The sequence below is a fragment of the Brevibacterium samyangense genome (assembly GCF_039529845.1).
In the GTDB taxonomy this organism is placed as follows: domain Bacteria; phylum Actinomycetota; class Actinomycetes; order Actinomycetales; family Brevibacteriaceae; genus Brevibacterium; species Brevibacterium samyangense.
Window position 1 is genome coordinate 1,383 of the sequence record NZ_BAAANO010000031.1, and the last position, 41,525, is coordinate 42,907.

At 66.6% G+C, this 41,525-nt stretch carries 32 protein-coding genes; 11 read left to right on the plus strand and 21 right to left on the minus strand.

The features are described from left to right. Window positions 1–152: 152 nt before the first annotated feature. Window positions 153–1,352 carry a cobalamin-independent methionine synthase II family protein gene (locus ABD172_RS13485; protein ID WP_344310446.1) on the minus strand — a complete coding sequence of 400 codons (1,200 nt, stop codon included), beginning with the start codon at window positions 1,350–1,352 and terminating at the stop codon, window positions 153–155. 497 nt (window positions 1,353–1,849) lie between these two features. Here ABD172_RS13485 and ABD172_RS13490 point away from each other — a divergent pair, with 497 nt between their 5' ends. Further along, on the plus strand, window positions 1,850–2,956 hold the full coding sequence (locus ABD172_RS13490; protein ID WP_344310448.1) for a metallophosphoesterase family protein: 1,107 nt from the start codon (window positions 1,850–1,852) through the stop codon (window positions 2,954–2,956). Window positions 2,957–3,077: 121 nt separating this feature from the next. On the opposite strand, the gene ABD172_RS13495 is transcribed toward ABD172_RS13490, so the two are convergent. Further along, on the minus strand, window positions 3,078–3,872 hold the full coding sequence (locus ABD172_RS13495) for a hypothetical protein (RefSeq protein WP_344310450.1): 795 nt from the start codon (window positions 3,870–3,872) through the stop codon (window positions 3,078–3,080). A gap of 424 nt (window positions 3,873–4,296) precedes the next feature. Here ABD172_RS13495 and ABD172_RS13500 point away from each other — a divergent pair, with 424 nt between their 5' ends. Then, window positions 4,297–6,099, plus strand: coding sequence for a BCCT family transporter (locus ABD172_RS13500; protein ID WP_344310452.1), 1,803 nt, complete (start codon window positions 4,297–4,299; stop codon window positions 6,097–6,099). Window positions 6,100–6,309: 210 nt separating this feature from the next. Here ABD172_RS13500 and ABD172_RS13505 read toward each other — a convergent pair whose 3' ends face one another. Next, on the minus strand, window positions 6,310–7,221 hold the full coding sequence (locus tag ABD172_RS13505; RefSeq protein ID WP_425546693.1) for an epimerase: 912 nt from the start codon (window positions 7,219–7,221) through the stop codon (window positions 6,310–6,312). 73 nt (window positions 7,222–7,294) lie between these two features. Further along, a complete protein-coding gene (locus tag ABD172_RS13510) occupies window positions 7,295–9,688 on the minus strand; it encodes a S9 family peptidase (RefSeq protein WP_344310455.1) in 2,394 nt (797 codons plus the stop codon). Between the two features lie 191 nt (window positions 9,689–9,879). On the opposite strand from ABD172_RS13510, the gene ABD172_RS13515 reads away from it, so the two are divergent. From ABD172_RS13515 to ABD172_RS13530, 4 genes are all read left to right on the plus strand, one after another. Further along, window positions 9,880–11,385 carry an O-acetylhomoserine aminocarboxypropyltransferase/cysteine synthase family protein gene (locus ABD172_RS13515; protein ID WP_344310456.1) on the plus strand — a complete coding sequence of 502 codons (1,506 nt, stop codon included), beginning with the start codon at window positions 9,880–9,882 and terminating at the stop codon, window positions 11,383–11,385. A gap of 86 nt (window positions 11,386–11,471) precedes the next feature. After that, window positions 11,472–12,560: an LLM class flavin-dependent oxidoreductase gene (locus ABD172_RS13520; protein ID WP_344310458.1), complete on the plus strand. Its 1,089-nt coding sequence runs from the start codon at window positions 11,472–11,474 to the stop codon at window positions 12,558–12,560. 117 nt (window positions 12,561–12,677) lie between these two features. After that, window positions 12,678–13,511 carry an alpha/beta hydrolase gene (locus ABD172_RS13525; protein ID WP_344310460.1) on the plus strand — a complete coding sequence of 278 codons (834 nt, stop codon included), beginning with the start codon at window positions 12,678–12,680 and terminating at the stop codon, window positions 13,509–13,511. A gap of 116 nt (window positions 13,512–13,627) precedes the next feature. Continuing rightward, on the plus strand, window positions 13,628–14,083 hold the full coding sequence (locus ABD172_RS13530; protein WP_344310462.1) for an RrF2 family transcriptional regulator: 456 nt from the start codon (window positions 13,628–13,630) through the stop codon (window positions 14,081–14,083). 25 nt (window positions 14,084–14,108) lie between these two features. On the opposite strand, the gene ABD172_RS13535 is transcribed toward ABD172_RS13530, so the two are convergent. Then, window positions 14,109–14,573, minus strand: a complete 465-nt coding sequence (locus ABD172_RS13535; RefSeq protein WP_344310464.1) for a hypothetical protein — start codon at window positions 14,571–14,573, stop codon at window positions 14,109–14,111. Between the two features lie 523 nt (window positions 14,574–15,096). Here ABD172_RS13535 and ABD172_RS13540 point away from each other — a divergent pair. Both ABD172_RS13540 and ABD172_RS13545 read left to right on the plus strand, forming a co-directional pair. After that, on the plus strand, window positions 15,097–16,044 hold the full coding sequence (locus tag ABD172_RS13540) for a sulfite exporter TauE/SafE family protein (protein ID WP_344310466.1): 948 nt from the start codon (window positions 15,097–15,099) through the stop codon (window positions 16,042–16,044). A gap of 198 nt (window positions 16,045–16,242) precedes the next feature. Continuing rightward, window positions 16,243–17,355, plus strand: a complete 1,113-nt coding sequence (locus tag ABD172_RS13545) for a hypothetical protein (RefSeq protein WP_344310468.1) — start codon at window positions 16,243–16,245, stop codon at window positions 17,353–17,355. Window positions 17,356–17,539: 184 nt separating this feature from the next. Here ABD172_RS13545 and ABD172_RS13550 read toward each other — a convergent pair whose 3' ends face one another. The 14 genes from ABD172_RS13550 to ABD172_RS13615 form a co-directional block, all read right to left on the minus strand. After that, window positions 17,540–18,628, minus strand: coding sequence for a hypothetical protein (locus ABD172_RS13550; protein WP_344310470.1), 1,089 nt, complete (start codon window positions 18,626–18,628; stop codon window positions 17,540–17,542). Window positions 18,629–18,738: 110 nt separating this feature from the next. Then, window positions 18,739–19,803: a hypothetical protein gene (locus tag ABD172_RS13555; RefSeq protein WP_344310472.1), complete on the minus strand. Its 1,065-nt coding sequence runs from the start codon at window positions 19,801–19,803 to the stop codon at window positions 18,739–18,741. Between the two features lie 52 nt (window positions 19,804–19,855). Then, window positions 19,856–21,142 (minus strand): adenylosuccinate synthase, encoded by a 1,287-nt coding sequence (locus tag ABD172_RS13560; protein ID WP_344310474.1) that lies wholly within the window; start codon window positions 21,140–21,142, stop codon window positions 19,856–19,858. Window positions 21,143–21,322: 180 nt separating this feature from the next. Beyond that, window positions 21,323–21,790 (minus strand): DUF3151 domain-containing protein, encoded by a 468-nt coding sequence (locus ABD172_RS13565; protein WP_344310475.1) that lies wholly within the window; start codon window positions 21,788–21,790, stop codon window positions 21,323–21,325. Window positions 21,791–21,830: 40 nt separating this feature from the next. Next, a complete protein-coding gene (locus ABD172_RS13570) occupies window positions 21,831–22,766 on the minus strand; it encodes a hypothetical protein (protein ID WP_344310477.1) in 936 nt (311 codons plus the stop codon). Continuing rightward, window positions 22,763–23,779, minus strand: a complete 1,017-nt coding sequence (gene galE / locus ABD172_RS13575) for a UDP-glucose 4-epimerase GalE (RefSeq protein ID WP_344310479.1) — start codon at window positions 23,777–23,779, stop codon at window positions 22,763–22,765. Before galE ends, ABD172_RS13570 begins: the two co-directional genes overlap by 4 nt. Before the next feature lie 12 nt (window positions 23,780–23,791). Then, window positions 23,792–24,922 (minus strand): glycosyltransferase family 2 protein, encoded by a 1,131-nt coding sequence (locus tag ABD172_RS13580; protein ID WP_344310481.1) that lies wholly within the window; start codon window positions 24,920–24,922, stop codon window positions 23,792–23,794. A 74-nt stretch (window positions 24,923–24,996) separates the two neighbouring features. Beyond that, complete coding sequence (gene wecB / locus ABD172_RS13585) at window positions 24,997–26,115, minus strand: non-hydrolyzing UDP-N-acetylglucosamine 2-epimerase (RefSeq protein WP_344310505.1); 1,119 nt, start codon at window positions 26,113–26,115, stop codon at window positions 24,997–24,999. Window positions 26,116–26,209: 94 nt separating this feature from the next. After that, window positions 26,210–27,775, minus strand: a complete 1,566-nt coding sequence (locus tag ABD172_RS13590; protein ID WP_344310483.1) for a hypothetical protein — start codon at window positions 27,773–27,775, stop codon at window positions 26,210–26,212. After that, window positions 27,772–29,328: a BNR repeat-containing protein gene (locus ABD172_RS13595; protein ID WP_344310484.1), complete on the minus strand. Its 1,557-nt coding sequence runs from the start codon at window positions 29,326–29,328 to the stop codon at window positions 27,772–27,774. Before ABD172_RS13595 ends, ABD172_RS13590 begins: the two co-directional genes overlap by 4 nt. A 52-nt stretch (window positions 29,329–29,380) precedes the next feature. After that, window positions 29,381–30,547: a nucleotide sugar dehydrogenase gene (locus tag ABD172_RS13600; RefSeq protein ID WP_344310486.1), complete on the minus strand. Its 1,167-nt coding sequence runs from the start codon at window positions 30,545–30,547 to the stop codon at window positions 29,381–29,383. Between the two features lie 70 nt (window positions 30,548–30,617). Beyond that, entirely contained in the window at window positions 30,618–31,550 is a 933-nt protein-coding gene (locus ABD172_RS13605) for a glycosyltransferase family 61 protein (RefSeq protein WP_344310488.1), read from the minus strand. A 64-nt stretch (window positions 31,551–31,614) separates the two neighbouring features. Continuing rightward, window positions 31,615–34,941, minus strand: coding sequence for a glycosyltransferase (locus ABD172_RS13610; protein ID WP_344310490.1), 3,327 nt, complete (start codon window positions 34,939–34,941; stop codon window positions 31,615–31,617). Further along, complete coding sequence (locus ABD172_RS13615; protein WP_344310492.1) at window positions 34,938–35,840, minus strand: rhamnan synthesis F family protein; 903 nt, start codon at window positions 35,838–35,840, stop codon at window positions 34,938–34,940. The genes ABD172_RS13610 and ABD172_RS13615 overlap by 4 nt, the downstream gene beginning before the upstream one ends. Window positions 35,841–36,055: 215 nt before the next feature. Here ABD172_RS13615 and rfbA point away from each other — a divergent pair, with 215 nt between their 5' ends. Beyond that, entirely contained in the window at window positions 36,056–36,925 is an 870-nt protein-coding gene (rfbA, locus tag ABD172_RS13620; RefSeq protein WP_344310494.1) for a glucose-1-phosphate thymidylyltransferase RfbA, read from the plus strand. Window positions 36,926–37,031: 106 nt separating this feature from the next. Here rfbA and ABD172_RS13625 read toward each other — a convergent pair whose 3' ends face one another. Both ABD172_RS13625 and cysC read right to left on the minus strand, forming a co-directional pair. Continuing rightward, window positions 37,032–38,249, minus strand: a complete 1,218-nt coding sequence (locus ABD172_RS13625; RefSeq protein ID WP_344310498.1) for a hypothetical protein — start codon at window positions 38,247–38,249, stop codon at window positions 37,032–37,034. 211 nt (window positions 38,250–38,460) lie between these two features. Next, on the minus strand, window positions 38,461–39,654 hold the full coding sequence (gene cysC / locus ABD172_RS13630; protein WP_344310500.1) for an adenylyl-sulfate kinase: 1,194 nt from the start codon (window positions 39,652–39,654) through the stop codon (window positions 38,461–38,463). A 207-nt stretch (window positions 39,655–39,861) separates the two neighbouring features. Here cysC and ABD172_RS13635 point away from each other — a divergent pair, with 207 nt between their 5' ends. Together ABD172_RS13635 and cysD are read left to right on the plus strand one after the other, a co-directional pair. Then, the gene (locus tag ABD172_RS13635) at window positions 39,862–40,701 is read left to right on the plus strand and encodes a 3'(2'),5'-bisphosphate nucleotidase CysQ (RefSeq protein ID WP_344310502.1); all 840 of its coding nucleotides are present in this window, start codon (window positions 39,862–39,864) and stop codon (window positions 40,699–40,701) included. Further along, a partial coding sequence (cysD, locus tag ABD172_RS13640) for a sulfate adenylyltransferase subunit CysD (RefSeq protein ID WP_344310503.1) occupies window positions 40,698–41,525 on the plus strand: 828 nt, incomplete at its 3' end. The genes ABD172_RS13635 and cysD, both read left to right, overlap by 4 nt.

Here is a 41,525-nt window from a genome sequence, read left to right on the forward strand (position 1 = left end):
GAAAGCCGCGTGGCGCCTCGGGCGGGGGACGAACCCTGCCCGAGGCGCCACGTGAGTCCCGGCGGTACCGGAGTTCCGGCAGCACCGGGGTTCAGGAGCGAGCTCCTTCCGGCGCGTGCCTCAGAACCCTCGTGCCTCAGAAGCTTCGTGCCTCAAAAGCGCTGCGAGGCGAGGTCGGCGCCGGCGACGAGCGCCTCGAGCTTCGCCTGCGCGATCTCCGGGTGCACCCGGCCGCCGAGTCCGCAGTCGGTGGAGGCGACGACGTTCTCGGGGCCGACGAGCTTCGCGAAGTTCGTGATGCGGTCGGCGACGAGTTCGGGGTGTTCGACGACGTTCGTCGAGTGGGAGACGACGCCGGGGATGATGTACTTCCCCTCGGGCAGCTTCGTGTCCTCCCAGATCTTCCACTCGTGCGCATGCCGGACGTTCGCGGCCTCGAAGGTGAAGCCGGCGGCGTTGTGCTGGAGGACGACGTCGACGATCTCCTTGAAGGGCAGGTCGGTCACGTGCGGGCCGTGCCACGAGCCCCAGCACGTGTGGATGCGGACCTGCTGCGGGTCGATGCCGCGGAGGGCGTAGTTCGTGGCCTCGACGCTCAACTGCGTGAACTTCCGGTAGTCCTCGTAGGACGGTTCCGGGTTGATCTGGTCGAAGTTCTCCGCGAGCGAGGGGTCGTCGATCTGCACGATGAGGCCGGCGTTCGTGATCGCGAGGTACTCCTCGCGCAGGACGTCGGCCCACGCCCACACGAACTCCTCGTAGGAGTCGTAGTACTTGTTCTCGATCCGCGCGCCCGAGGCGGGGGCCAGCGAGTTGAGATACCCGCGGGAGGAGTCGTAGCCGGCGGCCTCGAGTCCCTTCTTCACGTTCGCGATGTCCCGCTCGATCTGCTCGTGACCGGCATAGGAGATCGGGCCGACGGCCTGCGGGAAGCCGGGCTGCTCACCGGTGTCCGTGCCGGCGTGCGGGTCCGAGTACGCGCCCGGGAACAGCGCACGGTCGCGGCGGCCCTGGAACGAGGTGAGACGGATGTTGCCCGGTTCGCTCAGCACCTCGGGCAGCTCCCACAGGCCCTGGCCCGAGATCTCGAGGCCGTTCGTGCGGGCGAACGAGTAGTGCCACCAGGCGCCGTAGTCGAAGTCGGCGGCCATCGCGTGACCGTACTCGCCGTCGTTCGGTTCGCTGATGCCGAGCGCCTTCTGCCGCTCGACGATGCCGACGACGCTGTCGGTGAGAAGTGCTTCGTACTCCTCGGCGCTCACCGAGGCGTCCTGCTTCGCCTTGTTCGCGGCGATGAGCTCGGCCGTCCGCGGGAGCGAACCGGCGTGCGAGGTGCGGATCTGTGCAGTCATGAGTATCTCCTCCAGTTGTGCCCGTGTAACCCGGCTAGGTGTGGGTGACCCGCGTGGCGCCTCGTGAGGGTGGCCCTGCCCGTGAGGAGGGCGGTCCTGCCGGTGTGGAAGGCGGCCCTTCCTGGGAGCAGGAGAGCGGTCCCTCCCGGCGGGACGTGGTTCCGGCGGGTGGGGCCTCGCGAGGGTGCCCGTGGACGTGGTGTCCGGTGGACGTGGTGTCCGCGGGCGGTGCGGGTGCCGTCATCGTGGTTCGGACGTGGGGAGGCTTCCGCTGCGGTCCGTGATCCGGCACGTTCATCGGACCACATACCGACGATTCGGAGCGTGAGCGCTGTCATATTCGTCATGGATCATGCATCGGAACGGTTTCCGGTGGGGTGGCGGTGGGTGCGGCAGGGCCGTTCAACGAGTTCGCCGAGTGCGGCCCTTTGTGCCTCGTTCGCCCCCGATTCCCGCACAATGCGTCGCACAGGTGAATCCTGTTGCCGGGTGCGGGCGTGACCCCGCTGCCGGAGCCGACCGCCACGGCGGGACCGGCCGACCCTGCCGCCACCGCCGAGGCGCCGACCACCGACGCCGCACCGGCACCGGAGGCCCCGCTCACCACCCTCTCCCCCGCTGCGACCAATGCACTCTTCGAGGTGACGCACACCGGCACGAAGACGCCGTTCACCGATCTCTCGACCGCACCCACACGCCCGCAGGAGTTCACGTTCTCGCTCCTGACCGACCGCACCGGGTTCGCGCGCACGGGTGTGTTCCAGCGCGGCATCGAGGTGACGAACATGTTCCGTCCCGACTTCGCCGTGCAGATCGGCGACTCGATCGAGGGATACACCGAGGACCTCGAGAAGATCGTCGGCCAGTGGGAGGAGTTCGACGCCATCACCGACGAACTCGACGTGCCGCTGTTCCGCGTCCCGGGCAACCACGACATCTCGAATCCGACGATGCGCGAGGAATGGCTGCGCCGCCACGGGGCCCTGTACTACGCGTTCCGTTACCGCAACGTCCTCTTCGTCGTGCTCGACACCCAGGACCCGCCGCAGTCCTTCGAGGACATGGGCATGACGGCCGAGCAGTTCGCCGATCTCGAGACGACGATGCTCACGACCCTCGAGGAGGACCCGGACTCGTTCTTCGCCGGACACGACGACGCGGCCGACGGCCCCATGCCGGCAAACTTCTCCGAGGAGCAGATCCGCTTCTTCGAGGAGACCGTCGAGGCGAACCAGGACGTCGACTGGACCTTCGGCCTCATGCACATGCCGGTCTGGCAGGACCGGGAGAACGCCGCCTACCAGCGCTTCCGGGCGGCCCTCGGCGAGCGGGACTTCACGATGTTCGCCGGTCACTGCCACAACTACAGGCGTGAGGTCATCGACGGCCGCGACCACATCCTTCTGTCGTCGACCGGCGGCGTGTGGACGACCTCGAACCCCGAGGGTTCCTGGGACCACGTCGCGCTCGTGCAGATGACGCCGAACGGCCCGCGGATCGCGAACGTCGTGCTCGACGAGGTCCTCGGCGTCGACGGCGGCACCTACATCCCGAAGAAGCACCTCGAGGAGCCGATGGTGTTCGAGGTCGCCGACAAGCACTGAGGCCGGCCCGCCCGGGGCTGACAACGCGATCGACCAGCGCAACGCATTGTGCTGCATTCCTGCAGGTATGCAACACAATGTGTCGCCCTGGTCGATCTCGTTGCATTCATCCGGCTCGCCTTCACCCGAACAGCACCCGCCGGAATGCGTCGATGTCGCACACGGTCCTCCAATCGACATGCACCGGGATCCACCCGAGCGCACGGAGGTCCATGTCCGGTCGTTTCTCCCTCCTGATCGACTCCGCTCCGTCCCCACCGTCGACGGTGTACTTGCCGTAACCGTCCATCTCGAGTGCCGTACGCGTCGCCCGATGCCCGAAATCGATCGCGTAGGTACTCCATCCGTGGGGCGCCGTCACGCGGACCTGCTGCTCCCACTCCTGCCACCGTCCGAGGTGGAACAGGTTGAGTTTCACGAGCGACTCGCCGACGCTCTCCGAAAGGTCGGACGCAAGCTCCAGAAGTGTCCGGACGACCTTCTTCTCACCCTGCGGGTGCCGACCGACCGCAGCGAGAAGGTCCTCCCGGCTGCACTTCTCGGAATGCAGCGCCGCCTCGGCCATCGGTAGTCCGATCCGTAGCCCGTGCGCGAGTGTCATGTCGACACAGGTGCGCGCGATCGCGGTGACGCTCCGCCCATCGACGACGACGCAGTCCTCGGGATCGGGCAGCGCGGTGCCGTAGTAGTCGAGGTTCCGACCCCGGTAGCGCCGCCCCGGTCGGGTGAGCGACACCGTCGGCTCCAGAGGGAACGCGAGTGCGAGATCGAGCAGCCGTGCGGCACTCGCATGGGAGTACACGAATCCGCCCGAGCGCATGAGGTCGGCCGGGCGATGTGAGCCCTCGAACGCCTCGAGAAGAATCGCGGCGAACTCCCTCTCTCCTTCGTGCCGCGGGATTCCGGCCTCCACCACCCTGCGTACGCGTTCTCTGTCCTCCTCGGAGAGGAGCGCCGCGCGGACGCGTTGTCAACAGAGAGCCGACTCACCGCTTCATCGGTCTGTGACCGCACATGGTCCGTCGAGATCGGACACCCTGCGCAACCCGATCGGAGACAGCAACAGAAAGTGACTCATCTCGGATCCTGTGCGTCACTTTCGGTCGTCCACAGCCGAAAACTCTGCACAGACCCCACACGAACTCCACACGCCCCTTTTCGGCCCGGGGCTCTTGTTCTTCTCCGCGCTCTCTGCAAGCGTGAGGCGCAGACGCATGCCCTGCACAGATACACCCGCAGGGCCAACCGCCTCACGCAGGGCACACACGCACACGACACACATGCACAGGCACGATCCGTTCGAACCGGACCCCACCGGTCCCGACCCGAGGAGTTCGCCCATGCTCACCCGATTGCACGATCTACTGCGACTGCGGACCTCACCGCCGGTCTTCTTCGGCGCGGCCGGAGTCATCCTCCTGTTCGTCGCCGCGACGCTCGTCTTCACGGAGCCGGTCGGCAACGCGACGGGAGCGGCGTCGGCATGGCTCATGGACTCGTTCGGGTGGTTCTACGTCCTCGGGGTCTCGGTCTTCCTCGTGTTCCTCCTCTACATCGCGATGAGCAGGTACGGGCGGGTGAAGCTCGGCCCGGACGACGAACCGCCGGAACACTCGGGAGGCGCATGGTTCGCGATGCTCTTCGCCGCGGGCATCGGCACGATCCTCATGTTCTGGTCGGTCGCGGAACCGATCTCGCACTTCGCCAAGCCCCCGCGCGGGGAATTCCTCGGCATCGAACCGGAGTCCACCGCGGCTGCCGTGGACGCCATGGACTTCACGCTGTACCACTTCACGTTCCACACGTGGGCGATCTTCACGCTGCCGGCGCTGTGCTTCGCGTACTTCATCCACAAGAGGAATCTGCCGCCGCGCGTGTCCTCGATCTTCCAGCCGCTCCTCGGCGAGCGCATCCACGGTCCGATCGGGAAGTTCATCGACATCGTCGCGATCATCGGCACGATCTTCGGTGTCGCGGTCTCGATCGGCCTCGGCACGCTGCAGATCAACGGTGGTCTCGGTCAGCTGTTCGGGATCCCGCAGAACGCCGGCTGGCAGCTCATCATCATCGGGGTCGTCACGCTCATCGCCATGGTCTCCGTCGGCCTCGGACTGGAGCGCGGCATCAAGACCCTGTCGAACATCAACATCGTCGTCGCGGTGCTGCTGCTCGTGTTCGTCCTCGTCGTCGGCCCGACGCTGTTCGCCCTCAAGGGCACGATCGAATCGTTCGGCAGCTACGTCCAGGCGCTCCCGCAGCTCGCGTTCTGGAACGACACCTTCGCGAACACCGGATGGCAGGCGGGGTGGACGGTCTTCTACTGGGCGTGGACGATCACGTGGTCGCCCTTCGTCGGGATCTTCATCGCACGGATCTCCCGCGGTCGCACCGTCCGTCAGTTCGTCCTCGGCGTCCTCGCGGTGCCCTCGCTGTTCTCCGTCGTGTGGTTCGGCATCTTCGGATACTCGGCGCTCGACATCGAGATCAACGGTGAAGGCGGGCTCGTGGAGCGAGTCGTCGAACAGGAGGACATCCCCGGCGCACTCTTCGAGTTCCTCTCGAACTATCCGGCGGCGTGGTTGGTCTCCGTCATCGCGATTCTCGTGGTCGTCGTTTTCTTCATCACGTCGATGGACTCCGCGGCACTCGTGACGGACACGATGGCGAACGGGCACGAGGACTTCAATCCGCTCGGTCAACGCTTGTTCTGGGCGCTCGCGATCGGGCTCATCGCGGCGACACTGCTCGTCTTCACCGGTGACGGAGGGCTCGAGGCGCTGCAGTCGGTGAGTATCCTCATCGGCCTGCCGTTCTTCGTCATGGCGTACTTCCAGATGTTCGCGCTCCACCGCGCGCTGCGTGAGGACTCCGCGGATCTGCCGGACATGCGCACTCGCGAGTGGAAGAAGGTGCTGCCGCCGGAGGAGTTCGAGCGTCGCGCGGACCCGGACGACGACTACGAGTACGACGACGTCGAAGCGGTCGTCGAACCGGAGGCGGAGACCGAGGTCCCGGTCATGCGGGACCCCTACGTCGACCCGGATCCGGAACCGGAGCCCACCGCCGAGGCGCCCCGCACCAAACGCAAGGTCCGCACCCTGGCAACCCGCACGGGGAGCAAGCCCCTCCCACCCCGCACCTGACGAGGGCCGCGCACCCTCCGGGGTCGGCCTCACACCCATCGCGGGGCTCATCGGTCCGGACGCTCCCTCCGGCCCGCCCGCCAATGGATTCGCCCAGGAAAATCGAAACGCTTGCCGCCCCGCGATATGCAAACCGATTCGATTTCCCTGGGCGAACGCGTTGACCCGAATCCCTCAGCGCGAGCCCCGCCCGCGCGGCCCGAGCGCCGGCTACGAGAGCGCTTCGCGGAGGGCGGGTTCGAGTTCGGGGTACCGGAAGGTGAACCCGGAGGCGAGGAGTCGTTCGGGGAGCACCCACCTGCTCTTGAGAATGAGTTCGGTCTCGACCCCGTTGATCATGCCGCCGACCTCGAGCGCCCACCGGGGCAACGGCGGGCCGAACCGCACGCCCATCACCTTCCGGAGCGTCGCCATGAGGGTCGCGTTGTCGACGGGATTCGGTGTCGAGAGGTTCACCGGTCCGTCGAGTTCCGGATGCGCCTCGAGGTGGTCGATCGCGCGGACGACGTCATCGATGTGGATCCAGCTGAACTTCTGCTTCCCGCGGCGCGCGCCCGGAAAATGTGCAGTGCCGGCTTCCTTGCGGGCCCGGGTCACCGGCCACCACCCGTCGCACTGGGTGCCGCCCATCCCCCAGCGCGTGAGCGACGCGAGTTCCGGCAGCACTCCCCCGTGCCCGAGGACGATGGCAGTGCGCAGTGCGACGCGGCGGGTACCGGGGAGGTCGTCGGCGAACAGGACGCGTTCCCAGCTCTTCGCGACGTCGACGGAGAAACCGGTGCCGAGCTCTCCGGTGGATTCCGTCATCGGTCGGTCCTCGGCGTGCCGGTAGATCGTCGCGGTCGACGAGTTCACCCAGACCGGCGGCGGCGCCGAGGCCGAGGCGATCGCTCGCGACAGTGCTGCCGTCGTCAGCTCCCGTGAGGAGAAGATCTCCGCCCGGTTCCTCGCGTGGTAGCGGCAGCCGACGCTCTTGCCCGCAAGCCCGACGACGAGCGCCGCACCGTCGACCGCCTCGGCGATCCCTGAGGTGTCGTCCCAGGTGAGGTCCGCACCGGAACGGGAGATCGTGACGACCTCACGCCCGGCCGATCGGTAGACCTCCTGCAGGCGTGTCCCCATGAATCCGGACGAACCGCCGATGACGACGCGACCGTCCACACCGTTCCCCGCCCCGCCTCGCGACGTCACGTGGCTACTCCGCGATGCCGAGGGTGTCGAGGATCCACGCCCATTCGAACGCGGTCTCCTTCCAGGCCTCGTACCGCCCGGACTTGCCGCCGTGACCGGCGACCATCTCGATCTTCATCATCGCGTCGGCCCCGACGTCCCGCAGGCGCGCGACCCACTTCGCCGGTTCCACGTACAACACGCGGGTGTCGTTGAGCGAGGTGATCGCGAGGATCTTCGGGTACCCGCCGGGCCCGAATCCTCCGAGGCCCGCACGCACGTTCTCGTAGGGCGAGTACGACTTGATGTACGCGTAGACCTCGGGGTCGTGCAGCGGGTCGCCCCATTCGTCCCACTCGATGACGGTGAGCGGCAGCTCGGGCATGAGGATCGAGGTGAGAGTGTCCACGAAGGGCACGTGCGCGCTGATCCCAGCGAACCGGTCGGGTGCGATGTTCGCGACGGCGCCCATGAGCAGACCGCCGGCGGATCCGCCCATCGCGACCATCTTCGCGGGTTCGGTCTGCCCACTGTCGATGAGGTGGTCGGCGACCGCAACGAAGTCGGTGAACGTGTTCTTCTTCGTGAGTGTCTTGCCGTTGTCGTACCAGTGGCGGCCCATCTCGCCACCGCCGCGCACATGCGCAACGGCCCAGACGACGCCTCGGTCGAGCAGCGACAACCGGGCCACCGAGAAGTACGGGTCCATGCTCGCCTCGTACGAGCCGTACCCGTACAGGAGCGTTTCACGTGGACCGTCGGCAGCGACGGCGTCCGGCCGCCACACGAGCGACACCGGGATCTTCGTCCCGTCGGAGGCCTCCGCCCACTGGAGATCCTGCGTGTACGCTCCGAGGTCCACTCCCCCGAGCACCGGCTGCTGTTTGAGCACCGTCCGCTCGCCGGTCGCGACCTCGTACTCGAACACCGTCGTCGGCGTCGTGTACGAGCCGTACGCCATCCGGATGCGCGGCTGCACCCACTCGGGGTTGCCCATCACGCCCATCGTCCCGATCGGTTCCTCGGCGGTGACCTCGATGAACGCACCGTAGGGGCTCGCCGAGGCGCCCTCGGCTCCCGAGGCGCCCTCGGCTACCGGAGCCCTCTCGGCTCCCGAGGCGCCTTCCCCTCCCGAGGCGCGTGGCGCCTCGGCGGGTCCACCGGGAGTTCCGCCGCCGGTGGCGGCGCCACTGCCGGCGCCGCCGCGCACCGGCACCACGCCGACGCGCGCGAACCCGCCCTCGCGGTAGGAGACGGCGAAGAAGTCGCGGAAGGTGGAGACGTCCTCGATGCGTTTGCCGGCGGTGACGTCCTCGCCGGCCGGGCCGTGGAGCACGGGGCGCCACTGTTTCTCGTCACGCGGGGCGATGACGGGCACGTCGACGACGTCGAAATCCGCGCGGTCGCGGTTGTGGGTGATGACGAACCGGTCCTCCTCGACACCGTCGGACTTCGGGACGACCGCGTGCGTGACGCTGTACTCGACGCCCTCGACGAGGGGCCAGATGTTCACCGGTGTGCCCTCGGGTTCGGAGGTGTCGATGTACCAGTAGCTGCTCGAGATCTTCGAGCCGATGCCGATGAGCAGGTACTTCTGCGATCGGGTGAGGCCCATGCCGACCCAGTAGCGTTCGTCGGGCTCGTGGAAGATCTCCACGTCCTCGTTCGCGGAGGTGCCGACGCGGTGGCGCCACACGCGGTCGGGTCGCCAGGCGTCGTCGACGGTGCAGTAGTAGACGTACTGTCCGCTCACGTCGAAGAACGCGCCGGCGAAGGTGTTCGGGATCTCGTCCGAGAGGTCCTCCCCCGTGGCGAGGTCGCGGATGCGCAGGAGATAGCGCTCGTCACCGGCGACGTCCTCGCCCCAGGCCAGGCGGGTGCCGTCCGGGCTGTAGGAGAACGATCCGAGCGAGAAGAACTCCTTGCCCTCGGCCTCGACGTTGGAGTCGAAGACGACGACCTCACCGGGCAGGGTCTGCCCGTCCTCGACGACGGGTGGGGTCCAGTCGGCAGGGTCCGTCACCGGGACGCGGCAGTGCACCGCGTAGTCCTTGCCCTCGAGCGTGCGGGAGAAGTACCACCAGTCGCCGCGCCGCACGGGCACGGACATGTCGGTCTCCTTCACACGGCTCTTGATCTCACCGAAGATCGTCTCCCGCAGCCCCTCGAGGTGGGCGGTGCGGGCGAGCGTGTAGTCGTTCTCCGCCGTGAGGTGCGCGAGGACCTCCGGATCCTCCTTGTCGCGCAGCCATTCGTACGGGTCGACGAAAGTGTCGCCGTGATGTGTGCGTTCGTGGGGGCGCTGTTCGGGGACGGGAGGCGCCGGCGGGACCGTGGGCGCAGCGGCACCGTCAGTGGGCGCAGCGGCACCGTCGGCGGACGCAGAAGGATCAGGAGGCGTGGGGACCGAATCGCTCATGGCAGCACCCTAGTCGGCGGGACGGACACGAACACTCCCGAACGGTGGCCGCCCCGCTGTCGTCGCACGAGCGACGTATGACACCGCATGACGACTCGGGACTTCACACTCCGTCACGGAAGTTTCCTCGGGCAAGGCATCGGAGCACGATGGCAGGAATCCCCCGTCACGAACCTCACGAAGGACTCCACATGACCGCCAGCCCCGGCTCCGTTCCCGCCTCGGCCCCCGCCACCCCCTCGTTCGCCACCACGGAAACCCACACGGGCTACGTCCCCGGCACTCCGCAGAACCCCGTCGCGGTGCCGATCTACCAGTCCTCGGCGTACGAGTTCGAGAGCTTCGAGGCGGCGCGGAACCTGTTCGCGCTCAAGAGCAGCGGGAACCTCTACTCACGCAACGGCACGCCCACGCAGGCGGTGCTCGAGAAGCGGGTGAATGCGCTCGAGGGCGGCGTCGGTGCGCTGGCGGTCGGGTCCGGGCAGGCGGCGGTGGCCGTCACCCTCCTCACGCTCGTCCACACCGGTCAGCACATCGTCGCGTCGAACAAGATCTACGGCGGGACGACGGATCTTCTCACGGATACGTGCAAGGACTTCGGGATCGACGTCACGCTCGTCGACCCGCTCGATCTCGACGCGTGGGAGGCGGCGATCCGTCCGGAGACCCGGGCCGCGCTCGTCGAGGGCGTCGGCAATCCGATCGCGACGCTCGCCGATGTGCGGGCGATCGCGGACATCGTGCACGCGCACGGGGTGCCGCTCGTCGTCGACAACACGGTGGCGACGCCGATCCTCTTCCGCCCCTTCGAGCACGGTGCGGACTTCGTCGTGCACTCGGCGACGAAGTTCATGGGTGGGCACGGGACCTCGGTCGCGGGCGTCATCGTCGACGGCGGCACGTTCGACTTCACGGCGGAACCGGAGAAGTGGCCGACGTTCACCACCCCGTACGCGCGGTACGCGGACCTCGTGTTCACCGAGGAGTTCGCGCTGCCGGCACCGGGTGTGCCGCGGGAGGACGGGAAGAGCCCGTTCCTCGTGCTCGCCCGGTCGAAGGGTGTGCACGACCTGGGCCCGTCGCTCTCGCCCTTCAACGCGTTCCAGATCCTCCAGGGCATCGAGACCCTGTCGCTGCGGATGGACCGCCACACCCGTTCGGCGCTCGAGGTCGCCCGGTTCCTCGAGGCGCACCCGGCAGTGGCGAAGGTCCACCACCCGGGGCTCGAATCCCATCCGGACCATGCGACGGCGGAGCGTCTGTACCCGCAGGGCATCGGTTCGGTGTTCTCGATCGACCTCGCGTGCGGTGAGGACGAGGACCCGATCGAGGTGTCCGGTCGGTTCATCGACTCGCTCACCCTGTTCGCCCTCGTCGCGAACATCGGGGACGCCCGCAGCCTCGTCGTCCACCCCGCGACGATGACGCATTCGCGGCTCAACGCCGAGCAGCGTGCGGAGGCCCAGATCACGCTCACGACCATCCGCCTGTCGATCGGCCTCGAGGACGTCCGTGACCTCACGGCGGACCTCGGGAAGGCACTCGACCGGGTGCGGCCCGCCGGGCAACACGCGGCGGGGCAGAACACCGCTGGGCAGCACATCGCCGGGCAGGCAACTGCCGGGCAGGCACCTGCCGGGCACCCCGCCGAGGCGGTGCCGGGTGGGCGCGGCGCCTCGGCGGCCGTTCCCGCCTGAGAGGGCGGTTCCCGCCTCCCGCCGCCCCCGCCCAGCCCGCCCGACCGGCCGTACCCCGGCCACCGGAGACCCACGAAGGAGAACCCATGAAGTTCGGTTACTGGACCCCCGTGTACGGCGGGTTCCTGCGCAATGTCCAGGACGAGGGGATGCCCGCGACCTGGGAGTACATCAAGCGGATCAGTCGGCAGGCGGATGCGGCGGGCTTCGATCTCACGCTCGTGCCGGAGTTGTACCTCAACGACCGGAAGGGGATCGAGGCGCCGAGCCTCGAGGCGTGGTCGCTCGCGACGGCGATCGCGGCGGTGACGGAGAACCTCGAGATCCTCACGGCGATCCGGCCGGGCTATCACAATCCGCAGGTGACGGCGAAGAAGCTGTCGACGCTCGCGGACATCTCCGGGGACCGGTTCTCGCTCAACGTCGTCGCCGCGTGGTGGCAGGACGAGGCGACCCAGTTCGGTGGGGTGTTCCCCAGTCACGACGACCGGTACGTGCACTGCACCGAGTTCGTGAATGCGCTGCGCGGGCTGTGGACGCAGACGCCGTACAGCCAGCACGGGGAGTACTTCGATTTCGAGGGCACGATCGTCGAACCGAAGCCGCAGGTGCTGCCGAAGATCTATGCCGGCGGGGAGTCCGAGGGCGGTCGGGAGGCGATCGCCGGGTTCGCGGACTCGTACGTCACGCACGGCGGCACCGTCGAGGAGATCCGGGAGAAGGCCTCGGACGTGAACGCGCGGCGGGTGCGTCTGCAGGGTGCCCCGTTCGAGACGATCGGGATGTCCGCGTACATCATCGTGCGGGACACGGAGGCCGAGGCGCAGGCGGAGCTCGAGCGCATCACGACCGTCGATCCGAACTCGCCGGGTTACGCGTCGTTCGAGCAGTTCGTGCAGCACTCGAAGCTCGATGTCGAGGTGTCGAAGCGGGAGTACTCGGTGGGAACGCGGGCGTTGCGTCCGAACCTCGTCGGGACGCCGGAGCAGGTTGCGGAGCAGATCCGGGACTATGCGGACGCGGGGCTGAACCTCCTGCTCATCCAGGCCTCGCCGCTCGACGAGGAGATCGACCGGATCGCCGAGCAGCTCATGCCGCTGGTGAAGGAGGCGGTGCCGGAGGGCGCTGCGTCCGAGGCGGGCGCAGCGGAGGCCGCCGCGCCGGCTCTCGTGTGAGGGCGCTCCGTTTCCCGTTCCACCCCGTCTTATCCCCGTAGCCGTGTTTCCGGGCCGCACGCCGGCCCACTGGGGCCGCCGAACGGCCGCCCACCGATGTCGAAGAGGACACTCATCATGACCAGTGTTGTTCAGGATTCCAGCGTCGAACCGCGCGCCGTCGAGACCGCCGTCCCGGCGGCAGGCGCGATCGAGACCGCCGCGTTCGAGATCGCCGCGGGGGCGAACCCACGGGGCACCGTCGTCGTGCTCGGTGGGCGGGGCGAGCGGCCGGGGGTGTACGCGCGTTTCGGGAAGCGGATCGCGTTCGACGCGTATCCCGTCCGCGTCGTCACGGGTGCCGCGGAGGATCCCGCGGCTGCGCGCACCACCGCCGAGGCGCTGCTCACCGACGCATCGCTGCCGTCACCGAAGTTCCTCGTGGGTTCGGATGCCGGGGCGGTGCTGGCGCTGCAGATCGCCTCGGGTGCCGGGCGAGTGGAGGGCGCCGAGGCGCCGACAGGCGATGCAGGCGCGTCGAGTGACCTCGCGGGCGTCGTCGTGGCCGGGTTGCCGGTGGGTGATAGTGCCGCGGCCGGGGCCGGCGCCCCAGACGCGGCGGACCTCACCGATGATGCCACCGTGAGGTCGGCGTGCCCCGTGCATCAGGGCGTGCTCGCGGACGAGGAGAATCTGACGCCCGGTGCACTCGCGCAGGCACTCCCGGAAGGGCTGGAGCTGCCGGATGCAGGCGCGGTGGGCGTCCCGGTGCTCGCGTTCCTCGGCGAGGCGGATGCGGTGATCGACGTGGATGCGGCCGAGGCGTGGCTGGGCTCCGTGCCGGATGTGCGGGTGGTGCGGGCTCCCGGCGGGCTGCACGATGTGCTCAACGACAAGATCCACCGGTCGGTCGCGGCGACGACGGTGCTGTTCCTCGAGGACCTCAAGAACGGTGGGCCGGTGCTGGGTTGAGTGCGTCGGCGCGAGCGGGTCGGCCCGGGTTCTCCTTCCGCACCCGTGTGCTCCCTCCGTGCACGTGCGGTGGAAGGACTCCTGCAGGGCGTGACAGGACCTGAGACACTGGTCGCGTGAAGATCTCAGCTCGTGGTGACTATGCCGTGCGTGCCGCTGTGGAACTGGCGGCGCATCATCCGGATCCGGTGAAGGCGAAGGACCTCGCGACGATCCAGGACGTGCCGCACCGGTTCCTCGAGGGCATCCTGTCGGACCTGCGCCGCACGGGGATCGTCGCGAGCCAGCGTGGTGGCCAGGGTGGGTACCGGCTCACTCGGGAGCCGAATGCGATCTCACTCGGGGACGTCGTCCGGGCGGTCGAGGGGCCGCTCGTGTTCGTGCGGGATTCCCGGCCCTCGGACCTCGAGTACCCGGGAAGCGCGAAACCGTTGCTCGAGGTGTGGGTGGCGCTGCGCGCCGCGGTGCGCGATGTCCTCGACACCACGACGCTCGCCGACGTCGCCGGCGGCGAACTCCCCGCTGCCGTGAAGGAGTTGTCCACCCAGTCCGACGCCTGGGAGAACTTCTGACCGATTGACCGAGCCGACACCACGTTCATAAGGCGTCGGGATCGGCGTCGTCAGAGCGCCGCCCTCGGAACGCGGAGACGATTTTCCCGACGCTGATCAGAACTGCCGGAACCGCGGTAAGCAGAGCGCTCACATCGTGCCCATTGGCGATCAGGACGCCAGCGAACGTGAGACCACCCACGGCAATGACCGGAGTCGTCGCAGCGCTCGCGACCACGCCGAACGATTCGGCTTTCGACATTCGTTCGAGATTCGCGGCCCGTCCAATGGTCGAGGCGCGCGCCATTTCGAGCACCGTCGGCAGAAGGTCGGGATGGATTTCCTCATACGCGCGCAGCGTCTCGGGGTCGGGCAGGGGCCCGGAGAATCGACTCAGCGAGACCGTCGCGACCTCGGGTCCCCAGAGAAGCGCGAGGCGGTCGGCGGAGTCGCCAGCATCATCGCCGACGATAGATCCCGTCCGACTTCCTCCCACGCTTCCGCCATCCAATCCGACGACTCCATCTCCTCGCGAAGTTTCCGGAAGTTCGTCAGATCGTCCGTGTGATAGTCCAGACCCCGACGCATGCCCCGCATGATCGCTCGGCTCATCGATGTCTTCTTCATGATTCAACTCTAACCTCGTTCGCTCGGTGGTCGCCGTGAACCGGTAGCCCCGTTCATGCACATCGGCGACTCATCGTGAGCAGGCAAAGCGTTCGAGCACCAGACCGGCCTGCGGCCTGTGGAAATCTGCATTCAGCCTCACCAGCTCAAACGCTGGTGTCCACATCAAACGAACCACACGACGGACCAATACTCACAAGCTTTCGGCGCGCTACTCACTACTCCCGCCCCGTCGCTCCCCCTGGCACTCCGGCGCGCCCCGCTGTACCCTTTTCCTATCTATCCGGTCGGATTCATCCAATCGATCGACTCAGGCGGAAACAGTCACTCCGCCGACCGCACGCGCACCGCCGACAGCACCACCGGCACCGAACCCGCCCGCACCGCCCGACCCTCAGGACTCCACCATGCGCACACTCGTTCTCCTCGCCCTCGTCGGCTTCGGCGCACAGCTCGTCGACGGCAGCCTCGGCATGGCGTACGGCGTCACGTCGACGACCCTGCTGCTCACGGTCGGCCTGAGCCCGGCGATGACCTCGGCGACCGTTCACCTCGCGGAGATCGGCACGACCCTCGCCTCCGGTGCCGCGCACTGGAAGTTCGGCAACGTCGATTGGAAGGTCGTCCGCCGGATCGGCATCCCGGGAGCTATCGGCGCGTTCCTCGGCGCCACGGTCCTCTCGAACCTGTCCACCGAGGTCGCCCAGCCCCTCATGGCGATCATCCTCCTGTGCCTCGGCGCGTACGTCCTCAGCCGGTTCACCCTCCGCGGCCTCCCCCAGCGGAAGGACACCACTCCCCTGCGTCGGCGCTTCCTCATGCCCCTCGGTGTCGTCGCCGGCTTCATGGACGCCACGGGCGGCGGCGGCTGGGGTCCGGTCGGCACTCCCGCGCTGCTGGCGAGCGGGAAGATCGAGCCCCGGAAGGTCATCGGTTCGATCGACACCTCGGAGTTCCTCGTTGCGGTGGCGGCCTCCGTCGGTTTCCTCATCGGCATCGGCACGGAGGGCATCTCGCTCACGTGGGTGCTCGCCCTGCTCGCCGGCGGCCTCGTCGCCGCTCCGATCGCGGCGTTCCTCGTCCGGATCGTCCCGCCGCGACTCCTCGGCTCGATCGTCGGCGGTTTCATCATCCTCACGAACGCCCGCACCCTGCTCACGAGCGACCTCATCGGCCTCGCCGGCACTCCGTTGTACGTGGTCTACGGTGTCATCATCGCCGTGTGGGCTGCCGCAGTGGCCTGGTCCGTCCGGGCAGTTCTCCGGGAGAAGCACACCGACGCCGAGGCGCCCCACACACCCGACACCGCGCCGGGTGACGAGCCGGAGCGCGAGCAGGCAGCGGCCCGCGGCTGAACGACCGATATGAGAAAGCCCGCCCAGAGCGCCAGGGGTCTGATCGGACATTCAGAACACACGGATAGGGTCACCTCGAGCCGGAACACAATTCCGGGAATCACATGTCCCGCTGAAGCAGACGCAAAGGTAAGAACACTGCACACCTCTCCCACCACAGTCGCCGGGAACTCTCACTGCCTCTCACTCGAGAATGCGATGAGAACCGGACAGATCGACGCTCCTGCGGTAGAGGTGACCTGGCACAGCAACAGTGGCGAGGCGGTCTTCGCACCCACATACCTCGAGCACCGTTTCGCACGAACCGACACGAAGGCGGTCTTCGTCGTCCCGGACCCGCGGATCGGAAACCGTTCGGTACACGCCCCGGACCATCCGCTCGCGTTCAAGGGCATCGATCAGAGCGTCATCGATCCGCAGACCGACAGCGCCGTGTACGGCCGTGGCGTGTCTGCCCTGCATGCGATCCGCCGTGCGAATCCGTCATGCCGGTTCATCTTCTGGAGCCTCGCCGGCAGAGAGATGCACAACCGTCGCGAGGGACGTTACGTCGTCGACGGAACCTATCGGCACCCCACATGGAACCTCGCCGAGACCGAGGCCGAGTGCGGCGACGCGACCATCAGCCTGCAGGGGCTCCTGCACGACCGTTGGTCGAGTGCCCTCCACGTCGATGCCGGAAGCCACCCGTCCTGGTACGGTCTCCGTCTTCTCATGTCGCTCATCGAGAATCCTGCGGCCGACGCGCTCGAGGTGTTCCACGACATTCTGGCGACCTCGGGACGGCCTGTCTTCGACGCGCCGGAACCGACTGTCTATTCGGGAACGTCCCACTGGCTGCGCACAGTGCAGGAGTACGCCCAGAGGGGGATCGTCTCACTCGGGCCGAACATCCATCTGTGTACGAGCGAGGACATCGTCGCGGGTCGCATCCCGTCTTCCATCACCCGCGCGTGCTACATCACGCGGACCGGCAGTGATGCGCCCGCCGACGCGCATATCGTGGAGGCCCTCATCAACGTGGTGAATCACCTGCACGCGCAATGCCCCGACTCCCGGGTCGTCTTGTGGGACCGCGCCGCGGTCATGGCAGCGGACACGAGTTTCCCATGGAGCCGGAGCGAGATCACCGAGGACGATCAGAGCCCGTACGCGGCACTTCGTCCATTCGCCCCTGAATTCCCCACGATCGAGAGCCGTGACATCGAAAAGGTCTCGCCCTCGATACAACCGACCCTCGACGGCCTCATCGCCCTCCACCGGTCGCTGGGTGGATCGGTCGAGTGGGAGCCATTTCCCGACCTTCCCTGAGCGGCCGAACAGCAGGACTCGCAGCGTTACCGGTCCCACAACCGAACGAGCCGAGGCGCCCTCGCGGCCGCCCCGGCTCGTGCAATGCCGTCAACTTTCTCATGTCACCGAAGACGTTGCCTGACCACTGCGGGATCAAGCTATCAGCCCGGGTGAGACCGGCCCACGACGACCGCCCCCGCGGTCACAATGGTTCCCAGCGGTTGTTCCCTCCGAGCAACTTCACGACATTCATCAGCCCGTGCACCGTCGGCATCATGCCCTTCGGGTGCGACACTTCGACATCGCTCGGGCGCACAAAGTTCGGTACCCCCGGGCCTTCGGTGATGACCCGGCCGACACCGGCGGCGCTCTGGAAAGCCCGATCGAGAGCCCTGTGCGAGCGCGGGTGGGCAGGAGGGTGTCGACGTGCCGGATTCAGGATGGGCGCGACCCGCGACTCCCACACGAAGATTCGCGAGTTGTACCCCTTCTGCGCCAGCCGCGTGACGATGTCCGCGGTGTGCGCGATCAACCCCTCCGCCTTGGGCCCGACTGCGGACTGTTGTCCCGAGATGAAGAAGACACCATTCACCCCTGGCTCGCGGGAGTTGTCCAACAGATCCCGGGCACTGCGGATCTCGGTCCCCGGAGCCAGCGCCACCAACCCCTTGGTCACGTACTCCCGCAGTGCCTTCAGCCAGAAAGAATCACCGGTGAGCACGAACCCGCGTGGAAGCATGAGTACAGGACGCCACATGAACTCACGGATCCCGTCGAGGTGGTCCTGCACGGAAACGTCGGGGCGGTCCGTCATCCTGCGGAAGAGTTCGAGCCCGATGTACGACGGATGGCTCGAGGTGTCGATGTGCAGCATCGACCCGAGCTCGTGATCGAGGATCGGGAGCATCGAGATCGCCTGATCACCGACCGCGTTCTCGACCTCGCCGAGGTTCCACACCGGGTGCCGGTATCGCCCGGCCTCGGTGTAGTGACCGCGGGTCCGATTACGCAGCTCCGAACCCCCGAGGCTCCAGAACACGAATCGACATGCGGGGTTCTCGTCCCGGATGCGAAGGATCGCGTCGAGAATCCTCCGGTACATCTCCGCATCGTGTTCGGGGCCGATGAGGTCCTTGGACACCCCGAAGTACGACTCTTCGTCGTCCGGGTCTACCAGGCTCCGGTTGCCGATCCTGAAGTCGGGGACGAAACAGACCGCTTCCGTCGTCGATCGGGCGAAATCCGCGGTGAGGAAGTACGGGTGGAGCATGGATGCCCTTGCGAGGTCCATCCACCGCACTTCCCTGCGAGGTGATGCGATCTGGCCCGTCTCCACCGCGTTCCGGTAACGCCGGACATGCGACGGGCCGACAACAGCAACGGGCCCGCGAGCAGACCCGCTCATGAAAGAGCGTCCAGCCGCGCCTCGAGCTTCCTGGTCTGAGCCGTGAGCTTGTTGACCTGATGACGCAGCGACACATTCATCTGGAACAGAGCGGAGAGCACTTTCGCTGGCTCGGCATCGAAGTCACGGGTTTTCACCCTGCTGCTCTCCAACCCGGTCTGCCCTCGCGCATCGAGGAGAGCGTCGACTCGGGCTCGGTCCTCCACCGTCGAGTCGGTGACGAACCTGACGTCGTCGTCCGTCGGCCAGACCGAACGGGCGAGTTCCCAGGGATCCGCGGAGAAATCGATCTCGTCCGGCTTCACATAGCGGAGCGCATCCAGAGCGTCGACGTGCGCCCCGCTGTTGTAGACGTGGTTGTAGAGGATCCGCAACAACGCGTCTTCGTCCGTGATGGAGTCGTTGGCGCGGACCTCGGGAATGGTCCCGGGTTCGATTCCGAGCAGCGAGAGAAAATCCGCCGACACGGAACCGACCGCATCGAAATTGCGCAGAAGGAAGTCCTCCCCGAAATGGTAGTCCCACTTCTCGAGTGCGGGTGCGAACTTCAGGGACTTCCGCCGAACGAAATCGTGGAACGACAGGTTCTCTCCCGAGTTCCGCTTCATCTTCACGTGCCACTGCATGAATACGGACCGCTGCCAGTTCTCGTGCCGGCGGACATAGGCGACCGCCTTCACATCGTGACCCCCGCGATTCCGCAGGGCCGTGGCGATGGCGAGGAACAGCGCCGTGTGGGAGATGAAACGCTCGTTGCTCCACACGAGCGTATGAATGCCACGCGCCTCGTAGACGGCGGCCGCGGCATCGAACGCCTCGCACACCTCGGAGAGGAGCCGCTCCCGTCCGTGCACGCGCCCGCGTTGGACGAAACCGGAGTACGCGGCGTTGAGGTCCGCGGACGGGTGCTGCCAAGGAGCAGTCCGCCGCTCCGACTTCTCGAGCATGGCACCGAGGTAGGCGATCCCGTGCTTCTGCAGTTCCGCGTCGGAACCCTCGAGGGTCTCTTGGATCGAGGTCGACCCCGTCTTCCCCATACCGATGTGCAGAATGATTCTCACGGGATTCCTCTCGCGATCTTTGGGTGGGTGGAGCCTGCGGACGGTGAGTCGTTCAGTCCAGCAGCGAGTGCCGCACGATCGACTGCTCACGGTCCGGGCCGACCCCGATGACGGACATCCGGCACCCGGAGAGTTCCTCGAGCTTGAGGACGTACTTCTGCGCGTTCTCCGGCAGGTCCTCGAAGGTCCGCGCTCCGGTGATGTCTTCCTTCCAGCCCGGGAAGTATTCGTAGATGGGCTTTGCGTGGTGGAACTCCGTCTGGGAGACCGGCATCTCGTCGTGGCGGACGCCGTCGACGTCGTAGGCCACGCACACGGGGATCTCGTCGATCCCGGAGAGCACGTCGAGCTTCGTGAGCACGTAGTCGGTGAACCCGTTGACGCGGGAGGCGTACCGGGCGACGACGGCGTCGTACCAGCCGCAGCGGCGCGGACGTCCGGTGTTCACGCCGTACTCGCCACCGGTTTTCTGCAGGTACACGCCCATGTCGTCGAAGAGCTCCGTGGGGAACGGACCGGCACCCACGCGGGTCGTGTATGCCTTGATGATGCCGACGACCCGATTGATCCGGGTGGGCCCGATTCCGGTACCGACGACTGCACCGCCGGCGCTCGGGTTCGACGAGGTGACGAAGGGGTACGTGCCGTGGTCGACGTCGAGCATGGTGGCCTGGCCGCCCTCCATAACGACGACCTTGCCCTCATCGAGCGCATTGTTGAGCAGCAGAGAGGTGTCGGTGACCATCGGGCGCAGGCGTTCCGCGAACTGGAGGAACCACTCGACCGTTTCGTCGACGTCGACGTCGCGACGGTTGTAGATCTTCACGAGGAGCTGGTTCTTCTGACGCAGCGAGCCCTCGACCTTCTGGCGAAGGATCGACTCGTCGAAGATGTCCTGGACCCGGATGCCGAGGCGCCCCGCCTTGTCCATGTACGCGGGCCCGATGCCCCGGCCGGTCGTCCCGATGGCGCGCTTGCCGAGGAAACGCTCGGTCACCTTGTCGAGCGTCTGGTGGTACGGAGCGACGAGGTGGGCGTTCGCGGAGATCTTGAGCGCGGCGGTCGAGGCGCCGCGGGACTCGAGCATCTCGATCTCCTGGAAGAGCGCTTCCAGATTCACGACGACGCCGTTGCCGATGACCGGGACGACGTTCGGGGAGAGGATGCCTGCCGGGAGGAGCTTGAGCTCGTACTTCTCGCCGCCGACGACAACCGTGTGACCTGCGTTGTTGCCACCGTTGGGCTTGACGACGTAATCCACGCGGGTGCCGAGGATATCGGTGGTCTTGCCTTTTCCTTCGTCGCCCCACTGGGCGCCGACGACCACGATTGCTGGCATGAAGTACTCACCTCGAGAGTTTTCGGGCAGCCCGGATGACCAGGCATTACCACGACAGTCTACTCGGAGGGGCTGACGCGGCGCGGCGCGGCGCGGCAATGCGTATGCGTGGCGCAGGGACAGATACGCCGAAAGGGGCACGTCCGGCCGGACGTGCCCCTTTCGGCGTCGCGATTCGGGTCAGACCGCCGGTTCGGCCACGATCGCGTCGATCGCCTCGGGGTCGGACTCGCGCAGGAACTTCTCGATGCGTGCGGCTTCCTCGGCCTCGCCGATCGCCGCGGACGCACGGCCGAGCGCGTAGAGCGCACGCAGGAACCCACGGTTCACCACGTGGGAGTACGGAATCGGACCGGCACCGCGCCATCCGGCCTGGCGCAGGGCGTCGAGCCCGCGGTGGTAACCGACACGGGCATAGGCGTAGGAGTCGACCTGACGCCCCTCGGCGAAGGCTTCGTCGGCGAGGACCGCCCACGCGAGCGAGCTGGCGGGGAGATCGCGGACGACGTCCTGCGCCTCCTCGCCCGCGTCCATGCGAGAACGGGCCTCGACGTCCGGGTGGTCCTCCGGCAGATGCGTGGGCTGGGGGCCGAGCTGGCCTGCGGAGAGATTGCCGATGAGCGAAGGGTTTCCGATGGGCTGTGACATGGTGTTTCTCCTGTACTGGCGGCCGATGACGGGACGACTGTTACTGCTTCACCGCGGACGGCTGGATGGAATAGGGGTTCTCCGCGAGAGCACCGTACACCCCGCGCTCTGCGAGTTCTCCGAGGTTCGCTTCGTCCGCGACCCCGGTCGCCCAGACCTGCAGATCGGATCCGATCCACGTGTCCAGGTCCGGAGATTCCGCCGGAACCGCGACCATCGTGGCACCGACGCCCTCGAGGTCGGCCGGGGTCACGCCTGCGAGGTCGCCCTCGTACATCGCAGTGGCGCCCTTCTCCGCCGCGACGCGGAGCGCCTCCGGGTCCCCGGAACGCACGATGACGGCGTCCATCCGACCGGCGGACTCGACCTGACCGAGCGTCTCCCCGACGAGATCGATGGACTCGACCCGGGGAACGAACACGGTGGCATCACCGAACTCCTCGAGTGCCTGCATCCAGGTGACAGGGGTTCCCGTGTCGCTCCAGCCCTCGCCGTCGTCCTGCGCCGGAGCAGGGATGTCCGCGGCGAGGAAGGTCTCCGCATCCGTCTGCTCGACCGGAGACGCCAGGCCGAGTTCCTCCTGGGCCTCGTCCGCGTCGGCGAGCACGAGGGTGCCGTCGGAGAGCCGAGCGAGGTCGACGGCCGGCAGGTAACCGAACTTCACGACCTCACCGATGGCCTCACGCGAGTTCTCGGGGTACAAGGCCTCACCCGCGCCGACGGCTCCGACGACGGGTGACTGCAGTGCCGTCACGGTGAGTGCCTCACGCGGAGCGAACGCGTTCCACGCCACGACGCCGATCACCGCGGCGAGCGCCACTCCCCCGACGATGAGGGGGGCGAAGGTGCGCGGAGCGTTCTCGTTGCGCCCGATCTTTCCCTGGACGGCGTCCAACGCATTCGGTGCGGCCTGTTGTTCGCGAGCGCGCTCCTGACGGATACGGTCCTCGCGCCGTGCACGATTGCGACGCGTCACTGTTCGACGTCACCGTCCTTCTCTCCCCGGTGCCCGGCCAGCAACTCGGGCGGGCATGCCGAGCGCACCATGTCCTCCAGAGTCCTCGAGGCCTTCCACCCCAACACCTCCGTGATCGCCGAGGCATCCGCCACCAACCGCGGCGGGTCACCTTCACGGCGCGGCCCCACAACCGGGTCCAGAGTCCGCCCGATCACCGGCGAGATCGCGTCGATCACCTCACGCACCGAATACCCGATCCCGTTCCCCGCATTGAACACCGTCTGAGCAAGCGGCTCCGCAGTCCCCGACCGGATTCCTCGCAACCTGTCGAGCGCAACCAGATGCGCCTCGGCAAGGTCCACCACGTGCACGTAATCCCGCACACACGTCCCGTCCGGAGTCGGGTAGTCATCACCATTGATCACCACGTCCTGACCGGCGAGCAAACGGTTGTACACGATCGGCACGAGATTCATCATCGCCGTATCACGCAACTCCGGAGCCCCGGCACCGGCCACGTTGAAGTACCGCAGTTTGATCGAGTTCATCCCGAACCGCGCCGCATTGTCGAGCATCCACTCACCGATGAGCTTCGTCTGCCCGTACGGGTTGATCGGCTGGCACGGGGTCTTCTCCGTAATCATATCGACGTCCGGCTGCCCGTAGGTTCCGGCCGAGGACGAGAACACCATCGTCTTCACACCAGCGTCCTGCATCGCACCGATGAGGTGCCGCATACCTTCCACATTGGCCTTGTAGTACCAGAGCGGCCGCTCCATCGACTCGCCGATCTGCTTGAGCGCCGCAAAATGGATCACAGCATCCACCTCGTGCTTCAGCATGAGCGCGCCCAGCTTCACCGTCGCATCCGCATCCGAGAGATCGAACGTCTCGAGCACAGCGTTACCGACACGCTCCGGCTTCCCGTTCGACAGGTCGTCGACGACTACAACGTCCTCTCCACGCTCCTGCAGAAGCCGTACGACGTGCGACCCGATATACCCGGCCCCGCCGGTCACCAACACTGACATTTGCCTACCTTCTCAGTCGGACGCATTCAAGGGAGTTGATTCCTGCAGTTTCGCAGACCGGCTGCGGTCCACCGAATCACCGGCACCGGAGACGAGGCCGCGGAGGAACCCTGCGCCCCAACACAGGTGCATGGTTGGGAGGACGAGTTTGAACCAGATGCGCTCGCGGATTCCACAGTCCTTCGCCCGCACCACCTCCGCACCGATGAGCGCAACATAGGCAGCGCTCGGCACATAGACGAGGGACGTGAACCGTCGAAGGAACTTCGGCCAACGAGCGGTGGTTCCGCTGAGCTGGAGAACGGCCTCGACGAGCGCTGCGGTGATCCCGAGAACCAGCACCGGTGGAGCGAAGTACCGCACCGAGTTCCGGGAGCCATGGCGCCGCACGATCTCGGCACGCCACCGGCCGGTGGCGTGGAACTGTTGCGCGAGCTGTTTCCACGTGGAACGAGGCCAGTACGTCACCCGGAGTCGGGGATCGAACCACACACGTCCGCCGGCCTCGCGGATCCGCAGGTTGAGTTCCCAGTCCTGACCGCGGCGGAGGGTCTCGTCGAACCCGCCGAGCACGTCGAACACCTCACGGCGGAAGACGCCAAGATACGCGGATTCGGATTCCTGTGCTTCGTCGCCCGAGTGATACGCAGGCCCGCCGAGGCCCATCGGAGACATGTACGCACGGGCCACGGCCTTCTGGAACGCAGTCTCTCCCCGGGCGGCCATGAGTCCGCCGGCGTTGGCGGCTCCCGTCTCCCGCAGGACGTCGATCGCGAGCGAGGTGTAGTCAGGGGTGAGTTCCGAATGTGCATCGACGCGGACGACGACCGGCGACCGGGTGGCGCGGACGGCGAGGTTGAGCCCGGTCGGGGTGTCCCCGTCCGGGTTGTGCACGACACGGACCCGAGGGTCACCGGCGGCGAGCGCCTCGACGATCTCCGTGGTGCCGTCGGTCGACGGGCCGAGCGCGAGGACGATCTCCTTCGATCCGTCGTAGTCCTGGTCGAGGATCGTCCCGACGGCCTGGGCGATGTGCTCGGCTTCGTTGAGCACGGGCATGATGTACGAAACCCCCGGGCGCTCCGGCAGTTCCGGAAGGTCGGAAGGAGCCAGTCCTGACTCGGGCGTCACTGTTTTCGGCACGGTGCGATTCTTCCACACGGCACATGAGCGGAACCTGAGCCGGAGCCCGGCGCCGGCTCAGCACCGCCGGAGTTTCACTCCGCTCGAGGAGCAACGCCCAGGAGTCTCTCCATTGCGGCCACCCCGTACTCCGCCGCGTGGCCGTCCCCGTAGGGATTCACCGCGTTGGCCATGGCGGCGTACGCCTCACCGTCGTTCATGAGGCGCGTCACTTCGTCGACGATCCGCTGCTCGGCCGTCCCGATGAGCGCGACGGTGCCGGCGTCCACGGCCTCGGGCCGTTCGGTGTTCTCCCGCAGGACGAGCACGGGCTTCCCGAGGCTCGGGGCCTCCTCCTGGATCCCGCCGGAGTCGGTGAGGACGATGTGTGCCCGCGCGATGAGGTGGGAGAACTCGCCGTATCCGACCGGTTCGATGGCGATGACGTTGTCGAGGTCCTCGACGAACGGCCGGATGGTCTCGCGCACCTTCGGGTTCTTGTGGGCCGGCCAGACGACGACGAGGTCCGGGTGGGCCTGAGCGATCCGGCGCACCGCGCGACCGATATCGACCATGTTGGGGCCGAGGTTCTCGCGGCGGTGCGTTGTGAGCAGGAGCATCGGGCGGTCGGTCTCCCGGAGGATCGCGAGCGCCGGGTCCGAGAACGTCGCGGGCTGCTGGACCGCCCAGTGCAGTGCATCGATCACGGTGTTCCCCGTGACGACGATCGTGTCGTCGGAGACACCGTCGTGGAGAAGGTTCGCGCGGGACACCTCGGTCGGGGCGAGGTGGAGCGCGGCGATCTGGGAGACGAGCTTGCGGTTCGCCTCCTCAGGGAACGGGGAGTGGAGGTCACCGCTGCGCAGGCCCGCTTCGAGGTGGACGACGGGGATCTCGCGGTTGAATGCGGCGATTCCCGCGGCCATGACCGTCGTCGTGTCGCCCTGGACGAGCACGGCATCGGGCGTGTGCTCCGCGTACACCTCGTCGATCCGGGCCATGACCTTCGCGGCGATCCCGTTGAGGGTCTGGCCGTGGGCCATGAGGTCGAGGTCGACATCGGGTTCGATGCCGAAGACGGAATTCACCTGGTCGAGCATCTCCCGGTGCTGCGCCGTGACGACAGTGCGCACGTCGAGGGTCTCCGAGGCCTCCAGCGCCCTGACGACCGGTGCGACCTTGATCGCTTCCGGCCTGGTGCCGTACACGACCATGACGACGGGGCGGGTGGTCGTGTCGGTCACTGGGTTCTCCATCGTGTGTCGTTCCGTGCCGCTCGGTCGAGGGCGATGCTCACACTAGTCGGCGTCACGCCTTCTCGAAGACGACGGTGGTGGCGGAACTGGAGACCAGGTCGATGTCGAGGGCGCCGGGCTCCGACGACGTAACGCCGGATCCCTCACCCGTGAGCGCGGACAGGGGCGTGAAACCGGTGGAGTTCTCGGCGTCGTTGGCCGGGCCGTGGATCTGCGCGGCCTCCGTGGCCCGGTATCCCTCGGGCACCGAAATGCTCACGGGATTCCCGCGGGATTCGGCTGCGTCGTTGTTGTTGACGACCGTCACGACGATCGCGTCGTCCTTCTCCACCGCATACGACCGGAGGTTCCCTCCCCCGGTGTCCTCCGTGCCGAGAACGCTGCCGCCGACGCTCAGGGACGCGAGTTCGAGCGCCGGGTGGTTGACCTGCTCACGCACCTCGCCGGAGCCACCGGAGTCACCCGACCCTTCCGTCTCCCCCACCGCGGAGCACACGACGGACATCGTGGCACCCGTGTCGCACGGACCGAGCATCGAGTGCATGTTGAGGCGCGCCACACCGAGTTCGGCTGCGTGGAGCACATAATCGACGGTCCACAGGGCAGTCGCATGAGTGCGCGACGAGGGAGTCGTTCCTGAGCACGACGTGGAACCGGTCTCCTCGACCCACAGCGGAAGACCCGCGGCTTCCGACTTCTCGAGTCCGATGCCGAGCATCTTCGCCGCCGCATCATGGACGACAGGATCGACGAGGTTCTCCGGTAGCGGCCCCCGCCCCGGAACTTCGGTCGAATCGCAGTTGTACGTCGCATACCAGTGCTGGGTGAGCGCGGTCGTGCCGGGGAAATCCGCCTCGAGGAACGCTGTGAGCCACGCGCCGTCGAAGGCACCGGGGCCCACGATCGGCGCGTCCTCACCGACGGCTCCGTCGATCGCCTCGATGTACTCGCCGGCCTGCTCGACGTATTCCTCCTCGTTCCACGAGTCCTCCCGGATCTTCAGGCCCGGACGGGTGTCGACCGTGAACCCGTTCGGTTCGTTCCCGATGGAGATCCCGATGAGGTTGTCGCCGAACACCTCCACCGCGTGAACGGCCATATCGGCACCGCGTTCGGGATCGAAGTCCCCCAGCGGTATGCCGAGAGTCACGTCGGACCCGAGCGTCTCGGCCATCCGTCCGACGCGTTCGAGGTCCTCCGGTGTCACGACGGTGTAGGAATCGTCCGGCGCGGTTTCGTCCTCGGACGTCCAGAACACCCGTCGATCGAGTGAGTTCCCACCGAATCGCAGTCCCGGCGACCCGAGTTCCGCGAGCACCTCGTCGAGGTTCCCGGTGTCCGGGTCCCACCGCTCGTCGGGGAGGTCGGTCGCCTCGAAGGACAGCCCGATGAGGTTCGACTCCACCTCGTTGTCGCTCGGTTCCCCGTCGACGACGACAGTCGCCGGTTCGCCGTCCACCGACGCCCCTCCGAATTCCTGGACGAACGGTGCGGCGCTCGTCGGATCCGGCGGCGTCGAGGGCGCTTCGTCCGACTTCGTTCCGCTGCATCCGACACCGGCCATCAGTGCAAGGGTGCCGGCGAGAGCGAAGTACCGGGTACGTGTGCGTCGCGTCATCCGTTCTGTCCTCCGTGCGTCTCCGGAAACGGCTTCGGTGAGCCGCCGCGAGGGTCTTCGAGCAACGCCACCGTGAGCGCTGTTCCGTCCTTCGGCCACGTCTCACGTGGCTCGTCGTGATTCGTGCCCAGTGTCTCCCAACGGAGCACATAGGTGTGTTTCGGATCGAACCCGTACGACTCGCCGAGATCGACGGCGACCCGGGCACCGAGCGCGGGGTCGTTCCCCCGCACGTCGGTGAGTGCACGTGGGTACACCGGTGCTCGGCCGCTCTGGGACACGAACGCGAACGACTCGTCGACGGTGAGTGTCTGCCGCGCGCCGTGGCACGAATACTCGATCGAGAGTGTCCCGTCGTCGTTCGCCTCTGCGCCTGCGACCCCGAACGGTATCGAGAGTGTGCCGGTACCTTCGAACTCCATCGGGTTGTCCCATGTCGTCAGCTGATGTGTCCGCCAGTCGCCGCCCTCGTCCGGCTCGGCCGCCCACAGTTGTACGTTGCCGTGCGCGTCGTACTTGGAATACGTCACGACGACACGGTTCCGGGAACCGAACCCGATCGCCTGCAGCCCGTTCACGAGCCCGCCCCCGGACGGGACCGGATCGACGACGTCGCCCTCACCATGCCGGAAGGGCAGCGTCAGTGGCGTGCCGTCCGCGGCGTACCACTGCACGAAGTCCTTCGTTCGCGCGTACGTGAGCACGCTGTTCGTCGCGACGTCCGGGGTGTCCCTCCACACCCACAGCATGTGGAAGAACCCGTCGGGGCCGAAGGTGGGCTGGGTCTGATAGGCGTTCCAGTCACCGTGCGGATCCTGCGTGGAACCGTTCCCGTCGAAGAGTTGCCCGTCGACCACGCTCGACCACGACTTCGACTTCTCGTCATAGCGATTCATGAACGTCGATCCGTCGCCCGACCCACCGTCACGGTAGTAGAAGAAGAGGCCACCGTTGCCCTGCCTGAGGAAGACCGGATACGTGACTCTGTCCTCGGGTGTGTTCTCCACCATCGTCGGGACGCGGGCGAGGGTGTCGATATTGCCGCCGGGCTGCGTCCGGAAGTACTCGAGTGGGGTGCCGTGCATGTTCCCGGACACGTGGAGGGCGTTGTCCCTGTCCACTGCCAGGGTCACGTAGTTGTGGCTGTCCCACCCGAGAGTCGAGTCGAGGGCTCTGTGGGTCCACCCGGACACGGGCAGCCCGTTCACCCCGATCTTCCGCTGCGCGATCGTCATGACCCGGTCGGGGTCGTAGTAGGCGACGTACTGATCCGTCTCGGTCGTGAGCAACGACTGTCCGACGTACATCCCCGCCCAGGTCCTTCCCACGTCCTCGGACCGGTCGACGACGGTCGAGGAAGTCGCAGCGGCCTTCAGGCCGGGGCTGCCGGCGGTGCATTGCGCCGGTGCGGGGAACCGTTCGATCGCCGAGGCGGTCGGAGTGGGTGGGCCGCTCGCCTCGGGGCGATCCGTCGTCGCCGTCGGAGACGGTTCGCTTCCGGTGCACCCCACCAGCAGGGCGAGGCCGAGCGTCGCGGCGACGACCGGGCGCACGTGCTGACGGGCGCCCCGCCGGCGAACGCGACCTGCCGACGCACCCACGGGTTCAGTCCCGGCCGTAGATGTCGCGCGTGTACACCTTGTCGCTCACGTCGGCGAGGACATCGGTCTGCCGGTTCGCGAGGATGACGTCCGACCGACGTTTGAATTCGTCGAGGTCACGGATCACATCCGAGCGGAAGAAGGAGTCCTCGGGGAACTCGGGCTCGTACACGACGACCTCGACGCCCTTCGCCTTGATGCGCTTCATCACGCCCTGGATGGCGGACTCCCGGAAGTTGTCCGAACCGGATTTCATGATGAGCCGGTAGATCCCGACGACGTTCGGATTGCGGCGGAGGACGTCCGTGGCGATGAAGTCCTTGCGGGTCGTGTTGGAGTTCACGACGGCCTGGACGAGGTTCTGCGGCACGTCCTGGTAGTTGGCCAGAAGCTGCTTCGTGTCCTTCGGGAGGCAGTAGCCGCCGTAGCCGAAGGAGGGGTTGTTGTAGTGCGATCCGATGCGGGGATCGAGCCCGACGCCTTCGATGATCTGGGCGGAGTCCAGTCCGTGCGTCGCCGCGTACGTGTCGAGTTCGTTGAAGTAGGCCACGCGGAGGGCGAGGTACGTGTTCGCGAAGAGTTTGATCGCCTCGGCTTCGGTGGGATCGGTGAGGAGGACGGGCACGTCGCTCTCGAGTGCGCCCTCGACGAGGAGGTCCGCGAACATCCGTCCGTCCTCGCCGCGGTCCCCCACGACGATCCGGGACGGGTGCAGGTTGTCGTAGAGCGCCTTCCCCTCTCGCAGGAACTCCGGGGAGAACACGAACCGGGTCCCCGGGTGGTCCGACTTCATCCGTTCGGTGAACCCCACCGGCACGGTCGACTTCACCACGATGAGCGGGTTCGTCTGCGCGGCGATCACCTGTGCCACGACGGATTCGACCGAGGAGGTGTCGAAGAAGTTCGTTCGCTCGTCGTAGTTCGTCGGCGTTGCGATCACCACGACGTCGGCGTCTGCGTACGCCGCGTCCCCGTCCGTCGTCGCCACGAGGTCGAGGTCCCGGGTGGACAGGTACTCGGAGATCTCCGCATCGACGATCGGTGAGATGCCGGCGTTGATGAGATCGACTTTCTCCTGCGAGAGGTCCACCGCGACGACCGAGTGGTTCTGCGCGAGCACGATGGCGTTCGAGAGGCCCACATAGCCGGTACCGGCGATAGCGATCTTCACGATGGGGATTCCGTTCGGTCGAGGTCGGGACGGGACGAATCTGCTGTGGCGAAGGCGCACGGCCTCCGCATCACGATGACTTCATGATCGCATCGAGGGCATGAGAGGTAGATGAGATGTCTCGTGCCCCGTCCTGCTCGTAATAGGGCACATGGGCGGTGAGTCGGCCGCACGCAGCGTCGATCGCCCGCTGTGGTCTGTGCGGTCGATCGCGGGTGCGGATGTCCCCGAGTTCGATCGTGCGGCAGTCCGGGCTCGCGAATGCCGACAGGTGGAGGGCGGATCCCACTGCACCTGCCAGCACGGGCGCCTGCGACGCAACACGGATCTGCTCGTCCACGGGGTGTTCCTGCGGGTGGAAGACGCGGAACCCGCGCGCGGCGAATTCCCGGTCGAGAAGCGGATCCGTTCTCGTCCTCCGTGGGTCGCTGGTCAACCTGCTCCTCGACAGGAAGACGGGTTCGCCGGCCGTATGGGCGTTCGGCGACATCCGCTCCCACTGCCGCACCGCGGTCGGATGCACCATCGAACTGAGGAAGACGGTCCGCGAGGGCACGACGAGGTGGTCGACCCGGGCCCACCCTGTATTCACGAGAGTCTGCGCGGCACCCCAGCCGGCGCGGGTGATGAGCGTGGTCTGCCACGGCTTGATCGCCTCGGTGCCGACGAACCGGTGGTAGACGACTCCTGCGACAGGTCGGGGGTCCGGCCACAACCGCGTGACGGTCTCGGTGATGAAATGCCCGAACTCCGGCATCCAGTGGCCGCCGTAGAGCCATGTGCCCCGGAGGTGGACCATGTCCCTGCCGAGGTCCTCCGGCGGCAGGGAGCGGGGGTTGTCCTCGACCACGAGGCCGCCCGGGCCGCTGAGGCGGAGGGATTCCTCGACCAGGGTGCCGGCCGCGGTGTAGACCGCGCCACGGAGTTTCCTTCGCCTCCCCTCCGCACGGACGGCGAACGGTGAGAGAACCGCATTGTCGACGTCGCGGATGCCTACGTTCATCTCGATTTCCGCGGGCGGTGTCGCGCGTTCCCACCGGACCAGGTCTTCTACGCCCATGTACCGGTCAGTCCTTCCGCGACCGGAGTCGGAGCACGTCGTCGAGCATGACCTGGGCACGCGCGGCGAAGCTGTGGTGTGTGCGTACGTATTCCGAAGCCGCGCGCAGGTTCTCGTCCGTGTAGACGGCCCCGGGCCCCGCCTCGGCGACGGAGAGCAGCTCCGCGGGCGAGCGGAAGGTCGCCACCCCCTGCGGAAGGATGTCCCGTGGCACGAGGTCGTCGAGTCCGTCGACCTCGTCCGTGAGGAGGCGCCCGCCGGAGGCGAGGACGTCGAAGATCCGGTTGGAGACGAATCCGTGGTCGCGCATATCGGACCAGTGATCGTTCAACGCCCATCGCGCTCCCCGGTAGTAGCGGCGGAGTTCGTCGTTCGGGATGTACGAACCGGCGATGTTCTCCTCCGGCACCCGCCCTTCCCAGTCGTTGCCGTACACCGCGACCGGCAGTCCGGCGTGGGCCGTGTGCCAGGCCGCCGGACGGTACTGGTGCCGGGAGTTCCCGACCATGACGAGCTTGTCCGCGACCTCGTCCGCGGGATCGTCGATGAAGAATCGGGAAGGATCCGTGCACTGCAGCAGCGGCGTGACGTCGACTCCCCACTGCGACTTCATCAGTCCGGGCCACGTCGTGCTCGCGGCATAGGCCTTGTCGTAACCGACGATCTCCCGGGCGGCGACGTCGTCGGGGTGGCTGATGACCCACAGCAGTTTCGTGGATTCCGTCGGCAGCGCGAAGGACTCGAGCCCGCGGAGGTTGAGGACGACGTCGTCGAGGTGGGCCGACTCGCGCGCTGCGTTCGGCCCGTAGTCGACGACGGCCGACTGGCCGAGTTCCCGCAGCGCCGACGCCAGGGACTGTCCGAAGTGGTAGTCCCCCCACGATGCGGCACCTTCGTGCGCGGGAGCGGCGGTCTTGATCGCCCACCGCAGCCGGGGCACGCCCTCCTTCACCGAGGTGAGCGGACGCGGGCGCACGTGCGCGACGGGCCAGAGCGCGGGGTTCTTCTCCGCGCTCACCGAATCGAACCCGGCGAACTCCACGTCCACACCGGCGGCGTCGAGGAGCGCCCGGGAGTCCTCGCTCCGACCGGACCACTCCTCGTGGAACATCCGGACGTCGGCGGCAGCGTCCGCGGTCTTCGCGTACGTGTTCGCCCGAAGGAGCTGGAACGCGGTGTGTGTGTCCAGCAGGATCGGTCGTTCCGCGGACAGCCTGCGGGAGAAATCCAGATCGGCCCACAGCTTCCGGAGCTTGGTGTTCATCCCCCGGACGGAGAGTGCGGACGCGGTCCGCATGAGCAGCGGCCAGGGGGCGGCGGGAGTCTCGACGAAGCGTTCCTTCCACTCCGGCCAGTCACGTGGCAGTCCCCGGAGGAACGGCACGGGGTCGGTCGACCCGTCGGGGAAGACGACTCCTGCGTCGTGGATGAGGCGGGTGCCGTCGAGCACGACCGGGTGGAGTGCCTCTGCTTCGGAGGTTCGGAGTTCATCGAGCAAGTCCGTGAGAGAACCGTCGAGCGGGCGGTGGCCACCGGACATGAGGAAGAGGAACTCCCCCGTCGCCCGGCGGATCGCTTCGTTCACGGAGAGCGGGAGTGAGCCGCCCGCGAGCGAGTACACGAAGCGCACGGCTGCGGTACCCGAGGCGGAGGTCACCGCTTCGAGCGAGCGGACCAGTGCCCAGTCGTGCGACTCGGCGATGACGATGATCTCGTGATCGGTCCCGTCGACCCATGCGGTGAGTCCGGCGAGGACATTGCGCAATTCCCGGCCGGAGGCGATTCCGTCGACGACGACGGTGACACGGCCGGCTGTGAGCACCGGCTCCTCGAACCGGCGCCACTTGTGCTTGTCCCGCACGTGGAAGTTCCAGGCCACCGATTGCGATTCGCTGATCCGGTTCGGGTCCTGGTCGTCCTCCGTGTAGCGGACGCCGACGAACGGGACGAGGTGGAGGTCGGTGATCTCGGTGAGCGAGAGGATGAGGTCGTAATCGACGGCGCGGCGCAGGGACTCGTCGAAGCCTCCCGTCCGGTCGAGAACGCTTCGGCTCACAACCAGGGCCGTCTGGTCGACGGAGTTGCTGGCCAGCAGCGATTCCCGGGTCGCCGGCACGGTGTGATGCACCGTCCTGGGGCCGAAGGAGACCGCGGTGACCGAGTACGCCGCGTCCGTTCCGGTGCCGACGAGGTGGGCGATCATGGTGTGCAGGAACTCCGGGTCCCAGGCCTTGTCGGAATCGAGGAAGGCGACGTAGTCCCCCGTGGCCGCCGCGAGTGCGGAGTTCCGCGCGGCGCTGACTCCGCGGTGGTCGAGCTTCAGGTAGTGGACGCGTGCGTCACGCGAGGACTCGGAGGCCACGATGAGTTCGGTGTCGTCGACCGAGCCGTCGTCGGCGACGATGAGCTCCCAGCGGTCGTACGACTGGTTCTTCACCGATTCGATCGACGCCCGGATGGACGCGGCGCGGTTCCACGTCGGGAGAACGATCGAGACGAGCGGACGGTCGTCGCCGGCGTCGAATGCGGCACGCAGCTCCGCGAGGGATTCCTCCTCCCGAGGCGCCTCGGCCGATCCCCGCGACGGCACCAGAGCCTGCTCCCGGGCATGCCAGTCGCGGCTCGCACGGACGAGGTCGGCGCGTACTCGGGTCAGGGTGGGCGCTGGGTTTCCGTCGACCCGCTCGTGGGGCAGGGGATATTCGGCGCCCCGGTTGAGGACGAAGGAGGCGAGCGGTCCGAAATCGCTTTCCGGCAGCCGTTCGTCGAGGAGGGCCGGGTCGAAGACCGCGGATGTGGGCTTCGTCCACGCGTCGTCGACGTTGCGGATGTACTTCAGGAGAGGGTCGGTCTTCGAGGTCCTCCAGTCCTTCGGGAACACGAAGGTCGGGTCGAAGAGCGGGTGCGGAGTGAGTCCTGCCCTGCGTCCTCGGGAGAGGTAGTCGCCGACCGCTTCTGCGGCCGTGGGGAACTCGGCGTCGGCCTGCACCTCGTACCACTCCGTGTCGAAGATGCGGGAGGCGAGGATCGTCCGGACGTCGGCCTCGTCCGGAGTCTGGGCTCCGGTGGACGTGTGGGAGGACGAGGAGCCCTTCGAGCCGTTCCGCGACGCCGCGGAGCCGGAGGTGCGTAGCTGCCGCTCGAGTTTCGACGTCGTCGCGAAGATCCGCGCGCTGAGGACGCGACGCGAGTCGAGGAGGACGAGGAGCACGAGGACCTGGAGAAGGCCGAGGACGATCCACACGAGCGGCGTCCACACCACGGTGCCGACGACGAGGAGTCCCAGGAGAACACAGCCGCCCGCCGCGAGAACGAGTGCCTTCTTCGATTTCACAGGCTCATGCCCTTTCCTCGGGTGGTGTGGTTCGTGCGAGCGGAGTCTGCGGTGAATGCCTCGTCCATGCAGTATCCGAGGCCGCTCCGCTCCCGTTCGCGGTCCGATACGACGACGTTGTTCTCCCCGGGCCGGAATGCGTAGCGGTCCCGGGTGGCGTTGAGGAACTCACGCACACCCTCCATGAGTGTGGGCTTCTGCTTCTCCGCTTCACGGAGCAGGCGCTCCGCCCCCAGTTCGTAGGGGTCGTACCGGAGGGTGTCGAACTTCAGGAGTGGGAGGCGGTCGTCGAGCAGGAATCTGTCCGCCCAGGCCGCGGCCGGATTGAAGTTCTTCGTCTGGTCACCCGTCCAGTCGGTGAGTTCCGAGAGGAACGAGTCCTTGTGCTTCACGTGCAATCGCACATCGGCGTGGTGCCTGAACCGCCGGCGAGCGAGGTCGAATTCCTCCGGCGTCGGTTCGAAATAACCGCCGGAGGCGAATCCGGCTTCGCGGACCGCTCTCGTCAGGCCGATCTCGTACGCCTGAATGACTTTCATCCGGTCGGACACCGGTTCCATGTTCTTCCAGAACGAACGGAATCCGGCGGAGCGGATGAGATTGTGTCCGGCGACGAAGAAGAAACTCTGTGCGTGCGCACCGTGACTGAGGGACCACGTCATTCCCATGAAGTCGTAACGGGAAGCCGGCTCGCTCTCGACGACGTCCCTCAGGGGGACGGACGGTCCGATGAACGAGTCATTCGAGACGACGAGGGTGTCGAAATCGGGATAGTCGGGGACGAGGTCGAGCCCCCATTTGTAACTGTAGAAGTCGTACCCGAAGTTGGGGCGCGTCGTGAAATGGACGTTCGAGGGGAGGCCTTCGAGCTCTTGCTCGTTCACTCCGGAGGTCGACACGACGACCACTCGATCCGCGTCCGCCGCGTAGGTACGGATGGTCCTCTCGGTATGCGGCCTGAGGGTGCGGTCCACGTCGTAATGCGCCATGACCACGAGAACCGACAACGCTACCTGCCCTTCGGACACCGACGACGAACAAGTCGCCAGTATGCCATTACCGGTCGGGACCGCAGTTTCCCAGCTGTTCACAGCCCCGTGCAAGAATCGCCCGTATGCGTGGAATCATCCTTGCCGGAGGAACCGGCTCTCGACTGCATCCGATCACCTACGGCGTGAGCAAACAGCTCGTCCCGGTGTGGGACAAGCCGATGATCTATTACCCGTTGAGCACTCTTATGCTCGCGGGGATCTCGGACATCCTCATCATCACGACTCCGCAGGATTCGGAGACTTTCCAGAACCTCCTCGGTGACGGTTCGAAGTTCGGGATCAACCTGAGCTACACGGTGCAGCCGTCCCCCGACGGCCTGGCGCAGGCATTCCTGCTGGGCGAGGAGCACCTGCAGGGCGGACCGGGTGCCCTGGTCCTCGGCGACAACATCTTCCACGGTACCGGCCTCGGTGCGAAGCTCGACCGCTTCACGCACTCGGAGGGCGCGACCGTGTTCGGCTACTGGGTGGCGGATCCGACGGCTTACGGTGTGGTCGAGTTCGACGGCGAGGGCAAGGCGATCTCCCTCGAGGAGAAGCCGAAGGAGCCGAAGAGCAATTACGCAGTCCCCGGTCTCTACTTCTACGACGAGACCGTTGTCGAGCGGGCGAAGCAGATCAAGCCCTCGGCGCGCGGTGAACTCGAGATCACCTCGCTCAACGAGTCCTATCTGAACGACGGACTGCTGAATGTCGAGATCCTGCCGCGCGGTACGGCATGGCTCGACACCGGGACGTTCGAATCGCTCCACGAGGCCTCGGCGTTCATTCGCACGATCGAACTCCGCCAGGGGCTCAAGGTTGCGTGCCCCGAGGAGATCGCGTGGCGCAAGGGCTACCTGTCCGACGACGAACTCGCCGAGCGCGCGAAGCCGCTCGTGAAGAGCGGGTACGGCAGGTATCTCATGGAATTGCTCGAACACGGACGCTGAATTTTCTGGAGGCTCGGGCGACTGTCATTCAGTCGACCCGAGCCTCCATGCTTTCCTCCGGAGGCGGCAGAGGTAGGCACCACCCTGTCCAAGAAGGTGCCCCGGACTAAGACCGGGACTTCACCCGTCGCCAGAGTCCTCGGAGCACCGGCACAGAGGCGGCAACTCTGGCCTGGAAGTCCCGATCGATCGGTGACGATTCCCGAGCCACCTCCGGTACCTCTTCCTGGAACGGCTCGAACATCTTCCAGGTGACCGTTCCGCCCATTGCACGGGTGACGGCGGCCAGCCCGGGGAACGTCGCCATTGGTCCCTTCACAGCAGTGTCCAGCTCGACGTCGCGCGGTTGGATGAGCCGGGGACCACCCGGCCGGTTCAGATGGACTCGAATCTTCGGGCCGCATTCTTTGTTCAATCGGCGATCGAGCACGTCCCCGTTGCGGGGGTCCCCAGCCGGAAAGCGATCGGCCGGGCTCTTGAAGGCGTACGCGTGGGCATCCCAGACGAGAACGCGCGGAGAGTATCCCTTGTCCTCCACCGACCGCAGGATTTGCGCCTCCTTCCTGAGCCCCGCGAAGTCGTCCTCCGCGCTGGATTTGCTGAGGCCGGAGATCCACACGAAGTCTTTCGATCCGCCCTGCTGAGGCGGGATCTGCGAAACGTCCGGGACGAATTCGACGTTCGGCCCCAGTTCGGCCATCCCCTTCTTCAGGTAATAGGAAAGCGTCCTGTTCCATGCAGACGTGCCGGTCAGGACCGTCGGCCTGCCGAAGTCGATCACGGGGATCTCGAGATTACCCGCCAGAACGTCCAACTGTCGGGCAGTATCCGAAGCTCCCAGGTGTGCCACATCGTCGATGACGGACCGCAGGAACCGGTATCCGAAGTTCGTCGGATGGAGTTGCGAGTCCTTGAACATCCTCTCCGCCAGCCGGTGTGACAGAAGCGGCTGTAGGGAGATCACGTTGTCCCCGATTTCGGCTTCCGCCTCAGCGAGGTTCCAAATGGGGTGACGGTACTGTCCCGAATCCATGTACCTGCCGGACTGCATGTTCGTGAACTCGCGGCCGGCCAGGCTCCAGAACAGGAAGTGGCAGTGAGGGTTGGCATCACGCACCCGTTTGACCGTCTCCATGGTCTTCCGGTACATCTTCCGATCGATCTCGGGAGTGACAAACCTTTTTTCGATTCCGCTGTACCAAGCAGGGTGGGAGGGATTTCCGAATGTTCGGTTCCCGATGCGGAAATCGGGAATGAGGAGCAACGACGGCAGCGGGTTCGAGAAGAACTCCTCGCTCTCGAACATCGGATGGAAGAGAGACACGGCACGCGCTCCCACCCATTTCACGTCAGCACGAGGCGCTGCGACCTCCCCCATGTCGATTGCCCGTCGAAGATGCACGATGTGGGATGGCCCGGCAACAACAAAGGGAGTACGTGAGGACGCACCTTTCACTTCGGAACTCCTCTATAGGAAAAACGGTCTCGTGTCCCCGCAAAGCCCGAGGACTGCTTGCTGTGTCGAATGTGCGAGGTCACGCGGAGCGCACGATCTCCACTGCTTCGTCGATCGAGAGTTCCGCAGTGTTGATGACGATGTCGGCATCCTCGGGCTCCTCGTAAGGCGAAGAGATCCCGGTGAAGTCGGGGATCTCCCCGGCGCGCGCTTTGGCATAGAGACCCTTCCGGTCACGTTCCTCGCACACCTCGAGCGGGGTGTTCACCCAGACGAGGACGAGGTCGGCGTCCGCCCCTTCGACGAGCTCCCGGACCTTGGCGCGGCCTGAGGCGAACGGGGCGATGGGAGCGGCGATCGCGATGCCCCCGTGCTTGGCGACGAGGGATGCGGCATACCCGATCCGTTCGATATTCGTCTCCCTGTCCTCGCGGGAGAAGCCGAGGCCCTTGGACAGGTGATGACGGACTTCGTCGCCGTCGAGGAGCGACACCGTGTTTCCCTCGGCCTCGAGCGCCGTAGCGAACGCCTTCGCCACCGTCGACTTCCCGGAGCCGGAAAGACCGGTGAAGAAGTAGACCTTGCCACGACGATGGGCATTCGCGTGCGAAGTGGTGACGGCTCGTGCAGCCTCGGGCGAATAGATCTCAGCGACGGCACGCGCGAAGGCATCGCCGAGTTGCGCGACCTTTTCGTGAATATCGGATGCACGTTGGGCGATCGGATCGATGATCTCGTCCGCATTCAGCGCGGAGGCGAGTGCAGCGGGCGACACACCCGCATATGCTTCGGGTCCGTTGGGCCAGGGAACGACGACGACCTGCGCTCCACCGAGATCGGTGGCAAGTGCCCGCGCATATTCGAGAAGCGCAATCGGGTGAGCCTCACCGATACCGACGACTGCATGGCGGGAAGCCGGCACCGCAATGACAACGGGGGGCGCTGCCCCGGCAACCCGCTGTCGCACAGCGTCCTCCTCGGCCTTCACCAGTGGCACCGACAGCCAGACTGCGACCTCGGAGTGTGTCGACAGCGGCGCAGTAAGGCGGACCTCGGGGTCCGCGAGCGGGCTCTGCGGGAGGGCCAGGGCCTTCTCGGAGTGGACCACACCCGCCGTGTCGACACGACCGATCGGCGTGTTCTCCGCGTCCGTGAAGACGACGTCGCTCCCCGCGCCGGGCCTCAGTTCTTCGGGCAGTTCGGGCAGGACACCGGTGAGGACGAGCTCGAGAACGTCGACGTCGTCGGGAGAGAGGACACGGGTTTCGGTCACGGGAACTTCGCTTTCCGGGGTAGGACGGTGAGTCTGATCTGCACTGCCGACTCTACGTGCCTGTGTGCGGCCCATTTCCGACCGGTTTGATTGGCAAGGTAAAAACGCGCAAATGCTAACATCGGTGACGGTCGTCACCGACCGAGAACCTCTGCGCCCACACCGAGAGACAACATGACCTCACGAAGTAGTTCGACAATCGCATCAGTGAGCCCTGCACTTCCGGACGCGTCACTGTCCGACACGGAGCTCGCGATCGCTCTCGCCGAAGGCGCCGGAAAGGTCCTCCTCACTCTTCGCGACGGTGCACTCGCACACGACGCCGAGGAATTCGACGGAAAGGCGTTCAAGGACGCCGGGGATGCTGCTTCCCAGGAATGGCTCGCCTCCGCCCTCTCTCATGCCCGCCCCGGCGACGCCGTCCTCTCGGAGGAAGCGAAGGACAGCGCTGCCCGCCTCACTGCGGACCGCGTGTGGATCATCGACCCGCTCGACGGAACACGCGAGTTCTCCGAACGCAACGATGCCGGGATCTGGCGGGATGACTTCGCCGTCCACATCGCGCTCTGGGAATCCGGTGCCGGCCTGACCGTGGGCGCTGTCGGCCTCCCCGCCAGGGGTGAGGTGAAGGCCACCCCCGCTCCGGCGTGTGCAACCGCGCGTAACGACGCCGAGGCGCCTCTCAAGCTCGCGGCGAGTCGCACCCGGCCGCCGGCATTCGTTGCCGACCTCGCGGAGCAGGGCGAGGTCGACCTCGTTCCCATGGGTTCGGCCGGAGTGAAGGTCATGGCCGTCCTCGACGGCACGGTGGACGCCTATGTCCACGGCGGTGGTCAGTACGAGTGGGACTCGGCTGCGCCCGTGGCGGTTGCGCAGGCTGCAGGACTGCACTGCACCCGGCTCGACGGAAGCCCGCTCGAATACAACCGTGAAGACCCGTGGTTGCCCGATCTGATCGTGTGCCACCCGACAGACGTCGCCCGCGTGAGCGCCATGCTCGCAAGCGTGGGTGCCAACCAGAAGCCCATGAAGGAAGGTGACCGGTGAGCTCTCACATCCTGAGCCAGCTCGAGTACCTGGAGTCCGAGAGCATTCACATCATCCGCGAGGTCGTCGCAGAAATGCGTCGTCCCGTGCTGCTGTTCAGCGGCGGCAAGGACTCGATCGTGATGCTCCACCTCGCAGCGAAGGCCTTCGCGCCCGCTCGGATTCCGTTCCCGATCATGCACGTCGACACCGGTCTGAACTTCCCGGAGGTTCTCGAGTGCCGTGACCGGTGGAAGGACCGCCTCGGCCTCAATCTCGTCGTCGCGAGCGTGCCCGATGCGATCGAGCGTGGACTCGTCCAGGAGGAGCCGAACGGTTCCCGTAATCGGATCCAGACCCCGGTTCTCCTCGAGGCCCTCGAGAAGGGTGAGTTCGACGCCGCGTTCGGCGGAGGTCGTCGTGACGAGGAGAAGGCGCGCGCCAAGGAACGTGTGTTCTCCTTCCGTGACGAATTCGGCCAGTGGGACCCGAAGAACCAGCGCCCGGAGATCTGGAACCTCTACAACGGTCGTGTGCATCAGGGCGAATCGATCCGTGTGTTCCCGATCTCCAACTGGACCGAGCTCGACATCTGGCAGTACATCGCCGCCGAGAACATCGACATTCCGGAGCTCTACATGGCGAAGGAGCGCGAGGTCGTCGACCGCAACGGCATGCTCTTCGTCGTCAACGAGTTCACGCCGAAGCAGGACGGCGAAACCTCTGAGGTGAAGTCGGTCCGCTACCGCACCGTCGGCGACGCGAACCTCACCGCTGCCGTCGAGTCGCCGGCCGCCACGCTGCAGGACATCGTCGACGAGGTCGCGGCCGTCCGCCTCACCGAG

Coding starts and splice junctions, on each gene's coding strand:
- ABD172_RS13605 (WP_344310488.1), bottom strand. CDS start 31,550: ATGAACGTAGGCATCCGCGACGTCGACAATGCGGTTCTCTCACCGTTC.
- ABD172_RS13550 (WP_344310470.1), bottom strand. CDS start 18,628: ATGGACCTCGCAAGGGCATCCATGCTCCACCCGTACTTCCTCACCGCG.
- ABD172_RS13505 (WP_425546693.1), bottom strand. CDS start 7,221: ATGGGGACACGCCTGCAGGAGGTCTACCGATCGGCCGGGCGTGAGGTC.
- ABD172_RS13485 (WP_344310446.1), bottom strand. CDS start 1,352: ATGACTGCACAGATCCGCACCTCGCACGCCGGTTCGCTCCCGCGGACG.
- ABD172_RS13510 (WP_344310455.1), bottom strand. CDS start 9,688: ATGAGCGATTCGGTCCCCACGCCTCCTGATCCTTCTGCGTCCGCCGAC.
- ABD172_RS13565 (WP_344310475.1), bottom strand. CDS start 21,790: ATGTCACAGCCCATCGGAAACCCTTCGCTCATCGGCAATCTCTCCGCA.
- ABD172_RS13590 (WP_344310483.1), bottom strand. CDS start 27,775: ATGACGCGACGCACACGTACCCGGTACTTCGCTCTCGCCGGCACCCTT.
- wecB (WP_344310505.1), bottom strand. CDS start 26,115: ATGGTCGTGTACGGCACCAGGCCGGAAGCGATCAAGGTCGCACCGGTC.
- ABD172_RS13500 (WP_344310452.1), top strand. CDS start 4,297: ATGCTCACCCGATTGCACGATCTACTGCGACTGCGGACCTCACCGCCG.
- ABD172_RS13525 (WP_344310460.1), top strand. CDS start 12,678: ATGACCAGTGTTGTTCAGGATTCCAGCGTCGAACCGCGCGCCGTCGAG.
- ABD172_RS13540 (WP_344310466.1), top strand. CDS start 15,097: ATGCGCACACTCGTTCTCCTCGCCCTCGTCGGCTTCGGCGCACAGCTC.
- ABD172_RS13515 (WP_344310456.1), top strand. CDS start 9,880: ATGACCGCCAGCCCCGGCTCCGTTCCCGCCTCGGCCCCCGCCACCCCC.
- galE (WP_344310479.1), bottom strand. CDS start 23,779: ATGTCAGTGTTGGTGACCGGCGGGGCCGGGTATATCGGGTCGCACGTC.
- ABD172_RS13520 (WP_344310458.1), top strand. CDS start 11,472: ATGAAGTTCGGTTACTGGACCCCCGTGTACGGCGGGTTCCTGCGCAAT.
- ABD172_RS13545 (WP_344310468.1), top strand. CDS start 16,243: ATGAGAACCGGACAGATCGACGCTCCTGCGGTAGAGGTGACCTGGCAC.
- rfbA (WP_344310494.1), top strand. CDS start 36,056: ATGCGTGGAATCATCCTTGCCGGAGGAACCGGCTCTCGACTGCATCCG.
- ABD172_RS13560 (WP_344310474.1), bottom strand. CDS start 21,142: ATGCCAGCAATCGTGGTCGTCGGCGCCCAGTGGGGCGACGAAGGAAAA.